57 protein-coding genes (1 of these 57 running past the window's edge) are annotated in these 57,671 nt (G+C 44.8%); 36 read left to right on the forward strand and 21 right to left on the reverse strand.

Annotated elements, in window-relative coordinates; translation table 11 throughout:
- On the reverse strand, positions 1 to 139 hold the start of the coding sequence (locus K339_RS0113605; protein WP_028524083.1) for a DUF5686 family protein. Its footprint begins 2,297 nt before the window's first position; only the first 139 of its 2,436 coding nucleotides appear in the window; its start codon is at positions 137 to 139; its stop codon lies off the left edge, out of view.
- Positions 140 to 339: 200 nt separating this feature from the next.
- On the opposite strand from K339_RS0113605, the gene K339_RS0113610 reads away from it, so the two are divergent.
- The 10 genes from K339_RS0113610 (at position 340) to K339_RS0113655 (ending at position 10,561) form a co-directional block, all read left to right on the forward strand.
- Positions 340 to 708 carry a BlaI/MecI/CopY family transcriptional regulator gene (locus K339_RS0113610; RefSeq protein WP_028524084.1) on the forward strand — a complete coding sequence of 123 codons (369 nt, stop codon included), beginning with the start codon at positions 340 to 342 and terminating at the stop codon, positions 706 to 708.
- A complete protein-coding gene (locus tag K339_RS35950) occupies positions 705 to 2,789 on the forward strand; it encodes a M56 family metallopeptidase (RefSeq protein ID WP_051397998.1) in 2,085 nt (694 codons plus the stop codon). Before K339_RS0113610 ends, K339_RS35950 begins: the two co-directional genes overlap by 4 nt.
- 140 nt (positions 2,790 to 2,929) lie before the next feature.
- Entirely contained in the window at positions 2,930 to 3,445 is a 516-nt protein-coding gene (locus K339_RS0113620; protein WP_037300332.1) for a GtrA family protein, read from the forward strand.
- A gap of 131 nt (positions 3,446 to 3,576) precedes the next feature.
- Positions 3,577 to 4,482, forward strand: coding sequence for an ATP-binding cassette domain-containing protein (locus K339_RS0113625; RefSeq protein ID WP_028524086.1), 906 nt, complete (start codon positions 3,577 to 3,579; stop codon positions 4,480 to 4,482).
- Positions 4,483 to 4,495: 13 nt separating this feature from the next.
- Positions 4,496 to 5,275, forward strand: coding sequence for an ABC transporter permease (locus tag K339_RS0113630; RefSeq protein ID WP_028524087.1), 780 nt, complete (start codon positions 4,496 to 4,498; stop codon positions 5,273 to 5,275).
- Between the two features lie 35 nt (positions 5,276 to 5,310).
- Positions 5,311 to 6,372 carry a sensor histidine kinase gene (locus K339_RS0113635; protein ID WP_028524088.1) on the forward strand — a complete coding sequence of 354 codons (1,062 nt, stop codon included), beginning with the start codon at positions 5,311 to 5,313 and terminating at the stop codon, positions 6,370 to 6,372.
- Entirely contained in the window at positions 6,362 to 7,051 is a 690-nt protein-coding gene (locus tag K339_RS0113640) for a LytR/AlgR family response regulator transcription factor (protein WP_028524089.1), read from the forward strand. Before K339_RS0113635 ends, K339_RS0113640 begins: the two co-directional genes overlap by 11 nt.
- Before the next feature lie 235 nt (positions 7,052 to 7,286).
- Entirely contained in the window at positions 7,287 to 7,988 is a 702-nt protein-coding gene (locus tag K339_RS0113645) for a LytR/AlgR family response regulator transcription factor (RefSeq protein WP_028524090.1), read from the forward strand.
- Positions 7,989 to 8,048: 60 nt separating this feature from the next.
- Positions 8,049 to 9,341: an MFS transporter gene (locus K339_RS0113650; RefSeq protein ID WP_028524091.1), complete on the forward strand. Its 1,293-nt coding sequence runs from the start codon at positions 8,049 to 8,051 to the stop codon at positions 9,339 to 9,341.
- Between the two features lie 5 nt (positions 9,342 to 9,346).
- Positions 9,347 to 10,561 carry an MFS transporter gene (locus tag K339_RS0113655; RefSeq protein ID WP_028524092.1) on the forward strand — a complete coding sequence of 405 codons (1,215 nt, stop codon included), beginning with the start codon at positions 9,347 to 9,349 and terminating at the stop codon, positions 10,559 to 10,561.
- A gap of 153 nt (positions 10,562 to 10,714) precedes the next feature.
- Here the strand turns inward: K339_RS0113655 and K339_RS0113660 are convergent, their stop codons facing one another.
- From K339_RS0113660 to K339_RS0113670, 3 genes are read right to left on the reverse strand one after another with little or no spacing between them, the layout of a single operon-like run.
- Positions 10,715 to 11,794, reverse strand: coding sequence for a hypothetical protein (locus K339_RS0113660; protein WP_028524093.1), 1,080 nt, complete (start codon positions 11,792 to 11,794; stop codon positions 10,715 to 10,717).
- A complete protein-coding gene (locus tag K339_RS0113665; protein ID WP_028524094.1) occupies positions 11,772 to 12,368 on the reverse strand; it encodes a mediator of RNA polymerase II transcription subunit 16 family protein in 597 nt (198 codons plus the stop codon). The genes K339_RS0113660 and K339_RS0113665 overlap by 23 nt, the downstream gene beginning before the upstream one ends.
- A gap of 59 nt (positions 12,369 to 12,427) precedes the next feature.
- On the reverse strand, positions 12,428 to 12,985 hold the full coding sequence (locus K339_RS0113670; RefSeq protein WP_028524095.1) for an RNA polymerase sigma factor: 558 nt from the start codon (positions 12,983 to 12,985) through the stop codon (positions 12,428 to 12,430).
- A 213-nt stretch (positions 12,986 to 13,198) separates the two neighbouring features.
- Between K339_RS0113670 and corA the strand changes: the two genes are divergently transcribed.
- The 5 genes from corA to K339_RS0113695 all read left to right on the forward strand — a co-directional run bounded on the left by corA (position 13,199) and on the right by K339_RS0113695 (position 19,499).
- A complete protein-coding gene (gene corA / locus K339_RS0113675) occupies positions 13,199 to 14,143 on the forward strand; it encodes a magnesium/cobalt transporter CorA (protein WP_028524096.1) in 945 nt (314 codons plus the stop codon).
- Positions 14,144 to 14,295: 152 nt separating this feature from the next.
- A complete protein-coding gene (locus tag K339_RS0113680; RefSeq protein WP_028524097.1) occupies positions 14,296 to 15,582 on the forward strand; it encodes a sialidase family protein in 1,287 nt (428 codons plus the stop codon).
- On the forward strand, positions 15,579 to 16,079 hold the full coding sequence (locus K339_RS0113685) for a heme-binding domain-containing protein (protein WP_028524098.1): 501 nt from the start codon (positions 15,579 to 15,581) through the stop codon (positions 16,077 to 16,079). Before K339_RS0113680 ends, K339_RS0113685 begins: the two co-directional genes overlap by 4 nt.
- A 410-nt stretch (positions 16,080 to 16,489) precedes the next feature.
- Entirely contained in the window at positions 16,490 to 18,949 is a 2,460-nt protein-coding gene (locus K339_RS0113690; RefSeq protein ID WP_028524099.1) for a TonB-dependent receptor, read from the forward strand.
- 211 nt (positions 18,950 to 19,160) lie between these two features.
- Positions 19,161 to 19,499: a XisI protein gene (locus K339_RS0113695; protein WP_028524100.1), complete on the forward strand. Its 339-nt coding sequence runs from the start codon at positions 19,161 to 19,163 to the stop codon at positions 19,497 to 19,499.
- A 3-nt stretch (positions 19,500 to 19,502) separates the two neighbouring features.
- Here the strand turns inward: K339_RS0113695 and K339_RS35955 are convergent, their stop codons facing one another.
- Positions 19,503 to 21,104: a sensor histidine kinase gene (locus K339_RS35955; protein ID WP_051397999.1), complete on the reverse strand. Its 1,602-nt coding sequence runs from the start codon at positions 21,102 to 21,104 to the stop codon at positions 19,503 to 19,505.
- Positions 21,105 to 21,142: 38 nt separating this feature from the next.
- Positions 21,143 to 22,459 (reverse strand): S41 family peptidase, encoded by a 1,317-nt coding sequence (locus K339_RS0113705; RefSeq protein WP_028524101.1) that lies wholly within the window; start codon positions 22,457 to 22,459, stop codon positions 21,143 to 21,145.
- Positions 22,460 to 22,712: 253 nt separating this feature from the next.
- On the opposite strand from K339_RS0113705, the gene K339_RS0113710 reads away from it, so the two are divergent.
- Positions 22,713 to 23,141 (forward strand): hypothetical protein, encoded by a 429-nt coding sequence (locus tag K339_RS0113710; RefSeq protein WP_028524102.1) that lies wholly within the window; start codon positions 22,713 to 22,715, stop codon positions 23,139 to 23,141.
- Position 23,142: 1 nt separating this feature from the next.
- On the opposite strand, the gene K339_RS0113715 is transcribed toward K339_RS0113710, so the two are convergent.
- The 11 genes from K339_RS0113715 to plsY all read right to left on the reverse strand — a co-directional run bounded on the left by K339_RS0113715 (position 23,143) and on the right by plsY (position 35,248).
- The gene (locus tag K339_RS0113715; protein ID WP_051398039.1) at positions 23,143 to 24,012 is read right to left on the reverse strand and encodes a sugar phosphate isomerase/epimerase family protein; all 870 of its coding nucleotides are present in this window, start codon (positions 24,010 to 24,012) and stop codon (positions 23,143 to 23,145) included.
- A gap of 182 nt (positions 24,013 to 24,194) precedes the next feature.
- Positions 24,195 to 26,102: an amidophosphoribosyltransferase gene (locus tag K339_RS0113720; protein ID WP_028524104.1), complete on the reverse strand. Its 1,908-nt coding sequence runs from the start codon at positions 26,100 to 26,102 to the stop codon at positions 24,195 to 24,197.
- A gap of 127 nt (positions 26,103 to 26,229) precedes the next feature.
- Complete coding sequence (locus tag K339_RS0113725; protein WP_028524105.1) at positions 26,230 to 27,513, reverse strand: UDP-N-acetylmuramoyl-tripeptide--D-alanyl-D-alanine ligase; 1,284 nt, start codon at positions 27,511 to 27,513, stop codon at positions 26,230 to 26,232.
- Positions 27,514 to 27,631: 118 nt separating this feature from the next.
- Entirely contained in the window at positions 27,632 to 28,333 is a 702-nt protein-coding gene (locus tag K339_RS0113730) for a hypothetical protein (RefSeq protein ID WP_028524106.1), read from the reverse strand.
- Positions 28,334 to 28,475: 142 nt separating this feature from the next.
- Positions 28,476 to 29,402, reverse strand: a complete 927-nt coding sequence (locus K339_RS0113735) for an AraC family transcriptional regulator (protein ID WP_028524107.1) — start codon at positions 29,400 to 29,402, stop codon at positions 28,476 to 28,478.
- Positions 29,403 to 29,591: 189 nt separating this feature from the next.
- Positions 29,592 to 30,749: an acyl-CoA dehydrogenase gene (locus tag K339_RS0113740; RefSeq protein WP_028524108.1), complete on the reverse strand. Its 1,158-nt coding sequence runs from the start codon at positions 30,747 to 30,749 to the stop codon at positions 29,592 to 29,594.
- A gap of 86 nt (positions 30,750 to 30,835) precedes the next feature.
- Complete coding sequence (fabG, locus tag K339_RS0113745) at positions 30,836 to 31,570, reverse strand: 3-oxoacyl-ACP reductase FabG (protein WP_028524109.1); 735 nt, start codon at positions 31,568 to 31,570, stop codon at positions 30,836 to 30,838.
- Positions 31,571 to 31,652: 82 nt separating this feature from the next.
- Complete coding sequence (locus K339_RS0113750) at positions 31,653 to 32,111, reverse strand: MaoC family dehydratase (protein WP_028524110.1); 459 nt, start codon at positions 32,109 to 32,111, stop codon at positions 31,653 to 31,655.
- A 149-nt stretch (positions 32,112 to 32,260) separates the two neighbouring features.
- A complete protein-coding gene (locus tag K339_RS0113755) occupies positions 32,261 to 33,865 on the reverse strand; it encodes a M28 family peptidase (RefSeq protein WP_037300628.1) in 1,605 nt (534 codons plus the stop codon).
- Between the two features lie 30 nt (positions 33,866 to 33,895).
- A complete protein-coding gene (locus tag K339_RS0113760) occupies positions 33,896 to 34,516 on the reverse strand; it encodes a rhomboid family intramembrane serine protease (RefSeq protein WP_028524112.1) in 621 nt (206 codons plus the stop codon).
- 87 nt (positions 34,517 to 34,603) lie between these two features.
- Positions 34,604 to 35,248: a glycerol-3-phosphate 1-O-acyltransferase PlsY gene (gene plsY / locus K339_RS0113765; protein WP_028524113.1), complete on the reverse strand. Its 645-nt coding sequence runs from the start codon at positions 35,246 to 35,248 to the stop codon at positions 34,604 to 34,606.
- Positions 35,249 to 35,381: 133 nt separating this feature from the next.
- On the opposite strand from plsY, the gene K339_RS0113770 reads away from it, so the two are divergent.
- The 8 genes from K339_RS0113770 to K339_RS0113805 all read left to right on the forward strand — a co-directional run bounded on the left by K339_RS0113770 (position 35,382) and on the right by K339_RS0113805 (position 43,432).
- Complete coding sequence (locus K339_RS0113770) at positions 35,382 to 36,092, forward strand: SDR family oxidoreductase (RefSeq protein ID WP_028524114.1); 711 nt, start codon at positions 35,382 to 35,384, stop codon at positions 36,090 to 36,092.
- Between the two features lie 88 nt (positions 36,093 to 36,180).
- Positions 36,181 to 37,089, forward strand: coding sequence for an ROK family protein (locus K339_RS0113775; protein WP_028524115.1), 909 nt, complete (start codon positions 36,181 to 36,183; stop codon positions 37,087 to 37,089).
- Between the two features lie 210 nt (positions 37,090 to 37,299).
- Positions 37,300 to 38,418 carry a glycoside hydrolase family 130 protein gene (locus tag K339_RS0113780; RefSeq protein WP_028524116.1) on the forward strand — a complete coding sequence of 373 codons (1,119 nt, stop codon included), beginning with the start codon at positions 37,300 to 37,302 and terminating at the stop codon, positions 38,416 to 38,418.
- A gap of 3 nt (positions 38,419 to 38,421) precedes the next feature.
- Positions 38,422 to 39,042 carry a PH domain-containing protein gene (locus K339_RS0113785; RefSeq protein ID WP_028524117.1) on the forward strand — a complete coding sequence of 207 codons (621 nt, stop codon included), beginning with the start codon at positions 38,422 to 38,424 and terminating at the stop codon, positions 39,040 to 39,042.
- A 234-nt stretch (positions 39,043 to 39,276) separates the two neighbouring features.
- Positions 39,277 to 40,332 (forward strand): hypothetical protein, encoded by a 1,056-nt coding sequence (locus tag K339_RS0113790; protein ID WP_028524118.1) that lies wholly within the window; start codon positions 39,277 to 39,279, stop codon positions 40,330 to 40,332.
- A gap of 196 nt (positions 40,333 to 40,528) precedes the next feature.
- Positions 40,529 to 41,218: a 3-keto-disaccharide hydrolase gene (locus tag K339_RS0113795; RefSeq protein ID WP_028524119.1), complete on the forward strand. Its 690-nt coding sequence runs from the start codon at positions 40,529 to 40,531 to the stop codon at positions 41,216 to 41,218.
- 3 nt (positions 41,219 to 41,221) lie between these two features.
- Positions 41,222 to 42,103 (forward strand): tyrosine-type recombinase/integrase, encoded by an 882-nt coding sequence (locus tag K339_RS0113800; protein ID WP_028524120.1) that lies wholly within the window; start codon positions 41,222 to 41,224, stop codon positions 42,101 to 42,103.
- A 12-nt stretch (positions 42,104 to 42,115) separates the two neighbouring features.
- Entirely contained in the window at positions 42,116 to 43,432 is a 1,317-nt protein-coding gene (locus K339_RS0113805) for an Nramp family divalent metal transporter (protein ID WP_037300338.1), read from the forward strand.
- A gap of 55 nt (positions 43,433 to 43,487) precedes the next feature.
- Here the strand turns inward: K339_RS0113805 and K339_RS0113810 are convergent, their stop codons facing one another.
- A complete protein-coding gene (locus tag K339_RS0113810) occupies positions 43,488 to 44,483 on the reverse strand; it encodes a cation diffusion facilitator family transporter (protein ID WP_028524122.1) in 996 nt (331 codons plus the stop codon).
- Between the two features lie 104 nt (positions 44,484 to 44,587).
- Here K339_RS0113810 and K339_RS0113815 point away from each other — a divergent pair, with 104 nt between their 5' ends.
- Together K339_RS0113815 and K339_RS0113820 are read left to right on the forward strand one after the other, a co-directional pair.
- Positions 44,588 to 45,145 (forward strand): NUDIX domain-containing protein, encoded by a 558-nt coding sequence (locus K339_RS0113815; protein WP_028524123.1) that lies wholly within the window; start codon positions 44,588 to 44,590, stop codon positions 45,143 to 45,145.
- A gap of 31 nt (positions 45,146 to 45,176) precedes the next feature.
- Positions 45,177 to 45,803, forward strand: coding sequence for a LysE family translocator (locus K339_RS0113820; protein ID WP_028524124.1), 627 nt, complete (start codon positions 45,177 to 45,179; stop codon positions 45,801 to 45,803).
- A 64-nt stretch (positions 45,804 to 45,867) separates the two neighbouring features.
- Here K339_RS0113820 and K339_RS0113825 read toward each other — a convergent pair whose 3' ends face one another.
- The 3 genes from K339_RS0113825 to K339_RS0113835 are packed head-to-tail and all read right to left on the reverse strand — an operon-like array spanning position 45,868 to position 48,130.
- Complete coding sequence (locus tag K339_RS0113825) at positions 45,868 to 47,235, reverse strand: alpha/beta hydrolase family protein (RefSeq protein WP_028524125.1); 1,368 nt, start codon at positions 47,233 to 47,235, stop codon at positions 45,868 to 45,870.
- A complete protein-coding gene (locus tag K339_RS0113830) occupies positions 47,232 to 47,876 on the reverse strand; it encodes an SdpI family protein (protein ID WP_028524126.1) in 645 nt (214 codons plus the stop codon). The genes K339_RS0113825 and K339_RS0113830 overlap by 4 nt, the downstream gene beginning before the upstream one ends.
- Positions 47,873 to 48,130 (reverse strand): autorepressor SdpR family transcription factor, encoded by a 258-nt coding sequence (locus K339_RS0113835; RefSeq protein ID WP_028524127.1) that lies wholly within the window; start codon positions 48,128 to 48,130, stop codon positions 47,873 to 47,875. Before K339_RS0113835 ends, K339_RS0113830 begins: the two co-directional genes overlap by 4 nt.
- 179 nt (positions 48,131 to 48,309) lie before the next feature.
- On the opposite strand from K339_RS0113835, the gene K339_RS0113840 reads away from it, so the two are divergent.
- The 10 genes from K339_RS0113840 to K339_RS33635 all read left to right on the forward strand — a co-directional run bounded on the left by K339_RS0113840 (position 48,310) and on the right by K339_RS33635 (position 57,653).
- Complete coding sequence (locus K339_RS0113840) at positions 48,310 to 49,533, forward strand: OmpA family protein (RefSeq protein WP_037300343.1); 1,224 nt, start codon at positions 48,310 to 48,312, stop codon at positions 49,531 to 49,533.
- Positions 49,534 to 49,634: 101 nt separating this feature from the next.
- Positions 49,635 to 50,303 carry a CBS domain-containing protein gene (locus K339_RS0113845; RefSeq protein WP_028524129.1) on the forward strand — a complete coding sequence of 223 codons (669 nt, stop codon included), beginning with the start codon at positions 49,635 to 49,637 and terminating at the stop codon, positions 50,301 to 50,303.
- Positions 50,304 to 50,353: 50 nt separating this feature from the next.
- Positions 50,354 to 51,229: an NAD kinase gene (locus K339_RS0113850; protein WP_028524130.1), complete on the forward strand. Its 876-nt coding sequence runs from the start codon at positions 50,354 to 50,356 to the stop codon at positions 51,227 to 51,229.
- An 87-nt stretch (positions 51,230 to 51,316) separates the two neighbouring features.
- Positions 51,317 to 52,315: a DUF6089 family protein gene (locus K339_RS0113855; RefSeq protein WP_037300346.1), complete on the forward strand. Its 999-nt coding sequence runs from the start codon at positions 51,317 to 51,319 to the stop codon at positions 52,313 to 52,315.
- A 53-nt stretch (positions 52,316 to 52,368) separates the two neighbouring features.
- Positions 52,369 to 53,058: a type IX secretion system protein PorG gene (gene porG / locus K339_RS0113860; RefSeq protein WP_028524132.1), complete on the forward strand. Its 690-nt coding sequence runs from the start codon at positions 52,369 to 52,371 to the stop codon at positions 53,056 to 53,058.
- 57 nt (positions 53,059 to 53,115) lie between these two features.
- A complete protein-coding gene (locus tag K339_RS0113865; protein WP_028524133.1) occupies positions 53,116 to 54,126 on the forward strand; it encodes a dipeptide epimerase in 1,011 nt (336 codons plus the stop codon).
- An 18-nt stretch (positions 54,127 to 54,144) separates the two neighbouring features.
- Entirely contained in the window at positions 54,145 to 55,227 is a 1,083-nt protein-coding gene (locus tag K339_RS0113870) for an aminotransferase class I/II-fold pyridoxal phosphate-dependent enzyme (protein WP_028524134.1), read from the forward strand.
- A 123-nt stretch (positions 55,228 to 55,350) separates the two neighbouring features.
- Positions 55,351 to 56,049, forward strand: a complete 699-nt coding sequence (locus K339_RS0113875; RefSeq protein ID WP_028524135.1) for a DUF2306 domain-containing protein — start codon at positions 55,351 to 55,353, stop codon at positions 56,047 to 56,049.
- A 78-nt stretch (positions 56,050 to 56,127) separates the two neighbouring features.
- Positions 56,128 to 56,598: a MarR family winged helix-turn-helix transcriptional regulator gene (locus K339_RS0113880; RefSeq protein WP_028524136.1), complete on the forward strand. Its 471-nt coding sequence runs from the start codon at positions 56,128 to 56,130 to the stop codon at positions 56,596 to 56,598.
- Positions 56,599 to 57,002: 404 nt separating this feature from the next.
- Positions 57,003 to 57,653 (forward strand): TetR/AcrR family transcriptional regulator, encoded by a 651-nt coding sequence (locus K339_RS33635; RefSeq protein ID WP_037300348.1) that lies wholly within the window; start codon positions 57,003 to 57,005, stop codon positions 57,651 to 57,653.
- Positions 57,654 to 57,671 lie beyond the last annotated feature (18 nt).

The following is a 57,671-nucleotide window of genomic DNA, read 5'->3' on the forward strand; positions in this document are numbered from 1 at the left end:
AAGTTTGGCCTTTGAAGCGCACGCTGGCCTGAGGTAAAGGCACGTTGTCTTTGGCATCAATGACGATGCCTTTGATTCGGATTTCTTGAGCAATTACAATTTGGCATACAAAGAGAAAAAGTAAAAGCTGTTTTATCATGGCCAAAAGAGAATTTTCTACTAAACGTTATAAGGGGAAATAGATTTTAATCGTATCCTACGAAATATTTCGTATAAAAAATTTGGTAATACGAAGCGTTTCGTATATGTTTGCTACGAAATTATTCGTAGGTGGTAGATGCCTCCTTCGTCGGCATGACAAAAAAGTGTATCGGCACGACAAAAATTTTGACAAAAACCATGAAACCAACAGACTCCGAACTTGAAATCTTACAAGTGCTTTGGCAAGAAGGCCCTTGTACGGTGCGGCAGGTCAACGAGCGTTTGACCGAAAACCGCGACGTGGGTTACACCACTACCCTCAAATTAATGCAAATCATGTACGAAAAGGGGCTACTGACGCGGGTAGAAGACGCTCGTTCGCACGTATATGAAGCCAACGTGAGCGAAGAAGAAACCCAAGCAACGCTTTTGGAACGATTTGTAGGTACGGCCTTTCGGGGGTCGGCCAGCAAGCTGGTCATGCAAGCACTTGGTTCGCATAAAACCACCCCTGCCGAACTGGATGAAATTCGTAAACTCTTAGACCAAATCGAACAACAGCCATGAAAACGACCACTTTTTTCTCCGAACCCATCACCTCGGCTTTGGGATGGACATTGCTTCACTCTCTTTGGCAAGGGGGAGTGGTAGTTCTCCTTGCCGCAGTTGCATTGTTTGCGCTGCGTAAGCGCTCCAGCGTGGCAAAGTATTGGGTAGGCATCAGCGGATTAGCTGCCCAAGTCCTTGTTTCGGTGGCGACCTTTGTATTTTATTACCAGCCAGTAAACGCCGTTGCTACGTCCTCATTGACAACGCTTCATACGCAACGTTATTGGGCCTCTGGCATGACCTATGCCAAAGTAGCCTTGCCTTGGTACAAAGAAGTGTTACTGTTTCTCCAACTGCATTTGGATACCATTGTGTTATTTTGGGGCATCGGTGCTTCGGTATTATTGGTACGTTTGGTGGGGAGCTGGGTGTATGTGCAACAACTCAAAGCCGAAGGTATTCAACTGACTGAGCCTAGTGTGCAGTCATTGTTTCGTCGGGTGTTGGGTACGTTGCGCATTCGTCAAAACGTACATTTGTTTGAGTCGGTGCGTGTCAATACGCCCATGGTGATTGGATTTGTGAAACCCGTCGTGCTTTTGCCCGTTGGCTTGGTCACGGGCTTGAGCCCCAAGCAAATTGAGGCAGTTTTGGCCCACGAACTAGCCCACGTGAAGCGTTACGATTATTTGGTCAACTTACTCCAATCGTTGGTCGAAGTGGTTTACTTTTTCCACCCTGCGTTATGGTGGTTGTCGGGGCGCGTTCGTCAAGAGCGGGAACACTGCTGCGACGACATTGCCGTTGCCGTTTGTGGCGATAAAATGGCAATGGCCAAAGCCCTAGCCGAAGTGGCCGCTTACCGTTCCACTCCCGCGTTAGCGATGGCTTTTGCCAACAAAAAAGGAGCCATGCTGCACCGTGTTAAAAGAGTATTGGGCGTGACTGAAAAGCCGCAGCAACGGTTAAACGCGAGCGGATTGTTGTTGGTGTTACTTTTGGTGGTAGGTGTTTCTGTGTATGCTTTTCAGCCGCAGGATAAGCCCAAAAAAGACGCCAAACTTAGAAACACCAGCCATACCTTGAAAGACATGCAATTTGTGATGGATGAACAAGGCAAGTTGACCAAAGTAAAATGGAAAAATCGTTTTTTATCGTCAAAGCAAGTGGCGGAGTTACAACAGCTAAAAGAGCAATTGGCAGAGGGAACGGTAGCGCTTAGTGATATTAAACAAGCTGATTTTAGGGCTATATTGTCTCGGATTACGGAGGTTGAAGACGGATTGTCAACGGGCTTGTCTGCTTTGGGCAACATTTCGTTGGATAACATAGAGATCATGGAAGCAGTAGAAGATGTGATTGAGCCTGTTGAGGCATTGTCAGAAGTTGAACTAGCCGACTCCATTCTAGTCAATGGAAAATGGGTAGAGGTAGGCAGCGCATTTGAAGCCAAAATAGACGAGGCCAAAATGGCGTATTACCACCGCCAAATAGACAGCCTTCACCGATTGATGGAGCCACAGATGCACAAAATGAACGAGCTGCGCCTAAAGATGGAGCAGTACGAGTTTCAGGTAAACGAAGTGGAGCGCAAGCGAGAAGTGCTCGAATGGAAAAAGAACAAAGCCTCGAACGAACGTAGTCAACTCTTGGACAAACGTAGCCAGTTGCTTCACCAAGAAAATGCGGCCAAAAAGCTATCGGACGAACAGATTGAAAAGGCATTGGTGCAGTACGAAGAGCAGGTGAAACAATTTGAAAGCCAGATGCAGCAGTTGAACAAGCAGATGGCTGAATTGTCGGAGCAAGAAAAGACCGCCCGCAAGCCCATCGAGGAATTGGAAGAACAACAACGTAAGTTGGAAGCGGTGAACGAGAAGTTTTCGCAGGAAATGGAACGCTACTCGAATGAGTTGAATAATTTGTTCCCGCCTCCGCCGCCCCCAGTCGAGTTTCGTGCGAAAGTGGTCCGTACTCCTCGCGCACCACGTGCCGTTCGCACGCCCGCATCTGCGGTGAAGGCCGTGGCTCCCATTGCTCCTAAAGCAGCAGGAACGCCTCCACCACCACCTCCGCCGCCCGCCAAAAAGAAGAAGTAATTGGTCTTAAAAATACCCTTGAAAGCGCTCGGTTTGCTACCGAGCGCTTTCTGTGTAAGAGGCTATTTGATAAAAACCCTAGTTTATTTTTGGGGGGCTGTCAAAAATGCGTTTATTTTGCTCACTTACTACGCACACTTGTGAAGAAGAAAACTACTCTATTTAACATAAAAGACCTCGTCGTATATTTTTTTGTTGCAGGAACTGGGGCCGCTGTACAAATTGTAACGGGAAGCTTTTTTAGAAATTATACAGAATATTCGACTTCTGTTTCTTTGGGTTACATCGTTTCTGCATTTGTTGGATTTGTACTGACCAAAATGTTTGCTTTCGATGCTAGAAACACCAGCAAGACTAAGCGTGAAATGATAAAGTTTGGGATAGTTGTTATTATTTCGTACGCTATTACTGTTGGTTTTGCTACTCTAACATTAAATCTTTTTCACTCGGTTAATCCCAATAACTATATTATTGCCATTCCATTTAGTTGGACTCCCAAAAAATTTAACGAAATCAACGTCACCGAAGCTACCTCAACGTTGGTAGGGATGGGCTTTAGCTTTGTGAGCAACTTCATTTTGCACAAAACCTTTACTTTTCGCAGTACAGGTTTCTACGACCGCGCCAAGGCAGCGTTGAACTTAGGTAAAAACTAAGCTACGGCACTGACCCCGTTATTTCCCAAATTCACGTACAAATTGGGCTGATTCACGTAATAGAATTGATAGAAAGCACTTGAACTTCGATTTTTGACATCGAAATTCAAAACGTTTATCTATCAACAGCCATGTATTGTATCGAAACCAGAGAGTTGTCGTACCAGTACTCCCGACAGGGCAACGAGCTTCATCGTGTCAACCTTCGAGTGAAAGAAGGGAGTATCTACGGTTTTTTAGGTCCCAACGGTGCGGGAAAAACCACTACACTCAAGCTCATTTTGGGCTTATTAAAAAAACAACAAGGGCAGATTAAGGTCTTTGGGGAGGAGTTTGCCCCCCACCGACTGCCTGTTTTGTCCAAAATCGGCTCGTTGATTGAGTCGCCTTCCCTTTATAGCCAACTCACGGCTACGGAAAACCTCAGCGTTTGGCAAAAACTCTATGCCTGTCCCAAAGCGCGGATTCAGGAAGTATTGGAATTGGTAGGATTGGGGCAAACAGGTACCAAAAAAGCAGGACAATTTTCGCTCGGGATGAAACAGCGCCTTGGCATTGCCACGGCCTTGCTGCACAGCCCGTCGGTGTTGGTGCTCGACGAACCTACCAATGGTTTGGATCCGAGCGGAATGGTGGAAATGCGGGAATTGCTCAAACGCCTCAACAAAGAACACGGAATTACGATTTTGATTTCGAGCCACTTGCTGTCCGAAATTGAAAAATTGGTAACGGAGGTAGGCATCATCAACCACGGGAAAATGCTGTTTGAGGGGTCGTTGGGCGAATTGATGCAACGGCAGCAGACTGCGGGAGGAATACGGCTGGATACGAGCAATAATGCCGAAGCCGTTGAGCGTCTGATAGCCCAAGGGCTGGACGCAAGGCAGGAGCAGGGCAAAATCGTACTGCCGTTGTTGGCTCGTTCGGAAATTGCCCAACTAAACCGGGCATTGGTACAGCATCAGCTCGATGTGTACGAAATCAGCACCGTCGAAAGCGATTTAGAAAGCATTTTTATGACGTTAACTCACCCCTAATCTTCCCCAAAACATGACAACGTTTGTCGCAAGTTATCAGAGCGAATGGCTCAAAACCAAGCGAAGTTTGGCCGCATGGTTGGTCGTGCTTGGCGGTTTTTTTATTCCGTTTATTCTCTTTTGGGCGCGGGTGCTGTATCCCGAAAAATTAAAAAAAGCGGTACTTGCCCCCACGTATTGGGAGGAAGTATTGAGCCAAAGTTGGCAATTTATGGCTATTTTGATGCTACCAATGGGACTTGTACTGGCCACGAGCTTGCTGACCCAAATGGAGTTCCGAAACAATACGTGGAAGCAGCTCCACACAACCCCGCAAAGCTACACGACGATTTTTGTGGCCAAGTTGGGCGTGTTGCTAACCATGCTTGTTCAATTTTTTATATTGTTCAACCTCGGGATGTATTTGTCGGGGATACTTCCGCCCTTGGTGCGGGGGATTTCGCTGCCCAAACAGGCGTTCCCGTGGGAAATGTATCTAAAAACAAGCGGACATTTTTGGATAAATTGTTTGCCTATTGTGGGCTTTCAATACTTAGTTAGCCTTCAATTCAAAAATTTCTTGGTACCATTAGGGGCAGGAATCGGGTTGTTATTGGCTTCTTTGATTGGCATCGAATGGGAGCATGGACACTGGCTGCCGTACAGTTATTGCTCCTATTATTTTTTTAGCCTACGTGGGGCAAAAATGGGTACATTGACCGTTGATGCCTTTTCGAAATGGGCGCTGGGGTATTTTTTCGTCTTTACAATCCTGAGTTATTTCTTTTATTTGGCCAAAAAAGATAAAAGCTAGGACGAGTATTCTTTCAAAATAAGACGCATAACCACATGAAGCGAGGCGTAGTGATTTCATTGCATTTTGGGTACTGGGTGCTGTACTTGCTGTTGCTCTCGTTGATATTGGTATGCCTTCAACTTGGCTCGCCCATCAAAGGGCAACCTTTTTTTTACCAGTGGCGGTTTCACGTTTTCTTCAGCACCTTTGCCATTTTGCCCGCGTTTTTGGGTTTTTATAGTTTTTATTTTCTGCTGTTCGACCTCTTTTTGATGCGTCGAAAAATCGTATTGTTATTTGTCGTCGGCTTACTCACGGCTACGGGCTGTGGGCTTATCAGTGAGGCCGTAATGTCAGTATTGTACTCATTCAAAGTCGGCCCAGGCGTGTTTCATGAAGGACTTCGGACTACTTTGTCGTTGTTGGTGATCATTACGATTATTGCGGTTCTCAACGGAGCGGTGGCGCTGATTATGCGGGGGTTTATGCGCTGGTACGCCGAACTCAAACTGAAAGAAGAATTGATGCAGAAGAATTTTGACATGGAACTGGCTTTGGTAAAGTCGCAATTAAGCCCTCATTTTTTGTTTAATACCCTAAACAACATCGACGTCCTCATCGTCAAGAATGCCCCGCAGGCGTCCGCTTATCTCAATCAGCTCTCTGACATCATGCGGTTTATGCTCTACGAAACCAAAGCGGAAGAAATACCGTTGAGCCGAGAGTTGGGCTATTTGGAAAAATACGTTGCGCTGCAAAAAATCAGAACATCTAATCCTGATTTTGCCCGTTTTCGAGTAGAAGGAGTGGTAGGCGAGGCCACCATTGCCCCGATGGTGTTGATTCCTTTTGTGGAAAATGCCTTTAAACATGCCGATGCGCGAAAGCAAGGCAATGTAATCGACGTTTTGGTGCAGGTATTCCCCGAAACCATTGTGTTTGAATGTGTTAACAAACGTCGATTACAACCCAGTACCACCGAATACGGCGGTTTGGGCAACGAACTTATCAAAAGACGATTATCTTTGCTGTACCCCAACCGCCACCAACTAGCTATTGTCAGTTCTGAAGAAGACTATCGGGTAAGGTTACAAATCAGTCGTCATGAAGCATAGCTGTATCATTGTCGAAGACGAGCCTTTGGCGCTCGAACGCGCCCAAGGTTACGTACAAAAATTGCCTTTCCTGAGTCTAAAAGCAACGTTCGAGAGCGCGTTGGAGGCATTGAGTTACTTGAAAAATAACCCAGTTGATATTGTCTTTCTGGATATTCATTTAGGCGATTTTTCAGGCATTCAGTTGTTAGAAAGTGTTTCGCTGAAAGGGCAAGTTATTCTGACGACAGCCTACCATGAGTACGCCCTCAAAGGTTTTGACCTCAAAATCGCCGATTATTTACTGAAGCCTTACACGTTTGAGCGTTTTGTTCAAGCCGTTGACCGAGCACAAAGTTTATTGCCCAAGTCGGAGCCTCAAAATTCAAGGCCGTTTATTTTTGTCAAAACCGAATACCGCCTCGAAAAGCTCATGCTGGACGAAATACTGTTTATTGAAGGCATGGGCAACTACCGAAGGATTCATACGCCTACGCAAAAAATTATGACGTTGCAGACCTTCGCTGAGTTTGAACAAGAGCTGCCGCCGAGCCTTTTGTGTCGGGTGCATAAGTCGTACATGGTAGCAATTGCGAAGATTGATTCGATTGAAAAAGACCGTATTCGGCTGGGAGAAGCGATCATTCCGATTTCGGATAGCTACCGACAAGCGTTCTTTTCGCTCATCGGGCAAAGCTGAGTTTATCCCATTTGTAAGGTGGTTTGTCCCATATTTTTAGAACATCCACGTAAAAAGCTGATTTTTGCGTGGAATGTTGGGGTTGTGAGCAACCCCAACCACCGTGCGTCAGGTTGTGAGCAACACTTTTACCGTGAGTCAGGTTGCTCACAACCTGACCGACGCCCGAGAAATAAAAAAGTTGCGCGTATGCTTGTTGGTTGTGAGCAACCAACAACACTTTAATTCAAAACCCATGATTGCCATTGCCATCGACGACGAACCCAAAGCGCTAGACATAGTGCGGGTATTTGCCCAGAAAGTTCCTTTTTTGGAGCTAAAAGCTACTTTTCAGGATGCGTTTGAGGCGCTGGATTTTCTGCAAAAGCAATCGGTGGACTTGATTTTTTTGGACATAAAAATGCCTGACATTTCGGGACTGGAGTTTTTGCGGGCCTTGCCCAATCCACCGCTAGTGATTTTCACCACTGCCTACGCCGAACATGCCGTGCAGAGCTACGATTTTGATGCTGTTGATTACTTGTTGAAACCCTTTGCGTTGAGCCGATTTTTAAAGGCGTGCAACAGAGCCCACGAAACGCTAAAAATGCGCGAATTGGCCTCGGAAGAAGCCAAAGCCCGCCCAGTGACCGTCGCGCCCACCGAAAGTATTTTTGTGAAAAATGGCTACGAACAAGTGCGGGTAATGCTCGACGATATTTTGTATTTGGAAGCGGGCGGCAACTACGTTGTTTTTGTTACTAAAACTCAAAAAATTGCTTCTCGCATGACGATGAGTGAGGCGGAAGGTTTGCTTCCTGTCGAGCAGTTTGTGCGGATTCATCGGTCGTACATTGTAGCAAAAAGTAAAGTTGAGCGATTCGACCGTTATGAAGTGAGCGTAGCAGGACAATTATTACCCATTGGGGCTAATTATAACACCGCAAAATTGGCATAAGAAGTTTTGGGAGCATATTTTTGCTATTATTGCAGAAAAACCATAACCTACATCTACTCAATGCCTAAATCTTCTAACCAAAATACCCTTTTTGGGCTTCCTGTTATTGTGGCCGCACTAGGCTACTTCGTTGATATTTACGATTTACTATTATTTGGAATTGTACGCGTGCCTAGCCTCAAAGATTTGGGTTTGAGTGAGCAAGAAGTGTCGGCCGTGGGAGCCTCCATCATCAACTGGCAAATGGGCGGTTTGTTGCTTGGCGGAATCATTTGGGGAGTATTGGGCGACAAACGCGGCCGCCTTTCGGTGTTGTTTGGTTCCATTATTACTTACTCCATTGCCAACGTACTTTGTGGATTTATCCAAGATACCTCGTTTTTGCCAGCCACTGAGTTGTACAAATACTTACGCTTTATTGCGGGCATTGGATTGGCGGGAGAATTGGGTGCGGGAATCACGCTTGTGTCCGAAATTTTACCCAAAGAACTTCGTGCCATTGGAACGTCGTTGGTGGCGGGAATTGGCCTTTTAGGCGCAGTAGTGGCCTATTTTACGGTCGAGATATTTGGCGACTGGCGCATTGCTTACTTTGTAGGCGGTGGGCTAGGGTTTGGCCTTCTTTTGCTTCGCGTGGGCGTCATTGAATCAGGAATGTTTACGGAAGTCTCCAGTCAAAAACACGTCGCTAAGGGCGATTTTCTCTCGTTTTTTACCAACTGGGAACGCTTTGTACGCTACATGAAATGTATCGGAATTGGCCTTCCAACGTGGTTTGTGATTGGAATTTTGGCGACTTTCAGTAACGAATTTGGCAAAGCTTTAGGCATCACCGAACCCATCAAACCAGGGTTGGCGATTATGTGGTGCTACGTGGGATTGGCAGGGGGCGACTTGGCCAGCGGATTTATTAGCCACTATTTCCATTCGCGTAAAAAAGCCGTGGCGTTACTGATGGCGTTTTCTGGCGTGTTTAGCATTGTTTATTTGTTTGCGGGCGTACAATCTTCGACCATGCTTTATACCCTTTGTTTGTTGATGGGCTTTGGCATTGGCTACTGGGCCATGTTTGTGACCATTGGAGCCGAGCAATTTGGCACAAACCTTCGGGCAACGGCTGCTACGACTGTTCCCAACATGGTACGCGGAATGGTGATTTTGATGACTACGCTGTTTGCGGGTTTCAAAACGGGCTCATTGGATGTTTTTGGTTGGTTTACGCTCACCGTTCCTCAATTGGGCGTTATCGGAGCGGGTACGTTGGTAGGGATTTTGAGCTATGCGTTAGGGTTTTACTCTACCCTCACCGTTCCCGAAACCCACGGCAAAGACCTTGACTTTGTAGAAATCTAAAGAGGATGAAATACCGTGCTCTTTTTACCTTGCCCGTCATTGTGTCGGCGCTTGGTTTTTTTGTGGACGTGTACGATTTGCTGATTTTCAGTATCGTACGCGTTCCAAGTCTTCAATCACTGGGCTATTCGGAAGCCGAAGTTTCTAAAATTGGAACGTTTATCTTCAACTGTCAGCAAGCGGGTTTGTTGGTAGGCGGGATATTGTGGGGAATTTGGGGCGATAAACGCGGCCGCTTGTCGGTTTTGTTTGGGTCTATCATCACGTATTCGTTGGCCAACATTGCCTGTGGTTTTGTTGAAGATCCCAATCTGTACGCGTTGCTTCGTTTTGTAGCAGGAGTGGGGCTTTCGGGGGAAATTGGGGCGGCCATGACGCTTGTGACCGAAATTGTTCCCAAAGAAATTCGCAGCCTTGGGCCTACGTTGGTGGCGGGGATTGGGTATTTGGGGGCGGGTGCTGCCTACCTGACCCAAGAATGGTTTACGTGGCGAACGGCCTACATGGTGGGCGGGGGCATGGGTTTATTGCTGCTGCTGTTGCGAATTAGCGTGTTTGAGTCGGGACTGTTTTTGCAACTGAAAGAAACGAAGGTCTCCCGAGGCAACTATTTGTACTTTTTTAGCAGTTGGCCGAGGCTGGTCAAGTATTTCCGTTGCGTGCTCATCGGCGTCCCGACTTGGTTTGTGGTGGGAATATTAGGGACATTTGGCAACGAATTTGGGAAAGCTTTAGGCATCGAAGAAGGAATTTCGCCTGGTAAGTGTGTGATGTTTATCTACTTCGGTCTTACGGCGGGCGACTTCTTCAGCGGGCCGCTGAGTCACTGGCTACAATCGCGGCGCAAAGCCATTTTATTTTTGCTCTTCATTGGGGTAATTTTTGTTGGAGTTTACCTGTACGGAGGGGCTAAGTCGGCCAATATGCTCTACGTGATTTGCTTCTTGGCGGGCATCTGTACGGGCTACATTGGTTTGTACTTGATGATGGTTGCCGAGCTGTACGGTACCAACCTTCGCGCCACAGCGACCACTTCGGTACCGAGCGTGGTGCGAGGAATGGCTATCCCAATGACGCTGGCTTTTCAAGGGTTAAAACCTTCTTTTGGAGCGCTAGGTGGAGCCGCTTTGTTGGGAGTACTTTGCTACGGATTAGCGCTAATAGCGATTTACAAAACCGATGAAACCTTTGGTCGGAATTTGGATTTTGTGGAGGAGTAGGGGGGAAAGCGTTAGCCGTTATTCGTTCAAAGTCAATGAATTATGTTAAAGTAAATGCCCTAAAACGTTTGTTTGGCTATTTAATATAATCATACATATAATAAACCCCCGCGCTTGGCAAGCACGGGGGTTATATTTTAAGCCAATTTACGATTATCGAAGACTTACTTCGCCGTATTTTGAGACAATTTTCACTCTGGTGCCTTTGCCCGTTCCAATTTTACCGACGTATTGCTTGGTCATTTTTGGGCTATGGCGCTCGTTGTCTTTGCGTTCGTCGTCGTTTTGAGTGAACGATACTTTGCGGTCGTTGGGGTATTTGAAGCCGCCGTAGCTTACGGTCACGTCAAAGTTACATTCGTTGTTTTCCATTGGAATCACTACCGACGAATAGTTGGCCAAAATGTCCACGTTATCAGCCGATTGCGTCAGTTGGTCGATGCGGAAGCCGCCTGAGAAACTAAGCTTAATTTTGCTCGAACCTTTGAGTGTACCGATACGTCCACCCGAATAGCTGATTTGGCCATCGAGGGTTTCTACTTCGCCGATTTTCATTTTGCCAAACTTGTTGTTGAGCGTGATATTCTCGGCTTTTTCGAGTTCGAGGGTCGAATACGAAATATCGAGGTTGCCGTTGGTGATTTGCTGAATTTCCGCTTTACCGTACGATACGTCAATGTCATTTTTGCTACCTACCAAATCGTTGGCCATAAAAGTGCCGTACTTAGAAACGACTACCAACGGCGCTTTGAACGTAGGGATGTTAGTATTTCCAAAACGATTTTTAACTGTCAAAGGCGTGTTTTTTGGCATCGACACGTTATAGTCGATTTGCACAAAATTCTTTTCGTTGTTGTTGTTTTTCCAGCTCCAGCCGTTTGAGTTGTTCGATTTGTTGATAATTGTGCGGACATTGATTTGGTTGCCTTCCCGTTTGTCTTCAATCACTACGCCGTCGAGGTATTCTTGGGCGCGGTCGTCGCTGCTTGAGTTAGCTACAATGTGAATATCAATCCGTATTTCGTTTTTGTCCCAAAGGTTCACTTTTACCTGCCCAAACTGATTGTCGAGCGATAAATTGTCTTTGGACGAAGTATCGTAAATCTTAATCACCGATTTTTTCTTTTCGATGGTACCCCATTCGTGAGCCGTTGCTCCAAAGGCCGAAAACAGACAGAAAGCTACCAAAAAGGTATTTACTAACTGCCAATTACATGATTTTATCGTTTGCATGGTTGTTCTTGTTTTTGATGCGTTGGATGATGTCCAACTGTTGGTTTAATAAATCAATCTGCCACTGTAGGTTCTGAATCATGGCCTGAATCACCACTTCTTGGTTGGGGTTCTTCGGAAGGTCGGATTTCAGGTTTTGGTATGAGCGCTCAAGCTGATCCAGTTCTACGGCAAATTCTTTATACAAATTAGGGTTACTTTCGGTCATTTGGCGAAGCTCATCTCGTTTGGTATCAATCAATTGGGTGTATTGACTGACTTGTTTGGCAAACGTTGGATTGCTAAGGGCTACTTCGGGAGCTTCTGTAATACCGTAATTTTGATTGACACGGTATCCAACCCACCCAAGGCCAATCACCAAGGCAATGGAGGCCGCAATGCGCCAGTTGAGGTTTCGCCAAGCCTGTTTAAAAGGATTAGGCGCACTTACTGGCGGGGTAACTTCTGCGACAACTTTGGGCGCTTCTTCGGCTGGTAGTTGTTGGTTCAACCGATTCCAAAGGTCGTCGGAAGGTTCATATACATCAAACGCCTCTCGGTTGTCTCTTACGAATCGTTGCAATTTGTCTTTCATCTTCTTTGGTATTTAACGCGGCTCTTTTTTTCTAAAACGGTGTGTCTTTTTTAAGAAACTCAAAGAGGGCGTAACATTTCTAATAATTTTTTCTTTCCCCGCATGTACTGAGTACGCGAGGTGCTTTCGCTGATACCGAGGATTTCGCCGATTTCTTCGTGGTCGTATCCCTCAAACAAATAGAGCGATAAAACAACACGGTAACCTTCGGGGAGCTGCTCAATGCACTTACGAACCCGTTCTACATCCATCTGAAGTCCTTCTTCGTCGAAGGGAACATCGTCGGCTATGTCTTGGTCGTCGCTGCCGTAGCCCTCAATATCAACCAATTGCATTTTACGTTGGCGGAGGTGATTGATGGCTTTGTTGACCACAATCTGCTTCAGCCACGCCCCAAACGTGGACTGCCCCTTGAACGTATGTAAGTGGCAAAAAGCATCCAAAAATGCCTCTTGCAGTACGTCTTCGGCCTCTCCTATGTGATTGACCACCCGCATACAGACGTTAAACATGGACTTTGAATACAACTTATAGAGTTCGTACTGCGCCTTGCGCTCGCCTTGTCTGCATCTTTCTACGAGTTCGACGTGTTTGTCTATGTATAGTTTAGATTCCAATTGGCTGTAATTTCATGGTAATGACAAATCTGATTTAAAAGATGTTGCATCTTGCTGAAAAAAAAATCTTGTATTTGAGCAATTTTATAAAAACCTATGAGCTTTGCAAGCGTAAACCTTATAGGTTTTGTCGTTCGAGCGTTTGCAAAACCTATAAGGTTTGGATAGGTTTCATCAACCAAATCACTAACTTTGGCGCAAATGCAGTGAGGTATGGTACGTATTTTTTATCGTGAAGGAAAGCACATCAAACGCGAAAACGACGTTCGCGAGATTGGACATTTGAAGCAAATTTTGTGGATAGACCTGCAGTCGCCTACGCAAGAAGAAGAAGAATGGGTCGAGACGAAGTGCGATATTAGTTTTCAGACGCCCCAAGAAATTGTGGAAATCGAAAGTAGTTCGCGCTATTTTGAGCAAAACGATACCATCAATGCGAACTCTAATTTCCTGAAAATCAATGCAGATGGCTACGCGATTTACCCCGTGTCGCTCCTGATTCGGGAAGGAGTGCTGTTTACCTACCGCAATGGTGACTCAAAGACTTTTGCTGATACGGTTCGGAAAATGAAAGTGAGCCAAGAGACTTTTCAAAACGGGGTTGATATTCTCCTCCTTTTGCTCGAAACGCGCATTGAAAGCGATGCCGACGTACTAGAAGGACTTTCGCGAGATATTAGTACAATAAGTAAAGACCTGAACCGAGAGCAAAAAGCGAAACAAGAAATTCTCTTGAAAATCAACATGATGCAGGAGAATACCATGCTTTTGCGCGAAACTATCATTGATAAACAGCGAGTACTATCGGGAATTTTACGAAGCCAGTTTTTTCCCGATGATAGAAAAGAGCGCTTACGGATTGTGTTGAAAGACATTAGTTCACTTTTGGAATACAGTACCTTCAACTTTGAGCGATTGGAGTATTTGCAAAATACCTTTATGGGTCTTATCAACCTCGAACAAAACCAAATCATCAAGATTTTTACGGTCTTTACCATCATCTTTATGCCTCCTACGCTCATTGCGGGTATTTTTGGCATGAACTACACCATTTTGCCGAGTAGTGGCCATCCCTATGGTTTTTGGTTTTCGCTGTTGCTAATGGTCTTTTCGATGGCGGCGATGTGGTTCTTCTTCAAACGTAAACATTGGATATAGAGAGCTAAGGAGGAACTTGTCTAGCAAAATCGGTAAGCCATCTATCAAAAGTAATGATCGGTATAGTTCTTTTTTGAATCATTCAAAAAAGGAATACTTTCGTTTCAGTGATTGTTAGCTACTTACTCTTTTTAATCAAACCTTTTAGTAAAATGATGAATGTAAGCGCATTTCTTCCGCTCGTGTTGGTAGGCGTATTGGGAAGTTTTTTCCCAACAGCCACTCCGACTTCCTCCGAAATTGTTATTTGTCACGGTGAAAGTACGCCCGAATTTACAACATGGGTTCCTACCAATACCCACTTTGCTGTTTCCCCCATCGACCTTGACCCCACAAAAACGTACTCAATGCCCTTGCTGGCCGAAACGACCAAAGGAGAGCTGATGCTATCGTGGACCGAAAAAGATGCTGCAGGAATGACTTCTTTGTGCGTAGCTTTTTCAAAAGATAAGGGCAAAACCTTCTCCGAAAAGAAGACCATCTTTAGTGGTACGGGTGTCGGTAATAGCCGAATGATGCGGGCGAAAGTGCTTTCTAAAAAGGATGGTAGCTTCATTGCTGTGTTTTCAAATCGCGGAGAAGCTGGGGCTGCACCTGCTTCGGGGCGCGGCGGAGGACGTTCTTCTAACATTGTGTATTGTGTTTCAAAAGATGGTGGAAACACTTGGAATGCCCCCCAATCGGTGGATTCTGACCCAAAACAAGGAATTGTTCGTGGCTTTTTTGATGCAGTGATTCTTCCTAATGATGAAATCGCGGTGGCTTATTTGAAGGATGTGGCCAATAGCACCAAACACGAAGAACGTGATTTGCGCTTAGTGGTTTCAAAAGGTGGCGTTATGCAGCCCGAACGTTTATTGGATGCCGTCGTGTGTGACTGCTGCCCAATCAACCTATCGGTAGATGCGGACGGAGCATTTACGGTGATTTATCGCGATAACAACGATGACATTCGCGACATGGCGCGTTTGGTTTCGACGGATAATGCGACTACGTTTTCAAAGTCAGCGATTGTTTATAACGACAACTGGAAAATTATGGGCTGTCCTCACAGTGGGGCGATTTCGACCAACTATGGCAAGAGCGAGTTAGTGGCGTGGTTTTCGGGTTCAGACCAAGAAAAAGGCATTCGTTTGACGACAAGAGAAGGGAAAAAGTTTTTTGTCTTGACGGATGCGTCAGCTAAAAATCCCGCCTTGACGAGCGGAACCAATTCGGTAGTGATGCTTTGGGAGCAAACCAAAGGCGAAGGTACGCCTACTCAGCTCGCGTATCGTAAAATTGCGGAAGGGCAAGTGTCGGAAACTACGTGGATAGCCGATGCTACCAATGCGACCAATTCAACTGGTATTGTTCTTGGAAATCAGTTGGTTGTGGCTTACGAAGCAAAACAAGCCGATGGCAAAAACAGTTTAAAATTTAGCTACGTATCACTATGAAAAATAAAATTTTGATTGGATTGGGCGCTGTGTTGGTTCTCATTCAATTTATCCGACCTGAGAAAAATATTTCCGATGACCGTACCTACGACGTTTCGACCAAATACGCCGTTCCTGCGGACGTAAAAAGCCTTTTGAAAGTAGCGTGCGACGATTGTCACAGTAATAAAACCGAATATCCGTGGTATTCCAATATTCAGCCTGTGGCTTGGTTTTTGGATCACCACGTCACCGACGGAAAACGCCACCTCAACTTTTCAAACTTCACGTCGCGCTCGGTGGCGTACCAAAATCACAAGTTTGAGGAAACCATTGAGATGATTAAAGAAGGAGAAATGCCGCTGGAGTCTTACACTTATTTTGGACTGCATTCAGGAGCTAAATTGACCGAAGAGCAAAAACAAACGCTTATCAACTGGGCACAAACCAACATGGACTCGCTCAAAGCACAGTATCCTGCGGATAGCCTTGTGTTGCGCCGCCCGCAAGGGAAGTAGTGATCGCCGTGCGTCGGGTATTCGTCGTGCGTCGGGGTGCTCACCGTGCCGAGGGTTGCTCACAACCCGATGATAACGTGTGAAAGGTTGCGCATAACCTGATTGTCGTGCAAAGGGTTGCTCACCGTGCCGAGGGTTGCTCACAACCCGACGATAACGTGTGAAAGGTTGCCCATAACCCGATTGTCGTGCGGAAGGTTGCTCACCGTGCCGAGGGTTGCTCACAACCCGACGATAATGTGTGAGAGGTTGCCCATAACCCGATTGTCGTGCGGAGGGTTGCTCACAACCCGACTAGTACGCAAAAAAATAGAATCAAAACCCCTGTTTTCACCCTAAAAGCCTCGAAAAATTACATTTTCGGGGCTTTTTAATGAGTACAAAACCGTTATTCCCTTCTTTAACACAGTATGATGAAAACGATTATCTCCACTCCCTTTTTTGTAAAAATTGCTGTTTTAATTAGCCTTTCATGGCTAAGTCTCACTTCTGTTCAGGCCCAGAATGCCCAGAAACTGACAAAAGTCAAGGGCACCGTGACCGATGCACAAACCAACGCGCCGTTGTCGTATGCCACCATTAGAATCCTGAAAAGTACGGATAGTACGCTCATTTCGGGGGCTATTACCGACGATAAAGGCCAACTGACCGTGGATGTTCCCTATGGACAATTCTACGCGGTAGTTGAGTTTATTGGCTACAAACCGTTTAAGACCTCCGTTTTTACACTTTCTAAAGAGCAATCTTCGCACGATTTAGGAACGCTGAAAATTGCCGCTTCGGCTCGAACGTTGGACGAAGTGGTGGTACAAGCTGAAAAAAGTTCGATGGAATTGGCGTTGGACAAAAAAATATTCAACGTGGGTAAAGACCTAGCCAACGCAGGCGGAACGGCGATTGATATTTTGAGCAATGTACCCTCAGTGTCGGTTGATACGGAAGGAAATGTGAAACTACGTGGAAGCGATGGCGTACGGATTTTGATTGATGGAAAACCGTCGGGTTTAGTGAGTTTTAAGGGGGGAGCGGGCTTGCAGCAATTGCAAGGAAATCAGATTGAACGGATTGAAATTATTACCAACCCGTCGGCTCGTTACGAAGCAGAGGGGTTATCTGGAATTATCAATATTGTGCTAAAAAAAGAGCGTAAACAGGGCATTAATGGTTCGTTTGAGGTCGTAACGGGTTTTCGCCCTAACTACGGAGTCGCGGCCAACATCAATTACCGTAAAAACAAGCTTAATTTTTTCCTCAATTATGGTATCGCCTACCGTGTGCCCATTTCGGCAGGGCGGTTGTACCAAGAAGTCTATGGCAAAGACACGACTGCTATTTTGCAACAAAACACCAGTGGTAACGTAAAAACCATCGCCAATACCATTCGTGGGGGATTAGATTACTTTTTCAACGAAAAGAATATTCTGACGGCGTCGTATCAGTTTCGTCGTACGGACGTGTTGCGGATTACCGATAATACGTACAAAGATTACATCAATTCGTTGTCGAACTTGCGCACCATCACCGACCGCCAACAACGTGAAACCGAAGCCGAGCCGTATTCGGAGTATTCGGTGACGTACAAAAAAACGTATAATCGTAAAAATCAGGAACTTATCGCGGATGTGCGTTATTTGACGTATTGGGAGCGCTCCGACCAAACTTATACCCAAAACAGCAGATTTGCCGACGGAACGCCCAATACCAAAGGCTCATTGCTTCAAAAATCGCTGAACGATGAGTACGAAAATCAACTCATTGCGACCTTGGACTACGTGCAACCCATCGGGAAAGATGGCAAATTTGAAACAGGGATTCGTTCTAGTTTTCGCGATATGGTCAACGACTACATCGTGACCCAACAAAACGCCCAAGGCGGATTTGATGCCTTGCCAGGCTTGGACAACTACTTTATTTACAAAGAAAACATCCACGGGGTTTACGGGATTTTGGGAAATAAAACCAAGAAGTTTAGCTACCAAGCGGGTTTGCGGGCCGAGATTACGGACGTTACCACCATTCTGCGCGAGACGAATCAAACCAATCCTCGTAAGTACAGCAATTTGTTCCCAAGTGCGCATTTTACCTATAACCTCAACCAAGACAATGCGTTTCAGGTGAGTTATAGCCGCCGCGTGCGCCGACCAACCTACAACGATTTGAGCCCGTACGTGACGCTATCGGACCAACGTAACTTTTTCTCAGGAAACCCCGATTTGAACCCAGAGTTTACTAATTCGTTTGATTTAGGACATATCTATTACTTTGAAAAAGGGTCGTTTACGTCGTCGGTCTATTACCGTCATACCAACGGGAAAGTACTTCGGATTCGTCGGGTGGATGCGCAAGGCATTTCAAACACTCGTCCCGAAAACTTGGCCACGGAAGATGCCTACGGAGCAGAGTTTACGAGCAACTACACGCCGTTTAAGTGGTGGAAATTAGACCTGAACTTTAACTTCTTCCGCGCCATTACCAACGGTCAAAACCTAGATGCAACCTTCAAAGCGGATACTTACAGCTGGTTTGCCCGCCAGACCTCTCGTTTCAATTTAAGCAAAGGAACTGACTTACAAATCCGTGCTAATTACGAAGCGCCTCAGCAACTTCCGCAGGGCAGCCGCAAGTCGCGCACGTTTGTGGACTTGGCCTTTAGCAAGGAGATTTTGAAAGGTAAAGGTACGCTTACTTTTAACGTCATTGACGTGTTTAACTCGCGCTACATGCGTACGATTACCGAAGGGCTTAACTTCTATTCGGAGGGAACGTTTGGGATGCGCGCTCGCCAAATCAACCTGACCGTCATGTACCGCCTCAACCAAGCCGCAGGTGCTAAAAAACAAAAAAGCTTGATTAGCGGCGAGGAAGGCTAAAGGAAGATGAAATAGCAGGCATGATGCTGATTGCTACACAAACGCGGATTTTTAATGATAAAATACGCGTTGAAACATCTACGTTCTGATATTTTCGCCGAGTTCTTTATCGTTTCGTTTCATATTTATAGGAGCGTTTTATACAAAAAGTGATTGAACGTAAGCATATAAAACTACTTATTTATGATCCTTTAAACGATAAAATTGTTTTATGGAAAAGTTGAAAAAATACCAAAAGATACTTTCAGCATTGGTAGAAGAGCTTGCCAATGTTCGCTTTTCTGTACAGCCTTTTCTTGAAAATCAGGCAATTACCGATACCATTCATAACCATTTTCAAGTCGTGACACTTGGCTGGGAAAATGAAAAATTCGTCTTTGATACCGTATTGCATTTTGATATCAAAGACGATAAAATTTGGATTCAACAAAATTGGACAGATCTTTTGATAGATGAAGAACTAATCAGAAAAGGGGTACAAAAAGAAGACATAGTTCTAGGCTTTCTTCCTCCTTATGCCCGAGAGTATCGTCAATTTGTTTCTGTCTAAAAATTACGCCAAAAAAGAAAAAAGACCTGCGACGCGTGATGCCTTTTTTGTACGTATTTTTTTGGAATTAATGGCAATCTCTAAGCTGACCGAAAATTCCTTTTCCGTTTGATGAATCAGTAAATGATGGCGATTGGGGTAAAGAAGCTCCAAGCGTTTGCGAACGTTGACCAATCCGATGCCAGAGGAATATTTTTCAGGGTCTTGGTCGTTGCGGGGGTGTAGGCTGTTATTGACCGTAAAGTGGAGCTTTTCGGTGTCGCAGTACAGCTTGACAAAAATCCACGAATGGTTTCGCAAACTTACGCCGTGTTTGAAGGCATTTTCCACGAAAGGAATGAGCATCATAGGAGCCACCGAGCGCAAACACAGCGAGTCATCAAGCTCAATTTTTAACTCAAATTTGTCGGATTCGCTGATGCGAAGACGTTGTAAATCAACGTAATTGCGCAGGTACTGTACCTCTTGACGAATGTCGATTTGGTCTTGGTTGTTTTCGTGCATCATAAACCGCATCATGTCCGACAGTTGCTGTATTCCCTGCGACGTGCGTTCGGCATTTTCTTCGATAGACGTGGCGTAAAGGGTATTCATGGCGTTAAACAAAAAGTGTGGGTTGATTTGCGCCCGTAACGCCGACAACTCCGCTTGGTTACGATTGAGGCTGGTTTCCAATGGTTTCACCATCACCTGCCGCATAATGGTGACCACAATCGCCCCTATCCAAGCAATAAGACTTAGCAGGAAAACCTCATCTACTTCCACAGGCCATACCATGTAGGGGTCGTAGATGTGGAATAAAGAATAGACAAGATTTCCAATGAAACTCGCCACCAAACTGGCTCCGTACAAGATAATGGCTTTTTGCAAAGCTGCCCGACTTTCGGGGTAGCGGTAAAAGCGAAAACCTCTCCAGCGCAGAAAATGATGGTGGTATAAATAAGCGTGTAGGTAGGAGCCAATGACCCAAATAAAGCCTGGGATAAGAAACAAATCTTTGGTCAGAATCTGAAAACTTGAAAAAGCGACAAAACCAGCCAAGGCGAGGACGCTTCCATCGCGAATAATTCGATGGGTGAGTGCGTTTTCTTCATCAGGCTGGTGTTGTAACACCCACTGGTACAGCTGTGAAAGAGTGACGTAAATGGATGTAGAAATAAAAAGCCCGCTCGAAATCATGGCCACGTTGCGCAGACGAAACAGGTTGTAGAGTTTAGCTCCGATGATGTTGTAGTTTTTGTCGTGACGAAACTCCAATTCATCGTGCAGAAATAAGTAACTCCAAACCCCTGCCAACAGTACAATGCCTGCGGCAGTAAATGCCAAGAGCGCTTTAAGTTGCTCATCCCGTTGCCATAGTCTGACGACGTACTGAGACTGGATAAACCAACAACTCCAAACCCCTATGCCAAGGTTTAAAAAAGGCAAAAAGCCGTTGAGCCACCAGTTATAATTCAGAAAAATGCGACGTTCTTCGTCAGCATTGATAACGCGCAATACGTTGATATACTGGCTGTAATCGGTAGAAACAGCAATGAGTAAATAAATAGCCGTTAAAAGGCTGAGTCCCCAAAGTTCTAAAGTGCGAAAACGTTCGATGGTCATAGCGGTGATTGGTTAAGAAAAAAATGGCTGTTAATTGGTTACGGTTTTTTGTCTATTTTTTCGGCCCACCCATCACTCCAGCTTAGATTGATGGATTGGAATTGCCCTCCCGACTCATTCATAAATTCTACTTGATAATCTTCGCCTATTTGAAATAATGTTAGCGAAATGGGAGTCATTTGAAAGGGTGTTTTATCCTTTTGATTTACGTCCCTAAAGTAGAGATTGCTACCTTGTTTTGTGATTTCAAATTCGGCAAAACGCCCCGTAAACCTTGCAAGTTTGGCACTATCAAGAACAATAGTCGCAATCTTGGATTGATTGTAGTTGATAAGCCATTGTATCTTGCTTTTCTCATTTTCGTTGGCATTTTTTAATTTGTTCTCCAACAGTTTGTTCTGGGCAAAAAGTAACGCATTCTTAGCCTCTGTACGTACCTCAGGAATGACCCCTGTGCCTTCCCAATCAGTATGCGTTTTTTCATTCTCACTTCGCAAATAAGGGATAAACCCTACCAAACCATTCCCTAAACTAAAACTTCGGGTTAGATGAGCCCCGCCACTTGTAGGCTCTCCTACCACAACGGCATTGTGCTGGTTTTGTAAGACGTAAGCGAAGCCTTCTGCGGCAGAAAACGTGTTTTTACTTGTTAGGACGTAAACAGGTATATCAAGAAAAAAATCCGCAGGTTCAATAATGTTTTCTGTCCAAGTGTTTGTTAGGCGATTGAAATTTCTGCCTGTTTTTGTTTTTTCCTTAAAAAAATACCCCAACAAATTGTTCGATTTTCCACTTCCTCCACGATTATTACGCAAATCAATAATTAAAGCATCGGTATGAGAAAGAAACTGGATTGCACTTCTAATGGTCTTTTGGGCTTCTTCGCTTGGTAAAGCAAAGTTTGTAAATTCGATATAGCCAATGTTTGAAGGTAAAATTTCAAGTTTTTTAAAGAAAAAATTGTGCGATTTTTCTTTAGAAATGTCTAGTTCGGTTATTTCTTTTTTGCCCTTTTGTGAATTGTTAAAACGGATAATATCCTGCTCCAATTTTATGTTGTACTCAATGCGTAAATGCTTGTCATTTTGGATAGAATGGATGTCTTCGGTAAGGTTATCCGCCAAATCTTTAAGAGAAGTGAGTTGACTATATTTCCCTAATTTATGTTGGCTGGTTAGAAAATTGGTAATCAGTAACGCCTTGTCAGGGTAAACGTACTTATCTTGGATAGCCGTACTGATACTTTGAAGGGATTTCAGAAGGACTAAGCTGTCGAGTTGCTTCCCTTTTTCTTGGGCAAATAAGCTTTTTCCAAGTATCGGTAGAATTAATAAAGTCAAGATTTGGCGGTTCATTTGACGGGTATTGGTTTACTTTGCTTGATACGCCATAAAAAAGCTAATTGTAGAATTGAGTCTTGATTTCATGGCAATTATTGGTTAGACAGCTCAAAAGTAGAACCAGTAAGCACGTCGGTGCAAAATCTGTGACGAATCCTGTCAAATTTGGGGCAGAAAGGGGGAAAATCAAACCTATATTTACTTTATCACGTAAACTTCCAACGAAAGAGCCTTCTAAAACGTCCTCTAAAAAAAGAGACGAAACCCGATGAAATCATTTATTTTTTTGCTGTTGATTGTTGCTTTAGGAAGCTGTAAGCCGAAAGCTGTTGTTCCCGAAACCATCGCACCATTGGTAGGAAAGTGGCGTTTGGATGCGTATGAAACGACCGTAAACGGGAAAAAAGAATGGACGTTGACCAGTATCAACGCCTCGACGGCGAACTATATTCAGATTCGAGAAGATGGTGTGCTACTGACAGGCAATGGTCAGGAGCTCTGCTGTGCTCCTTCGTCGTTGACAATCAATGGCAAACGTTTTGAAATTATCCCCAAAAGTGCGATTCCCGACAACCCCATGTGTGCGCTGGTAGATTGTATTGGTTGTGCTACGTGGGATATTGAATGGACGGCAGATACGTTTGTTTTAAGCCTGTGTATTAATTCCAGTCGAAGTAGGTACGTGCGAGAGAATTAGTCTAGGCCAATGGAATACCTGTTTCTTGGGCTATTTTCATGATAAACAACCGCGCTTCGTCGTATTCCTCAGGAGTACGTAAATGTTCCAATAGGAGCGGAACGCGTTGCGGAAGCGCGGTTACGTTGCGCAGGTAAGTTACGTAATCCATTCCACCCCGCCCTGGCATGGTTTCTGCGAAATGTACATCTTTTCCCACCACGTCTTTTGCGTGGCAAGACACAATCCATCGCCCGAGTTTATGGAATGTATCGTTGATGAGTTGGGTATTTTGGTAAAAACGCTCGGGGGAATTGATGATATTGGCAATGTCGATGTGGGCAGCAAACGCGGGGCGGTCGATGGCTTTAATGAATTTTAAGCACGAATCAGCGTCGTTGGGTAAGCTCCAACCCATCATTTCTAAGGCAAATTTGGCTTTTTTAGGCTTGACCGCGTCGATTACCTTACGACAATTCTCGATGGTTGCGTCAACGTATTCTTTGGTGAGGTTACGGGCGTCGGGTCCATCCCACTGTTTGGGATTGTACGAGCCCGCGATGTTGATGCAGGTCAACGCCCCAATTTCTTCGGCCAACGCAAGACGCTCAATGACGTAATCCATGTTTTTCTTACGTTTTTCGCTATCGGCGTCGAGCATATTTACCCATGCCCCAACTTCGGCAATCAGGACATTTTGTTCAGCAAACGCTTTTCGCAGTGCTGTGATTCTAACAGTATCTTTCAGTTCTACCTTGGGTACGTAAGCCGCACTGTAGCCCAAACGCCGATGTTCTTTCGCTAACTCGACGGGGTCTTCGCTTTTTAAAAAGATAGGCCCGCCAAGGTACAGTGTTTGTGTACTTTTTCGAAACGAAGCAAGAGGTTTCATGAGTGCGAAACCACCCGCAGACTGCAAAAAACGACGGCGTGAAAGCATAGGAGTAAACGAAAAATTGGAAAACGGACAATTTTTACAACAAAAGAAGACTTTTCGGACTTTGAACTACTGCTAAAAAAAATCCCCTATTCGCCGAGGCAAATAGGGGAGGGTATGGTTATTTCTAAAGTAGGTTAGTATGCTCTTACTACCCCCCGTCCTTCATAGAAGTTAACGTAGGCTTTGTTCACAACGCGGTTTCCGCCTGGAGTTGGGTAATTTCCTGTGAAATACCAGTCCCCACTGTGGTTAGGACACGCTTTGTGCAAATTATCAACCGTTTGGAAAATTATCGACAATTCGGCTTTGAGGTCTTTGGGGCGGACAATTTCGGCTACTTTGCGCGAAACCTCTTCGTCCGTAAACTGGTCGAAAAGTGCTTTGACGTAGTTTTGCTGAGAAGCATTACCTGTTTCAAGGGCCGCAACGCATTGAGCATATACTTCTTCGCGAAGGTTATCAATGCCGCGTTCTTTGAGTAATTGCAAAGCGGCACGGAAAGCAACAAAATCTTTCACCTTCGACATGTCGATACCGTAGCAGTCGGGGTAGCGGATTTGCGGGGCCGACGATACGATGATGATTTTCTTAGGCCCAAGGCGGTCGAGCAAACGCAAAATACTCTTCTCAAGCGTAGTGCCACGAACAATAGAATCATCGACAACGACAATCGTATCCACGCCTTTTTTCACCACCTCGTAGGTCATGTCATACACGTGCGACACCATTTCGTCGCGCGCTTCGTCACTCGTAATAAAGGTGCGTTGTTTTACGTCTTTTGAGACTAATTTTTCGATACGCGGGCGGAACGAAAGAATTTTGTCTAACTCTTCTGGAGAGAGATTGCCATCGGCAACGGCTTTTTTGCGTTGTTTGGCCAAATAATCTTCCAGACCTTCAATAAGCCCAAAGAAAGCGGTTTCGGCCGTATTTGGAATGTAAGAGAAGACCGTATTTTCGAGGTCGTAATCTACTTCTTGCAAAATCTGAGGAATCAGAAGCTGACCAAGTTGTTTACGCTCGTGGTAAATACCAGGATCAGAAGCCCTAGAAAAATAAATCCGCTCAAAACTACAAGAACGTTTTTCGAGCGGCTTTAAAATTTGGTGCTGATCGTACTCGCCATATTTGTCGATGATGAGCGCATGACCAGGTTTTATTTCTTGAATATCGGCGTAGTTGGCGTTGAAAGCGGCCTTGATGGCAGGTTTTTCGGAAGCAACTACCACGACCTCGTCGTCGGCATAATAATACGCAGGGCGGATACCTGATGGGTCACGAACGACAAACGCTTGTCCCGAGCCTGTCATGCCACACATGGCAAAGCCACCGTCGAAATCGCGACATGAGCGGTGCAATACGCGTACCATGTCCATGTTGTCTTCGATGACATCTGAGAGGTCTGGGTTTTCGTAGATTCCTTTGAAACGGTCAAAAACGCGTTGGTTTTCTTCGTCCAAAAAGTGCCCAATTTTCTCCATCACCGTCACCGTGTCCACGCGGTCTTTGGGGTGCTGCCCTAGCGAAACAAGCTTGTTAAAGAGCGTATCAACGTTGGTCATGTTGAAGTTTCCTGCTACCACCAAGTTGCGGCTACGCCAGCTATTTTGACGGAGCATGGGGTGGCAGTTCTCGATTTCGTTAGCCCCGTGGGTACCGTAGCGAAGGTGTCCGAGCCAAACCTCACCCGTAAATGCCACGTTTTCTTGCAGCCATTTAGCGTCGTAGCGAAGGTCTTTATCGTCGCCTTTGAGTTCTTTGAAAGCCTTTTTGAATTTCTTCTGGACTTTCGAAAAAATCTCTGCTACGGGTTGTTGATCGACCGAACGGTAACGGCTAATGTAGCGGTGCCCAGGTGGAACTTCGATTTTGATGTTGGCCACGCCCGCGCCATCTTGACCGCGGTTGACCTGTTTTTCCATCAAAGTGTGTAATTTGTAAACTGCGTAGAGGGGTGTGCCGTATTTGTCAATATAATATTGAAACGGCTTCCGGAGGCGAATGAGGGCAATGCCACATTCGTGCTTGATTACGTCGCTCATCAGAGAGTATGAAGTGTGTGACGGATTGTTAACACAAAGTTAAGAAATCAGATTCCAAAACCTTGTGTTAAATTACAAGAAAGTTGAAAAATATAAAAAGGTAACTGATTAATACAAAAACAACGGCCTACAAATACGGAACAACGGTCTCCAAGCCCATACCTCTTGAGCCTTTGATAAGTACATGCGTATTTTGTTGAGGATGATCAATAACCCAGTTGTGTAATGAAAATTTATCAGGGAAATAATAGGCTTTCGGAAGCGCAGGGAGGGCATCTTGCATCAGTTTACCTGCCAAAATAACGACGTCAAATTGTTGAGCTGCTACCAACTTTCCCAGTGCTAAATGTTCCGCAGGTGATTCGTCGCCTAGTTCGAGCATATCTCCCAAAATCACCATTTTACGCTCGGCCTTCAACTTTCCAAAATTTTCAATTGCTGCTCCCATCGACGATGGATTGGCATTGTAGGCGTCCATAATCACTGTATTACTCCCTTTTTGGATAATTTGTGAGCGGTTGTTGGTAGGGTTATACTCCGCTACGGCGTCGTTGGCGTCTTGGTTCGATACGCCAAAATAGGCACCAATGGCCAAGGCGGCGGCTATATTTTCAAAATTATACCGACCCGTCAGATGGGTGTGAACGATTTGTTGATTGCTGTCTTTATAAACTACCAAAGGCGCATCTTCCAACAGTTGCGGAGCGGTAGCGTCGGCTAGGTAAAGCACCTTTTCGCTGAAAGTACGCTCATTGGCCATTTCTTGGAGGGTAGTGTTTGCTCCGTTGACGAACACCGTACCGCCCGAAGTCGAAAGCCAGTCAAATAACTCTCCTTTGCCTTTACGCACCCCTTCGATGCCGCCAAAACCTTCCAAATGGGCTTTACCAATGTTGGTAATCATCCCGTGGGTAGGCTCGGCGATGCTAGAAAGAAGGGCGATTTCTTTTTGGTGGTTGGCGCCCATTTCTACCACAGCTATTTCGTAACTTTTGTCGATGGCCAACAGCGTGAGCGGCACACCGATATGGTTATTAAGGTTGCCTTTGGTGGCGTAGGTGCGGTATTTTTTACTTAAAACTGCCGCAATCAGCTCTTTTGTCGTGGTTTTTCCGTTGGAGCCTGTCAAACCCACAACAGGAATATTGAGTTGACGACGGTGGTGGTTGGCCAATTGCTGAAGCGCATCTAAACTATTTTCCACCAATAGAAAACGGTTATCCACGGCGTACTCAGAGTTATCCACAATGGCGTATTTTGCCCCTTTTTCTAACGCGTCTTTGGCATAGACATTTCCATCAAACTTATCGCCCCGCAGGGCTACAAACAAACAACCTTCAACAATTTGTCGAGTATCGGTTGAAACGCCATTACAGGCCAAAAAGCAATCGTATAATTGAGAAATCGTCATTTGCGTTTAACTTCATTTTATGTTTTTAAAAAGGGCTATTGCACGAAAGGGTCGGGTTGTGAGCAACCCTCTTCACAAAGGGTCGGGTTTTGAGAAACCCTCTGCACATTGCCTTTACTTACTGCTCTTTGCTCCAGACTTCATAAATTTTAGCTCCTGCACTGCTTAGACCACTGTGGTGCCAATCTTTTCCGTCTTTGAGTTCGTAGTCAAACGTGAGGGATGCACCTACACGACTATTGTCGCGGCTAAAAAATTCAATCGTTTCGGTGTATTTACCGTCTTTGATGACGTAACTACCGCCCCCCGTACCCGAAAACTGCTTGGTTTCTGGATTAATGGCGGCCCATTGAAAACGCGTTCCTGTGAGCATTTTGAGGGTTTTTCGCGGGCCACGTTGCATAGGCGAAATGTTCCCGTCGTTGCCCATGCGTCCTGTGATGCGATATAAAGCTGAAGCAGGTGTGCTACCATCGTCCATTTGTTGCCATTCTCCTACGTTTTCAACTGATAGTTTTTTCCCCGAAATCGTTATTTTGAAATTTAAGGTCTTGCCGACTCTGGAGGTATCCGCAGAATTGAATTCACTTTTGTACGCAATGGTGCCGTTGGTGATTTTGTACGTTCCGCCTTCGGTATAGATAAACTCTTTCTCTTTGTAGCGGGTCATCATCAAGTAGTCGTCCGAGCAAATGAGCGAAGTAATGATTCCATCGTCACCTTTTTGCTGCCAAGTGCCTTTTAATTGGGCAAATGTGGGGAAACTGAGCAAAAGCCCCAAACCTAACATCCAGCAAGAGAAGCGAAATAGTGTTTTCATACGAGTGAAAGGGTTTTTTATTTTGAGCAAAGTTAATCCAAAACCTCCCAGAAACAATAAAGCAACTCTCACGAATGAAAGTTGCTTTATGGGGTAATTCATTTTTTCACTTGTACTGTCAGCGATGAAAACGCTATGAAAATTAGACGTTCATGAGCGATTCGCGGCGGCGCATTTTGCCCGCTGGAATACCAAACATCATTTTGAAACGGCGGCAGAAATAAGCCGTGTCTTTGTAGCCAACTTCAGCCCCAATGGCACGAATACTTTTCTTCGACGTACGAAGCAGGTTAACGGCCTCTTCCATGCGCTGGTATTCGATGTAGTCTTGTGGGTTGATTTGGGTCAACATTTTGAAATACTGACCTACGTAATCTTCCGATACGTTGGCGACGTTGGCCAATACCTTGTTTGATAAATCGCCACCCAAATTGTCTTTGATGTAAGCAAAAATATCAATCAAACGAGGGTCTTTGAAGTAGGTACTGTTGGTGACCAATTGCTCCACAAACAGACGATTTTTCAAAATGTAGCGAATAACTTCAATCGCAAGTTCTTCGGTTTTGATTTTGATGATACGTCCGCGACCAGCTACGTCGTTGAAATCTTCCTGCAAGATTTCACCAATCAACCGACCAAGGTAGGTGTTGTGCTTGATGATAAATGGCGGAATGTCCAACGAGGTAAAGAAGTTGACCGAGTCAAATACCTTGGCGTCAAAGGCCACAAGCCCAAACGAGTGAGGTATTTTGCCCACTTGTGACGAATCGCGCAGTGTATCAAAATACAATTCGCGGCGAGTCAAGAATTCTTCATTGCTTACTACCTTTGGTTGCACATTGTCACCGCTGCTGTAAGTAACAGTGGCGTGCTTTCCACCTGGTATAAAAAGCATGTCCCCAACGTCTATTTTTTCGTTGCCAAAAGACACTTCTCCGTCGTAAAGAATCATCAAGGAGTTCTCTACGTCATAAAAGTTTTTAATGGTAATAGTTTGCAACATCCGGATGTGACGAGCCTTGATGAACTTCACTCCCAGTGATTCGATGATTTTATTATAATCTTCCATTTGAAAATGGGTTAAGTGCTTCCCGATTAAGTAAATGCAAAATTAGCGTTTTTCTGAAAATTTGTACAAAACTAATAATTGTACAAATCTAATACAAGTGTGGAATTTTTTTCAATATAAAAAAAAGTGCGCGAATCCCGCAAGGAAACGCGCACTTTTTTTTTGAAAAACCCCCTAAAATTGGATTATTCAGGCTTTTTGCAATTCTCGGGCTATCACCAATTTTTGTATTTCTGAGGTACCTTCGTATATCTGAGTTATTTTTGCATCCCGCATTAATCGCTCAACGTGGAATTCTTTTACGTATCCATAACCGCCGTGAATCTGTACGGCTTCGGTGGCAGCCCACATCGCTACTTCCGATGCAAAGAGCTTGGCCATGGCGGCGGCTTGGACGTAGTCTTTGTGTTCGTCTTTGAGGCGGGCGGCTTTATATACCAATAAGCGGGCTGCTTCAATTTTTGTGGCCATTTCGGCTAATTTAAATTGAATGGCCTGGTGCTCGAAAATAGCTTTTCCGAAGGACTTGCGCTCGTTGGCGTACTTGAGTGAAAGCTCCAGCGCGCCCGCCGCAATGCCGAGGGCTTGGGCGGCAATCCCGATGCGGCCACCGTTGAGGGTGCTCATGGCAAATTTGAACCCAAAACCGTCGTTTCCGATGCGGTTTTCTTTGGGCACTTTCACGTCGGTAAACATCAATGAATGCGTATCCGACGCCCGAATCCCCATTTTATCTTCTTTTTTGCCCACGACAAATCCGTCCCAGCCTTTTTCGACAATGAGGCAGTTGATGCCTTTGTGCTTGAGTTCGGGGTGAGTTTGGGCCATCACCAAGCATACCGACGAAATGTTGCCGTTGGTAATCCAGTTTTTGGTGCCGTTGAGCAAATAATGGTCACCTTTATCTTCAGCGGTGGTATGTTGCGACGTAGCATCAGAACCCGCTTCAGGTTCGGATAGGCAAAAAGCCCCAATAATTTCGCCCGAAGCGAGTGGAGTGAGGTATTTGCGTTTTTGCTCTTCTGTACCGTATGCCTCTAAACCATAGCACACCAATGAGTTATTGACCGATACCATCACCGAAGCAGACGCGTCCACTTTCGACAATTCCTCCATCGCCAGCACGTACGAAACGGTATCCATTCCACCTCCGCCGTATTCGGGCGAAACCATCATGCCCAAAAATCCCAGCTCACCCATGCGTTTGAGGAGTTTGGGGTCAAACTTTTGTTCGTTATCGCGTTCAATAATCCCAGGGAGAAGTTCGTTTTGGGCAAAATCGCGTGCCGCCTCCTTAACCGCCAAATGCTCTTCGGTCAAGTTGAAGTTGAGTCCTTCTAATACCATCGTGCTTTACTGTTTGTGAAGTGTAAGAGTTTGTTTTGACTTTGGGTCAAATATACAATTCTCAAAAATAGTATGCAAGCATACTTTTAGGCTACTCCACCGTTTACGCTCAAGGTATGGCCATTGACGTAACCTGCTTCTTCGGAAGCCAAATAAAGGTAGGCGTTGGCGATGTCTTCGGGCAGGCCCATGCGCTTCACAGGGATACCTGCTACGGTTTGGTTACGGACTTCTTCGGGGATGAGGTCGGTCATTTCGGTTTTGATAAAACCAGGCGCTACGGCGTTGGCCGTAATGTTGTATTTACCGAGTTCTTTGGCCCACGTTTTTACCATCCCAATGATGGCCGATTTGGTAGCTACGTAGTTGGTTTGGCCAAAATTTCCCGTTTGTCCCACCACCGACGAAGTACAAATAATACGACCATATTTTTTCTCAACCATGTACGGAACAATGGTTTTGGTGCAATTGAAGACCCCATTGAGGTTAATATCAATCACTTGTGCCCATTCTTGGTACGACATTTTGAGCAACGATTTGTCGCGGGTAATACCTGCGTTGTTGACCAAAATATCAATTTGTCCGTAGCGTTCGTAAATATCGCGGGCGGCGGCTTCGATGGCAGGTACATCGGTGACGCTGATTTTGGTAAATTCGGCAGAGAAGTCTTTGTCGCGGAGCTCTTGGGCGGTTTGTTCGCCCGCGTCGAGCATATCCCAGATAATTACTTTGGCGCCTTCGCGCGTAAAAATTTCGGCAGTGGCTTTACCGATTCCTCGGGCACCTCCCGTAATGATGGCAACTTTATCTTGTAAACGCATGACGATTGGAAGCCCCCCGCCCCAATGGGGAGTTATTGGGTTGATATTACACCGACTTTTTGGGGTAAAGTCGTTTTAATTGTTACTCAAAGGCTAAACTTATCATTTCGGCAACGCAAGCTGGTTTGGGGTGTCCTTCTATTTCAAAGACAAGCGCCATGGTGGATTTTACGCCGTTGGGTTCTTGGTCTTCGACTTCTTTGAGGGTGGCGTGCATTCGTACGCGACTGCCTGTGGGTACGGGCGAAGTAAACCGAACTTTGTTGGTGCCGTAATTGAGCCCCATCTTTGCCGATTTTACTTGGTACAATTCATACATGAACTTGGGCGCTAACGAAAGGGTCAAAAAACCGTGGGCAATGGTCGTTTTGAACGGGGAGTACTTAGCGGCCATTTCGGTATCGACGTGGATCCACTGGTGGTCGCCCGTCGCTTTGGCAAAATCATTGACCATTTCTTGGGTAATTGTCACCCAGTCGCTCGTGCCAATTTCTTTACCTACGTGAGCTCGAAACGCAGCAAGGTTTTCAAAAGTCAGCATTTTTTGGTTTAGGGTTTGAGGGTTTATCGTTTTTTGTCATGTCTATTTTGTCATGTCGACGTTAGGAGACATCTATACCATTATAGTATTTGTCATTCGGGTTGTGAGCAACCCTCAGCACGGGGTCGGGGTGTAAGCACCCCTTCCCACTATGGTTTATTGCTATCGACTTTAATTCGTTCATCGCGGTTGGAAAGCTCCCAAGCCGTGTGGAACACCAGTTGAACAATTTTTGACTGCTTGTCAAACATGATTTTCTCGACATCATCGCCAGGGCGGTGGTAGTCTTCGTGAACCCCCGTAAAATAAAAAATCACAGGTACTTTGTTTTTGGCAAAGTTGTAGTGATCAGAGCGGTAGTAAAAACGATTGGGGTCAGTGGGGTTGTTGTAGGTATAGTCTAATTGGTAGTTGACGTATTTTTCATTGGCCGCTTCGCTAATGGCGTGAAGCTCCGACGAAAGTTTATCAGACCCAATGAGATAGACATATTTTGGGTCATTTTTGTGAGCGGCATCCACGCGACCAATCATGTCGATATTGAGGTCACAAACCGTATTTGCCAACGGAATGACGGGGTTAGAAGTGTAATATTCGGAGCCCCAAAGCCCTTTTTCTTCACCTGTTACGGTCATAAACAGAATGCTACGTCGGGGGCCATTTCCTGCGGCTTTGGCTTTAGAGAAGGCTTCGGCCAATTCAAGAATAGACACCGTGCCAGAGCCGTCGTCGTCGGCGCCGTTGTTAATTTGTCCATCCGAAGAAACGCCAATGTGGTCTAAATGCGCTGAGATGACGATGACTTCGTCTTTTTTGTCGGTGCCTTCCAAGAAGCCAAGGACGTTCTCCGTCATCACCACGTTGTCCTTGCGTTCGGCTTTGAGGCGAATGGCTTTTTCCGCAATGGCGTTCACAGGTGGTTTGCCCGTTTTAGTAATTCCTTGCTGGATTTTAGCGAATTTTTTCTCTTTGATGTCCAACAAATCAAGCGCCATTTTCTTTGAAATCATAAACGTGGCGTAGTTGCTTGGCTTCTCGGTGTAAGGTTTCATCGAAAGGCGATTAAAGCGTTGACTCATCAAGGTACGGCGGTTGAGTTCTTTGGTAAAATCGTCGCCTGTGAGTTCCGAAACAACCAATACGTATTTGGCTCCTTTGCTGCTGGCAAGGTTGGCTTTGCGCTGCCACGCCATGTTGTCGTTGCTCCATTTGGTGGCTTTATCATCGCCCGAAAGCAAAAAGTTTCCTTTGCTATCTTTGGGTTCTCCTTCCAAAATAACGACAGCTTTGCCCGTTACGTCAAGGTTTTTATAATCATCGTATTTGTCCGATTCGATGCCATAACCCGCAAAAACAACGGAGATTTTTTCTTCAGAAAGCACATTAATGATGCCGTTCAAATAAAAATCGTGCTGAAGGTTATAGCGTTCTTTTTCGGTGGCCAAATACACTTCGCCCCAGCTTTTTTGGTAGAGGGCATAGGGTTGAAAGTACGATTTTGAGCCATCGACGGCGGTAACAATCGGCTGTAAACCGACGGATTTGAAGAAATTGGCGACGTAATTGGCCGCTTTTTTTTGTCCAGGCGAGCCTGTGTCGCGTCCTTCGAGACTATCGTGCGCAATGACCCTCAAATGGCGTTCGAGGTCTTGTGCCGTGATGGTTTGGGCAAATTGGGTAGAGGCGTCTTGGGCAATTGCCTGCGTAAAACACAGCGCCAATAGCGGTACTGCTTTCAAAAAAAGTTTGTTCATGGTTTTGGTTTGGATGAATGAAAATATCAACTACCACAATCTCCAAGAGGCGATTTGGTTGATAAAATTAGGAATAGATTCGGGCAGAAGGAAGGCCATAAATACGATGCCAAAAAGTGCCCCGTACAAGTGGGCGTCGTGGTTGATGCGACCACGATTTTGGCGAGATTCGTAAAACGAATAAGCCATATAGATTCCGCCAAAAATGAAACCTGGTACGCAAATCGCGAAATAGAGACACACTTTTTGGAGCGGAGCCAAAAGAATAAACGCAAACAAAAGCGCCGATACGCCGCCCGAAGCGCCAAGGGAATTGTAATTACTGTTGTTGCGGTGCTTCAAAAAAGTAGGAATGTCAGACACCACGATTCCTGCCAAAAAGAGAAGGAGGTAATAAATAGTGCCGTTGCCGCCAAAATACCCCTGCAAAAACATCTCCATCGCTTCCCCAAAAAAGTAAAGGCTGAACATGTTGAAAATGAGGTGTCCGACGTCGGCGTGAATAAAGCCCGAAGTGATAAATCGGTAGTATTCGTTGTATTTAGAAACACGAACAGGGTTAAAAACCCACTTGTCGAGCAATGAAGGATTCTGCCAAGCGTACCAGCTTAGACCAATAGAAACAAGAATGATGACGATAGTAAGCGACATTACAGCGAGGGTAGTTCAAAAAGGTGTTGAAATTGATAACATTACAACACAAACATAATGGAACTACTGTAAACCGCCAATGTTTCGTTATTTATTGCGACGTCGCCAGAGATAGACCCTACTTTCACTGCCGTTGAAGAGGCGAACGATGTTTTTTTGGTGGGTTAAGACCACAATCGCAAACAAAAGAAACCCAAAAACGATTAAAAGAGTACTGGCTTGTCCAAAGACCCCCAAGACCAACATCATTGGGAAAGCAAAAGCGGCGACAATGCTGCTCAAAGAAACGTAGTTGGAGGCCAATAAGACCAATACAAATATGGCAATACAGACGGAAGCAACTTGCGGATCAATCGCAAGCACCATTCCCAACGAAGTCGCAACCCCTTTTCCACCTTTGAAGCGCGTGAAAACGGGATATAAATGGCCTAAAACCGCCATTACACCGAGTAAAAGCTTGAATGTCAGAATTTGGGGGCCGTCGATTACCTCTAAGAAAAAAAGAATGTTGGCGAGCATCGTCGCTGTCCAACCCTTTAAGACGTCAATCAAAAGAACAATGGTTCCTGCGCGTTTCCCCAAAACTCGAAATGTATTGGTGGCACCTGCATTTCCACTACCAAATTTCCGAACATCAATCCCAAAATACGCTTCACCGTACCAAATGGCAGAGGGAATAGATCCCAACAGGTAAGCGGTCACAAAGGCCGAACACACGTGCCAGAAATTCATGAAAGAAGTGTAAGTTTTTTAAGTTGAATCAAAATCGTATTTATGGGCTAAATATTGCTTTTTATTCTAAAAAAGCCAACAAAAGTAAAACTTTATCTTAACCTTTGTTTAACGAAAATAACATTTTTTTAAGATGACCCCTATTGTAATTGTCAGTGGAGGAACAAAAGGAATCGGAAAAGCGACCATCGAACGTTTTATGGAAGCTGGATTTGACGTCGCTACTTGCGCGCGCCGTGAAGCCGATTTGGTTCAGCTCCAGCACGAACTTCAAACTAAATTTCCCCAACAACAACTATTTTATAAAACGACCGATATGGCCATAAAGTCTGAAGTAGAGGCATTTGTGGCATATATTCATAGTTTGGAACGGCCTATTGCGGTTTTGGTTAACAACACGGGCTTGTTTGCCCCCGGACAAATTCACAACGAACCCGAAGGTACGCTCGAAAGCATGATTGATACCAATTTATACAGTGCGTATTACCTGACGCGTGGGGTGATTGAAAAGATGATTTCAGCCAAAAAAGGCCATATTTTTAATCTCTGTTCTACGGCAAGTATCACCGCATATACCAACGGCGGGTCATACTGTATTTCAAAGTTTGCGCTTTATGGCATGACCAAAGTTTTGCGGGAAGAACTGAAGCCGCACGGGCTCAAAGTAACAGCTATTTTGCCAGGAGCGACCCTAACGGCAAGTTGGGAAGGAGTAGAATTGCCCAAAGAACGCTTTATTCAAGCAAGAGACGTGGCAGAATCCATTTGGTCGGCTTATAATCTATCTCCAGGAGCGGTTATTGAAGAGATTTTGATACGCCCGCAATTAGGAGATATTGGATGATTTTAGGATTTTTGGGTCGAAAATTGGTAACTTGCGCACTTAGTCTCCTTTTTTATTATCATTCACCGATAACGATTTACACGCACTGATGGAACAATACTTGGGTATAGACGTTGGTGGCACCAACGTTAAAATGGGCGTTGTTGACACCGAAACGGGTCGAATTTCTAATTTCTACAGCCACGATACGGCAAGTTGGAGAGAAATGGGACACTTCGAAAAACATTTAGGTGACGCTATTGCGATTCAATTGCACGAATACCCCAACATTAAAAAAGTAGGTATAGGTCTCCCTGGGATGATTAACCGCAAACGTACCGTACCGTTAGAAATTACAGCTATCCCCGAAATTGACAATGTTCCGTTGGTAGATTACCTTTCTGGCCGTTTTGAAGGAGTACAGTTTTTTCTTGAAAACGATGCAAATGCGGCGGCACTAGGGGAGTTTTATTTTGCCGAAGAAAAAATCGACGAAAATTATATTTTCATCACCTTAGGAACAGGCGTAGGTGGAGCTGCAATCATCAATCGCAAGGTATTTGTGGGTGGCGATGGCAACGCCATGGAGCCTGGGCACATTCCGTCGAAAAACGGAAAAGTGTTGGAGCGGAACATTGGTAAAAAAGAATTGCTCGACCTTGCCAATGACATGCGTAGCCGCTACACAAGCGAAACCCAATTGCCAGGCGATGGGTCAATTTCGACAACAGGCTTGGTAGCCGCTGCCGCAGAAGGCGACGAATTGGCCCTGAATATCTGGAACGAAGTAGGCGAAATGCTGGGCGATGGCTTGGTGGCTATGATTCGTATTTTGGACATTAAGTTGATTTTGATTGGTGGTGGCTTGTCGGCTTCGTTTGAGTATATTCTTCCTGCCGTTGAGCGTCGCCTTAATTACTGGTTAACGCCTTATTATTTGAAAGATCTTTCGATTAAACGTGCTACGTTGGGCAATGATGCTGGCCTATTAGGTGCGGCGTCTCTTTGCTTCGACTAAGTAAAGTACGTTTTTTATACTTCTTCAAATCCCGTAGAAAAGTCAAAGTGCTGGCTTCTTCTGCGGGATTTTTGTGTTTTAGTAGGGTAAAAATGCGAAAGAAAGGTGTTTGTGAAAATATCAGGTTGTGAGCAACCTGATACACAACGGTGAGCAACCTGATACGCAATGGTAAGCAACCTGATGCACGAAAATTCGACACGTAAAACCATGAAACAGCTATTATTTGTTTTGAGCCTAATAAGCTCATTGTCATTTGCCCAAAAGTCACAGTCTTGGATGATTGGGCCTTTCAAAAAAGCCGATGCCGCCAATCCTATTTTGGAGGCCAAAGCAGGTACTACTTTTAAATGTCCTGTGCGAAACGAGGTGGTTAATTGGGAAGAAAAAGATGTTTTCAACCCCGCAACGGTGGTGCGAAATGGCAAAGTGTATATGGTGTATCGTGCTGAAGATAAAGTGGGCAAATATGCGGGCACGTCGCGTTTGGGGTTGGCCGTTAGTACTGATGGTATCCATTTTAAACGAATGCCCGAACCCGTTTTTTATCCCGACAACGATTTTATGAAAAAGTACGAATGGGAAGGCGGTTGCGAAGACCCGCGTATCGTTGAAACCGAGGACGGGCGTTATGTAATGACTTACACTTCTTATGATGGTAACTTGGCGCGTTTGTGCGTGGCGTCATCTGCTGATTTAATTCATTGGCAAAAACATGGATTAGCTTTCGGAAACTTTATCAAATCAACCCGTGATTTTTGGTCGAAATCAGGGGCAATCGTTTGCCGAAAAGTAGGAGATAAATTCATTGCGACTAAAATCAATGGTAGGTACTGGATGTATTGGGGTGACCAAGCGCGGTTGTACGTGGCTACTTCCGACGACTTGTTGAATTGGTACCCCGCCACTCGCCCTAACCAAGCCGATTATAAACCGTTGGACGTCTCGGATGTCAATTGCGTGGCCGTGGCTACTACTCGCAATGGCAAGCACGATTCGCGTTTGTTGGAGTCAGGGCCGCCTGCATTTTTAACTAAAGACGGGATTGTGTTGATTTACAACGGGATGAATTATAACCAAACGGGAGACGGCAGCTTGCCCGAAGGTACCTACGCCGCAGGACAATTCTTATTTGACCCCGAAAATCCAACGCAGTTGAAAGACCGTTCGGAAAACTATTTTTTAAAACCCGACAAACCGTACGAAATTACGGGGCAAATCAACCAAGTATGTTTTGTGGAAGGGTTGGCGTCGTTTAAAGGAAAATGGTTTTTATATTACGGCACGGCCGACTCAAAAATCGGGGTGGCTGTGAGCAAACAGAAATAAGTTATGCTTGTTTTTTGGATTTTTGTCTTCATTTTTGGCCTGTTCGGCTGGCTAGTGTATGGTAGCAAAAAGCTGATTGCAGACGTAGAAAAAGACTATGAGTTACTGAAAGAGATAAAAACCTATGACATCTCGGACAAACAGTATTGGATATGTTTTGATACCATCGCTGGGGGACTTTTTATTTGTCTGGGCCTCGTATTCATCGTGAGGTTTCTGACCCATCTCCCAAGGAACAATAGCACTGAAATAATGATAGTCGCAGGCTTCGTTCCACTGATGTTGTTTGGCATAGCTGTGTTGTTGATTTACCCGAATTACCATTATCGGGTATTGACCAAAAACCGACCCGTAACGTTTGACCCCATTCACAAAATGATGGGAGTGGGGGAAACGGATGATGAGCGTGTTTTTTCAGTGAATGAAATTGAAAAAATAATCATTCATGCAACCGATTCCCGCCTTGATATTAGGTACTTGGAAGTAAAACTAAAGAACGGTGAAATGCTTTTGCTCGACCCTCGCTTTTGGATGGGAATGGCAACCGAAAAGTTTTTTGAGGGCGTTCCTAGCGAGCGGATAAGTCGCTGGATTCCGTGGTTTCGCCATTCGGACGTAATTTAGGCAATCAGATGGCGCGGGGTTGTGCCTCGTGCCGACGATTAAAAGGTTTCTAGCCTTTTGTACTGATACGGCTGGAAGCCTTGTGATAGTGATTTCGAGCGTGACGCTCGAAATCATTGGATTCTGTGGGATGGTGTCTTGTAGGTAAAAACTTGCTTGTAGTGTTGCGACTGTGGACTTTGTGGGTAGTACGCTAATCTTAAAGGAGAATAATTTAAATAAAAAATCAAACTTATGACAGATGAGAAATTACAGCATTTAGTGCGCTTAATTAATAAAATAGACGAAACCAATAAAAAGTTGACTGAATTGTCGAAGAACGACGAATTAGCAAATAAACCCTCCCCACATAAATTTGGTGGACAAGAAATTACGGAACTAGATGCAGCTAAATTAGATCGGAAAGACCTAGTTGATTCGCTCAAAACAATATTTGAAGAATTAGATCTTGGGTTATTGTCTAGATTCCCGCGAAATAACCTTAGTAACGGGCCGAAATATTTAGCGCATATTGACATACTTGGTTTTAAACAAATGTTAAAGAAGAATAATCAAAGTGAACTTGAAAGGATATTTGAAAAAAATATCAAACCAAGTATTCAAGATAGCCTAATTGCTAATGCAGGCTCAGATAGGTACGAATGGCAACTTGATGGAACTCTTGCACGCAATCTGAGGGCTGCTACTATAAATAGTATTGTTTTTTCTGATACTCTTATTTTTTGGACAAATGACGATACTGCCAAAAGCTTTTTACAGCTTATAAATGTTATCAGTAATCTGTTCCATTTGAATACAAATTATTTTCATATACCACTTAGAGGAGCAATAGCATATGGGAGTTTAAAGTTTGAAGACCCACTTTTCGTACTTCCTAATGCTCAGATTAAACAGACTGCACTTTTTGGAGAAGCTATTGTGGATGCTTATGAATTGGAACAGATACAAAATTGGCTAGGCTGTGCAATTTCAAGAAAAAGTATTGACGCTTTTCATTCAAGTAACCCATCAGAGGAAGAAAAAGAACTATTTTTCAAAAATATCATAGACTATTCGGTTCCAATAAAAAAAATATCTAAATTTTTTGGTTTTCAATACGTTAAAAAGAGCCACATGGATATGTCAGTATTGCAATGGGTAGATAGCAGAGATATCAATATTACAAAGGAAAATGTTTACAAGTGTTTTACTATCAATACAGGAACTGAAAAATTTAATCCTGACGTAAAATGTAAATTTGATAATACAATGAAGTTTGTAGAACTCGTTTTAAAGAATACTTTGACATGAAAGCCTTTCAGAGGGCGCGAGGTTGTGCCTCGTGCCGACGATTAAAAGGCTTCTAGCCTTTTGTACTGATACGGCTAGAAGCCTTGCGATAGTGAGCACGAGCGTGACGCTCGCGCAATCGGTTTTACCAAAAAAGCGAGTAAAAGAACTTATAATAGTAGCTTTATCAGAAAACTAAAACCAATTCATACAAAAGATGAAAAAGAGTCGTATTGTATTATTCCTCTCACTCGTGATTGTTGGGGTTACTGCGCAGGCGACGAAGCCAGGACCTTGGAAAAATTTGTTTGATGGAAAAACTACCAAAGGTTGGCATACCTACGGGAAACAAGGAGTTACGGGCTGGATGGTCATGGACGGTTCGTTGATGACCCACGGAAAATCGGGCGATTTGGTGACCGATGAAGAGTTTGAAAGTTTTGAGCTAGAGTTTGAATTTAAAATTCCAGCGAAGATGAACAGCGGGGTGATGTACAAAGTAATTGAGGATCCTAAACATCCGCCGTACTACTCAGGGCCTGAGTTTCAGGTGATTGACGATGAAGGGTATCCGCCATTTAACGATAATGGTAAAATGGTGAAAATTAACGACAAGCAAAAAACGGGAGCTAACTACGACATGCAAGCGCCGAGTAAGTGGGTGGCAAAACCTGCGGGTCAGTGGAATAAAGCTAAAATTGTAATTAACGGAAACCACATCGAACACTGGGTAAATGGTGTAAAAGTGGTTGAATATGAGTATGGCGGTGATGCGTGGAAGGCGCAATTGGCCAAAAGTAAATTTACAAAATGGGCCTATGCGACTCCGCACGCCAAAGGTAAAATCGCGCTCCAAGACCACGGAGATGAGGTTTGGTACAAAAATATGCGCATTAGAAAACTTTAAAAAATGATAGAAACCTTCTTACAACACCTGACTTTCGAAAAACGCTTGAGCCAGCATACCCTAACTGCGTATGCCAAAGACTTGGAGCAGTTTAAGGAGTTCTTGGAGAAAACCTACCAACTGCAAGACTTGGCCAAGGCCGATTTCCGAATGATTAGAGGGTGGGCAGTAAGCATGGTGGAAGCCGAATTGCACCACCGCAGCGTGAACCGTAAATTGGCCACGCTGCGGTCGTTTTATGGGTATTTGTTGCGATGCAAAGCCATTACGATTAATCCCATGCTGCGGGTGTCGTCGCTCAAAACCGACAAACCATTGCCGCAGTTTGTGGAAGAAAAAAGCCTACAATTGCTTTTTGACGAAATTACGTTTCCGCTCGATTTTGAAGGCACGCGCGACCGCTTGGTGTTGGAGTTGTTGTACGGCACAGGAATGCGTTTGGCCGAGTTGATTACTCTCCGCGACGGCGACGTCAATGCCTATGACCAAACGTTGCGGGTTTTTGGAAAACGTAGCAAAGAGCGCGTGGTACCGATTTATAAAGGCTTGGTCGAGATGATTAAGCAATACCAACAATTTAGAAACGAGCAGTTTCCAAATCCTCCAGATCAAAGCCTGATTTTGACCAACAAAGGCGAACCCGCCTACCCCGTGCTGATTCAGCGCATTGTGAAAAAATACCTGTCGGCGGTGACGTCGCTCCAAAAACGTAGCCCACACGTGCTACGGCACACCTTTGCGACGCACTTGCTCAACAACGGCGCCGACCTCAACTCGATTAAAGATTTGCTGGGACACAGTAGCTTGGCGGCGACGCAGGTTTATACCCACAATTCGATTGAAAAACTCAAAAAAATCTACAAACAAGCCCATCCCAAGGCATAAATCCCCGTTGCTATGCTTGCGCCTCCCCAAACCCTTTTTCAGCGTTTTCGTTATTTAGGCCCTGGTTTCATTCTTTCGGCGGCTATTGTGGGGTCGGGTGAGCTGATTGCGACGACGGCGTTGGGAGCCAAAGCGGGATTTATTACTTTTTGGGTGGTGTTGGTGAGTTGTTTGGTCAAAGTAACCTTGCAATTGGAGTTTGGAAAGAATGCGATTTATACGGGTGTGCCTACCATGCAGTCACTCAACCGCCTCGATGGTAAAAAATGGGGGAAAGCACACTGGAGTATCTGGTTGTGGCTGTCGTTGCAGGGGCTAAAATTGTTGCAAGTTGGGGGTATCGTCGGTGGAGTAGCCATTGTACTCAACATGGCTTTTCCGTTTTTGGGAACAAACCTTTGGGCGGCGATTGCGGCGTTCATTACGGCTGTGTTGGTCTATCGTGGTTTTTACAAACCCGTTGAGCAAGGCTCGTTGATTATGATTATCCTATTCACTGCAACGGTACTTTTTTCGTTGATTTCCTTGCAATTTACGCCTTATGCCATCAGTTGGGAACAGCTGAGTAGCGGTTTTACCTTTTCGCTTCCGCCTGCGGTAGTAGGAGTAGCCATTGGGGCATTCGGCATTACGGGAGTGGGTGGCGACGAAATCATGTTTTACAATTATTGGTGCATCGAAAAAGGCTACGCGGCCTATGCAGGCCCCAACGACGGAACGCCCGAATGGGCCGATCGAGCTAAAGGTTGGATAAAAGTAATGTACTTGGATGCCGTGTGTTCGATGGTCGTTTATACCCTCGTAACGGCGGCTTTTTATTTGCTGGGAGCGGCGTTGCTTCACGAGCATGGCGAAGTCCCCGAAGGGTACGCGATGGTCGAAACGCTTTCGAAGCTATTTACTCAAACGCTGGGCCCGTGGGCTAAAGCAGTTTTTTTAGTAGGAGCATTTTTTGTTTTGTATTCAACCCTTTTTACAGCAACGGCCAGTTGGTCACGGATTTTTGGTGATGCGTTTGGGCAACTAGGGTGGGTCAAATTCGACGATGAAGCCTCGCGTAAACGCGTGATAGGAATGCTTTCCTGGGCTTTTCCTATCATTTGGTGCGTGCTTTTTTTGCTGATTCAGATGCCCGTGGCTATGATTCTTTTGGGAGGCATTGCGACTTCTATTTTGCTGCTATTGGTGCTTTGGGTAGCGTTGGTGTTTCGTTACCGAGAATTGCCTGCGTCTCTTTCACCCACACCTACCTACAATTTTTTGTTCTGGCTCAGTGTTTTGTCGATTTTGATGGTGAGTGTGTACGGCGTTTGGCAAATTTTGAAATAGGTCAAAGTACTTCTTCTAATTCTTGCTGCTCTATTTCTTCCAATTGGCCTTGCAGTCAATCCGCTTCTACGAAGTGTTTTTGGTTTTTGGATAAATTGTGAATGCTCCAGTCGATGTCTTTCTTGAAGGCTTTGCTTCGCACGGGACAGCCTTCGAGGCGGCAATATTTGCAGCAATCGGGGAGGCAAGGGTCGGCGTGAATGAACAGTTCGACGTTGCCAACGTAATTGGCTTCGAGTGCGTCTTCAAATTCGTGAACCGCTTGGTGTACTTGCTGTAAATCCCAGTAATAAGGCAACGTTAAATGGCAGTCGATGTGGAGGTCTGAACCGTATTTTTGGATACGCATGTTGTGAACATCCACCCAATAATCTTTTTTGTGGTTGCGCAAAATATCAATGGCATGTTCAAACAACTCAGGGTCGGTTTCGTCCATCAAAGCTCCAACGGAGGTACGAATGAGTTTAAACCCGTTGTAAAAAATTACTAACGACAACACCAACGAGGCCGCACTGTCAATCCACTGAATTTTGGTAAGCATCAACAAGCCCAATCCTACCAAAATCAAAACGCTACTCAAGCTGTCGGTAACAAGGTGTTTACCGTCGGCAATGAGGGCTTCCGAGCGGGTCGTTTTACCTACTTTTTGTAAATAATACCCTAAAGCCCCGTTGATGACAACGGTCAACAGAATAAGCAAAACGCCCCAGTCGAGGTGTTCAACGGGTTGAGGGTGAAGGAGATGCTGGATGGCCTCAACGGCAATCCAGACCCCAGCTATGATGATAAGTGCACCTTCAAAACCTGATGAAAAGAACTCAATTTTGCCGTGCCCATAGGGGTGGTCATGGTCTTTTGGTTGCGAAGAAAGGTAAATGCTATAAAACGCAAAGGCACTCGCAATGACGTTAATGATGGATTCGAGAGCGTCGCTAAGAATGGCGTTGGAATGGGTCAAATAGTACGCTGCGAACTTGATACTCATCAAGATTATGCTCAACACAAGGGAGACGATAATCCAGCGAAATTTAGATTTTTGGCTAACTTGCACGACTTTTTTAAAAATAATTGGCCGCAAAGGTACGATTTTCGGGGGAAACAATTGCCCTGCACAACACTTATTCGACCATTAAAACTTGTCAATCGACCAAACGTATGTCTTTACCGAACGAAAGCATCAACCCTTGGAAAACCCTTAAAAGCCAAGTAGTTTATGACAATAAATGGATTCAAGTACGGCACGAAGATGTCATAAATCCCAGCGGTGGTGAAGGAATTTATGGGGTAGTCCATTATAAAAATAAAGCCATTGGCGTGATTCCCATCGATAGCGAAGGCTATACTTACTTGGTAGGGCAGTATCGCTATCCGTTGGACGAGTACTCGTGGGAAATCCCCGAAGGTGGTGGCCCGATGGACGAAGATCCCATCGAAGGGGCTAAACGAGAATTGCTGGAAGAAACGGGCTTAATAGCGGCCAAATGGACAAAAATTGCGCGCGTTCACCTTTCCAATTCGGTCGGGGACGAAGAAGGCTTTTTGTATATCGCCGAGGAGCTTACCCAAGCCCAAGCCGAGCCCGAAGATACCGAACAACTGCACGTTCGGAAAATATTGCTGACCGACGCCATTGAAATGGTGATGCGCTCCGAAATTACGGATTCTCTCAGCGTCATGGGTTTATTAAAAATAGCCCGATTGCGAGGAACTTAGAAAGTAGATATTCAACAACAACTAAAAACGAATGCTTATTGCTGCACTTTACGGCCTCATTACGGGGGTTTTACTCTGTCTTACTTTTGGAACTGTCTTTTTTTCATTGATTCAAACCAGCGTTGAGCGCGGCTACCGAAGCGGAATTCAAATCGTTTTGGGTGTGGTGGCAAGCGACGCTTTTTTTTGCTTTACAGCCATTTTCGGAACGTCATTTTTACCCCAAATCGAGCACTTTGATAAATGGGTAGGAGCCATTGGAATTATTTTTTTGGTGGTTTTGGGGGTTAAAAACTTCTTTCGAGTCCCGACCATTGCGTCGGAAGATCAAGAAGACGAACCTCGTAGTAAGCGTTCGATGGTAAAATTGTTTTTAAAAGGCGTGGCTCTCAATGCCCTCAACCCCGTCAATTTTATGTCGTGGGCGGCCATTGCTACGTACCTTCGCACCAAAGGCCGTTATGATTTGGCCGAAATGATTATTTTCTTCAGTATGAGCCTCATAGGGGTGTTTGGTACCCAGACTGCTTTGGCCGTTTATGCCCAGCGCCTTCGCCAGTTTATCACGGTAAAGCGTATGAAGTACGTCAACGTCATTACGGGCGTGGTATTTTTGGGCGTAGCGGCCAAGCTACTTTGGGAGCAGTTTTTGAAATAAAATTACACCTTCCCGAAAGTTTGGAACTTTCGGGAAGGTAAAGAACTTTCGGGAAGGTGTAATTCTATCTCTTTTTCAGCCAATTAGTTACCAAATCAAGGGCTTCTACGGAAAATGTTTCTTCCAAAAGACCGTATTCGGCAGAGGTACACTTAGTACATTTTTGGAACAAATGGTTGAGTCCAGGCAGTTCAATCGTCTCAAACTGTTTATTGCCAGCAGCCGTCAAACCGCGTTTAAATCCCTCCAAATTGGGTTGAGAAGCCACCTGAACGTCCTTGCTGCCGTTGAGGGCAAGGACAGGAATCGTGATTTTCGACAAAACAGGCTGCGGGTCATATTTGATAAAATACCGATACCAAGAGGAGTTCATGGCTTCGATTTGCTTCAGAAAACCCTTGCGACCTTGTTCAGTTCTGTAGCCAAGTTGCCCCAATACATGCTCGGGTTGGGTTTGCACCCATTGGTCAAAGGTGGCTTGAAGGCTATCTTTGATGTCGCCTTCCAGCGGTAGCCGAGCTACCGTTGAGTAGATGATTTCGTTGAGGCTACGCACTTGATTTCGGTAGGTTTCATTACTACCCATTTGTTTCAAAATATCGTCGCTCTGGCGGAGAAGTAGCTCTTTCCCACTCATTCCCAAACCCGCCAAGGAGACAATAAACGCCACGTCTTTTGATTGTACCGCTGCAAGAGGTGCAATGACACCGCCTTCGCTGTGGCCGATTAAACCTATTTTTTTTGGGTGAATTTCCTTCCTCGTTTTGAGGTAACGAATGGCATTTAAAACATCTTGGGCGTATTCGGCCGAAGTTCCTATCGAACCCGTCGTTTCGCCTACCCCTCGGTCGTCAACGCGTAGCACGGCAATGCCTTGTCGGGTTAAATGGTCAGCGATGACCCAGAACGCTTTGTGTCCAAACAGGCTTTCATCACGGTCTTGCTGGCCAGAACCTGAAATAAGTACCACTGTTTTGAACGGGCCTTTTCCTTCGGGCAAAGTGAGTGTTCCGCCAAAAGTAATTGAACCATCATTGTTCGTAAATTTGACCTTTTCATCGCGGTACGGAAAAGGCGCTTTAGGCATTTGGGGGCGTTTAAAAAACGATAGCTCTGCTACCCGTTTTAGATGCAACGGGGTAGGAAAGCCATTTTGCTTCCACTGACCTTCAAACGACAAAGAATCCATTTTTCCACTGAGTAAAACATTGACGCCTTTCAACTCCCCACGCAAACTATCTCCCTGAAATACAGTGTTTTTTAAGGGTTGCTCAAACATCCCTTGCTCAGGAATAAAAACCTGGACGGTTTGGGGAGTAGTAGTTATTTTGAGCCCAAATTTGAGCGTTGAGATAGTCCCCTCGTACCACGTTTGCGAAAAACTCGTGTGTCCAATTCCTAAGCACAAGAGTACTTTTATCCACTTTTTCATTTTTTTTCTTGTTGATATACACGGTATGAATACGCCACAATCCAGATTGTTGAGCCAAAAATTAACCCTAGTGTCCAAAAAAGTTTCCACAATTCGGGCAGCCAGATTACCACAAAAGCCCCTAATAGCCCCATTCCAAAGTATAATTTGGCGGCCAATTGGTGGGTTTTACGCCACACGGTTTCGCTTTCAAGCGTCCACGGAGTACGGAAGCCTACAAAATAATTGGACTTGATGTTGTTGAAGTAATTTCCAATCCCCGCAAACAGTAAAAATAATCCAACCAACAAAATCGTCGTAAAGCTCTCGCCTGCCATTGCCGAAAGGGAAGCGCGAATCACCAAGCAATGTACCAACGCTAGAAAGGTCACAATGAGCAGCACTAACTTGGGATAATGTTCTGATAAACTAGCTTTGTTGAGACGAGGATCAAGCTGAGGAACGTACCGCAACAAAAAATATACACCAATCGAAACCACACTTAATATCGTAAGCGTCCATTTGGGGCCGTAGGCATCGGGTTTACCACTTGGGCCAAAGTGTGTTGGGACAATGTCGGGAAGTTGGTTCCACACCAAAAACAGATAAACAAGGGGAAGCACAATAGCGACCCAGGCGAGGTATTCTAAGGTCTTTTTCATTGGTTTTTAAGGGTGAAAATCCAGGATAATAATTCGTCTAAAACGGTCGTATTGAGGGTGTAATAGATAAACTGACCTCGTTTGTCGGCACTGACAAGCTCGGCTTGCTTGAGCAAATCTAAGTGGTGCGAAATGCTCGGTTTGGTCATGTCAAACCGCTCGGCAATTTCTCCCGCAGTAAGATCGCCTTCCCGCAAGATTTCTAGAATTTGCCGTCGAGTGGGGTCGTTGAGGGCACGGAAAAGGGTGTTCATAGTTGGTTAAATAATTAGACAATTATCTAAATACTTTTTCATTTAAAAATATACATTGGTAGAAATGGTCAAAAAGTGAAGCTGAATGGCGGAGAATTAACGATTTTTAACAAACAAATAGCACTAATCTTTTTTCAGAGACGTTATTCGGGCGAGTAAAAAGAATCTTTGCTAAGACCATGAAACGACTACGCTACTCTTTTTTGTTATTTTTATGGGTTTCATTTGGGGCAATGGCTCAGAAAATTACCACGTTAAGCCCCTACGTTGAAGAACAATCGCAGCCCGAAGTGATACTCACTAAAGTGGAGCTGACCGATGACTACACGATATTGCATTTTAGGTTTGAGTTTGCACAACGCAATCCCACCCTTCGCGATTTTTTTGGCGAGCGTCAAGGAAATTTAGATAGAAATACGATTGAGGTGGATCCTAAAACTCGCTTGTACGAACCTAAAAATACAACGAAGAAGTTCAAATTTATCAAGGCAGTAGGGATTCCTGTAGCCCCAGAAACCCGCACGGTTTACCCAGGCGATGTGGTAAAATTTTCTGTTTACTACGAAAGGCTCGACCCTGGCATTGAGGTATTTGATATGTTTGAGGGAAAAGATTACGGAACAAAGCGGTTTTGGAATTACTTTGGCGTACACATTCGTAACCCAAGGAGAGTGCCGCCCAAACCCAAGCCTGAACCTAAAAAAGAAGAACCACCCGTTATTGCCAATACACCCACACCTGTGCCGCCAATTGAGAGCAAACCAGAAGCTCCCGTGGTCAAAGTGGTCACATTGCGGGGAACGGTGATAGATGCTAAAACGAAAAAACCTATTGCCGCAAAAATAAGCTACGTTGTTCCGAGCGAAGACAATGGGCTGGACTCGATGCAGTTGTCGGCGTCGTCGGGGAAATTTAAAATTAGTTTGGATGCGGGCAACAAGTACGCGTATGTGGCTGCTGCCAAAGGGTATTTTCCTGCCAGTGGTGCATTTGATTTGACCCAAGCTAAGGCAGGAGAGGAAGTTGCCAGCGAAATTGTGCTCAATCCCGTAGCGGTAGGAGAAAGCATCACGCTCAACAATATTTATTTTGATACGGGTAAGTATGATTTATTGCCTGCTTCTTCTTCTGAGCTTGACCGACTTGTTCAGCTCATGCGCGAAAATGTCAACATGGAAATTAGGGTGGAAGGCCATACCGACAATCTTGGTGATTTTGATAAAAATGTAGAATTGTCGCAAAACCGCGCCAATGCCGTGAAAAAGTATTTGGTAGCCAAAGGAATTGATTCCGCGCGGGTGGGGGCAAAAGGCTTGGGTTCTACCCGCCCTGTTTCCAAAGGAACATCCGAAGCAGAACGTCGCCGCAACCGTCGGGTTGAGTTTATTGTAGAGAAACTTTAAGCTAATATTGGTGCTCACTGGTACTGTTTGTAATAAATTCACTCAATATTTTTGGAAACTTTAAATAACTTTTCTAAGTTTTCCAAAAAATACACATCAACATGCTCGCTGAAGAACTTATTAACGCTACGACCCCCGTGTTACGACCGTATGATTCGGTAGGGCAGGCGGTTGACTTAATGGACGAGTATGGCCTACGTCAGTTGGCCTTGGTGGAAGAGGAAGTATATAAAGGCCTGCTCAGTGAGGACACGTTATTGAGTTTACCTGACGACGAAAAGCAGCTTTCGGACTTAAACCTTCCGCCCAACCCAGTTCATGCAACATCATTTCAACACATTTTTGAAGTAATGGGAATTGCTACTCATTACCAACTAGATACGGTTCCCGTACTGGACGAAGACAATTTGTACGCAGGTACGATTTTGGTAAGTGACATGATTTCTAAGTTTGCCAATTTGCTTGGGGTCCAAGAAAAAGGGGCGGTGGTTGTGCTTAAAATGGCCAACCGAGATTATTCATTGACCGAAATTAGCCGATTGGTCGAGTCCAATAGTACAAAAATTATTAGCAGCTTTTTTTCGGGAGCCGAATACGGCGCGCTTGATGAAGCCACGCTGACCTTGAAGCTAAATCGTACGGAAGTGTCGGCCGTAGTAGCCACCCTAGAGCGCTTCGGCTACACGGTAGAAAACGTCTTTGGCAATGCACCCGTGGAAAACCCTGACCGTCATCGTCTTGATTTATTGTTACGTTATTTAGAAACCTAATCGTATAAAGTTCTACCTTTGCGTCCTTACTTATTTGAGAAGCGATACCCATGAAAATCGCCATTCACGGACGTATTTTTACCACAGAAACGCAGCCTCACGTACAGGCTTTATTTGATATACTTCAACAAAAAGGGGTAGATTTCTCAATTTCTGCGTCCTTTTATACGCATCTTCTTCAAGCAGGAGTAGAGCCACATACGCCCAAAACGTACCCCCATCCGCACGGGGCACCCGATGCTGATTTTATTTTTAGCATAGGTGGTGATGGTACGTTGCTGGAGTCTGTTATGCAGTCTCGTTCGCGCCAAATACCTATTTTGGGGATAAATACGGGGCGTCTAGGCTTTCTAGCAACGGTTTCCCCTGAGTGTATTCCTGCCCAATTAGCAGCGCTTTTTGAAGGAAATTACCAGATCGAAGAGCGGGCATTGGTTAGTGTAAATTCAGACAATGATTTATTTGAAGATTATAACTTTGCCCTGAACGATTTTACCATTACAAAAACCGATACTTCGTCGATGATTACCATTCATGCGTACTTAGACGGGGAGTTTTTAAATTCGTATTGGGCAGATGGTCTTATCGTTTCTACTCCTACGGGCTCGACGGGTTATTCATTGAGCTGCGGAGGGCCTGTTGTCTTACCAACCAATGATGTTTTTGTCATCACTCCCATTAGTCCGCATAACCTGAACGTTCGCCCCATGATTATTCCCGATGGGAGCCAATTGACTTTTCGGGTAGAAAGCCGTAGTAATAATTTCCTTGTTTCGCTAGATTCGCGGTTTCGGATTGTGGATTCTACCATTGCTTTGACCGTAAAAAAAGCCGTTTTTAAAGCGCGACTTGTCAAGTTTAAACAAGACAATTTTGTCCAAACCCTACGTACAAAACTACATTGGGGGTTAGATGCCCGCAATTAATCTTAGGCGCGATTTTTGCGGGGATATTCAATAAAAAGATTCATTTTTGCGTTGAACACAAAGTCACGCATCAATCCAGTAAAGCGAATGAATTATAAGATAATTGTCGGAATCGTGTTGTTTACGCTGTTTGTGACGCTCCAATCGGAGGCACAACGCCGTCGTCGAACGCCATTTGAGCAGTACTCTACCGTGAGTTTTGGGGCGGGGACGTCTAGCTATGCAGGTGATTTGGCACCCTATCGAAGCCCAGTGAATACCTTATTTAAGACTATGCGTTGGAACATCAATGCTGCTTATACCAAGCATTATACCCCGCATTTGGCAGCGCGTTTTGGGTTTACGTGGGCACAAATTTTTAGTGATGATGAGTATTATAACCGCGGAGGTACGCCGTTTTCAGGTTCTTATGTTCGGAACTTGCATTTTCGTAACAACCTTAAAGAATTTAGCTTAGTCGGTATTTACAAATTTTGGGGAGATGGGCGTAGCCCCAATCGTCGCGCAAAGTTTACCCCCTATATTTTTGCAGGGATTGCTTTATTGGCGCATAATCCGAAAGCAATGGTTCCTGATTCAACATCTTATGATCGTTATCCTAAAAACAAACGTTGGATTGCGCTTCAACCACTTGGAACGGAAGGTCAGGGCCAGCCAGGTTTTGAGAAACCTTACTCATTGGTAACATATTCTATTCCTCTGGGATTGGGCTTTACTTGGAAAATCAATGACCTGTGGAATGTTGGGGTAGAAGGTGGCTTTCGTTTTTCTGGGTCAGATTTTTTGGATGATGCAAGTGGTTTTTATCCAAATCCTGACATTCTTAAAAATGACATGGCACGGGCAATGTCAAACCGAACTTTGGAACCAATTGCCGCACGCACTGGGCGTGATAGAACCTCTACGGTAGCACAAATAGTAGATCCGAATAATCCGACCGCTAATCCATTTGCGGGAGGGCCTTTGGGCGGTTGGCAACAGGGAGATCCTAGAGGAAACCCTGCTCGAAAAGACACCTACATGCTTTCTAGCATCACAGTAACCTATGTGTTACCAACTAAAATTAAATGCCCGCCGATTCGTTAAGTCATTGGACTTCGATAAAATTAGCAAGGGCAAAAACCAAGAATTCATCATACGTGAATAGCAAACTGCAAACTTATGTTATCGGCTTCCTTTTGGGAGCCTTTTCTTTACAGGCCGAAGCTCAACGGTGGAATGTTGGCGCTGGACTAGGAGGGTTTAATTACAAAGGAGACTATGCGCCTTTTTTTAATCCTAAAAACTATTTGCCTGGAGGCCATGCTTTTGTGCGTTACAATGTGTCGCCAGCAGTTTCGTTGCGACTCGGTGGAAATATGGGCATCATTGGGGCAAAAGACAGTCGCTCGTCTGATCCTTTTAACCAAGCCCGTAATGGTTCTTTTCGCTCTAGGGTAACTGAAGGAGACTTAATTCTTGAGTATAACTTCCTGAATTACTCACAACGTCGCAAAGATGTGAATTGGACACCTTATCTGATGGGGGGATTGGGTTTTTACAAATTCAAACCGCGTACCAAAACAGCCGATTATAAAACGACCCAAATGAATATCCCGTTTGGAGCGGGAGTGAAATGGGAGTTCAAACGCCCGTGGAGCTTAGAGTTCGAGTTTGGTACCAGGGTTCTCTTTACTGATTATTTGGACGATTTGGGAGATAATGTGCCTCTGGGTCAAAAAATCCAACTTGGTAATCCAACTACCCGCGATAAATTTTACTACACGTCAATTACCCTGAGTTATACGTTTTACAGTATTATTTGTCCACCAGGGTTTTCAAACGACTAATCAGTGGAGAGAGGAGAGAAAAGATGTACTTTTGTCTCCTCTTTTGTTTTTAAAGATATGCAGTTACACTTTCATCGCTTCGATTTACGACTTCGTCACACCTTTACCATTGCACACGACTCCCGTGACGTTCAGCCTACGCTCATTGTAGAACTACGCGAAGGAAATTTTCGCGGTTTTGGAGAGGCTACTTCCAACAAATACTACGGTATCACGATTGACGGAATGGTTGACCGCCTGGAGCAAATACGAAATGTGATTGAAAACGACAACCTAACGTCTCCCGAGGAGTTTTGGCAGTTGACAAACCAATACCTGCACGATATTCCGTTTGCGCAGTGTGCGCTTGATGAAGCCGCTAACGACCTTTGGGCCAAAAAACAAGGTAAAAAGCTCTACGATGCCTGGGGGCTTTCAGCCGATGCAATACCGATTACCGATTATACGATTGGGATTGATACCATTGATAAAATGGTGGCGAAAATGAAAGAATTTCCGTGGCCATTGTACAAAATTAAATTGGGTACGACCGAAGATTTGGACATCATTAGAACCCTACGGAGCCACACCGATGCAGTGTTTCGAGTAGATGCGAACTGCGCTTGGACGGCGAAGCAAGCCATTGAGTATAGTCACGAATTGAAAGCACTCGGCGTGGAGTTTATTGAGCAGCCGTTGAAAGCGGACGATTGGACGGGCATGAAACAAGTTTATGCCGAAAGTGCCTTGCCTTGCATTGCCGACGAAAGTTGCATTGTAGAAGCAGATGTGGCCAAATGCGCGGGTTACTTTCACGGAGTAAATGTGAAACTGACCAAATGCGGTGGCCTTACGCCCGCACGGCGTATGCTGGCCGAAGCCAAAGCCCTTGGCCTAAAAACGATGGTAGGCTGTATGAACGAAAGTAGCGTAGGAATTTCGGCCATTGCGCACTTGTTGCCGATGCTCGACTACGTGGATATGGATGGTACGTTGCTTATTGCCAATGACCCCGCAACGGGCGTGCAATTTGATTTTGGAAAAATTATCTTTGCCACCGAAAACGGTACGGGCGCACAATTGCATTAACACCAACGTTGACTTGTTTTGAATTCGGCTAGTTATCACCAAATTACCCACTTGCCTAATCGGACGATTGAGCTAGATGGCCAAACTTACTTGTACTTTAGCGGTACGGCTTATCTAGGTCTGCCGCAAAATCCCGCTTTTCAAGCCTTGATTCAAGAAGGGTTACACGCGTACGGAAGTGTATATGGCAGCTCACGCAACGGAAATTTGCAATTGCGTATCTACGAACAAGCGGAGGCTAAATTAGCGGCTTGGACGGGTTCGGAGGCGGCTCTAACGTTGTCGTCGGGGATGTTGGCAGGGCAGGCAGCGATTCGACAGTTGATGTTAGATGGGTATGAGTTTGTCTATTCACCCGACGTTCACCCTGCGGTGTGGCATGTACCTCAGGTGTCGATTCCAGCAGTGAGTTTTGAGGATTGGGTGGAAAACTTAGTAAAATCATCGTCTTTTCAGGATACTGCTAAAGTATGCTTAGTTACTAATTCCGTGGATGCTTTACGCGGGAAATTATATGCGTTTGACTGGATAAAGCGCCTTCCTGAAACCCGTGAGTGGGTCTTGCTCGTTGACGATTCGCACGGATTGGGGGTGATAGGTGAAGAGGGGAAAGGTATTTGGGGGCAAATTCCGTCGGTCTCACACGTTCGGGTTATTGTCACTGCTTCACTAGCCAAAGCGATGGGGTTGCCTGGTGGTGTGCTATTTTCGGATAAAAATACGCTGCAAAAAATTCGTTCGACGGCTTATTTTGGCGGATGCTCACCCATTGCTCCTAATCATCTGTACGCGTATTTACACGCCACTGACCTGTATGCCGAGGCATATCAACGTTTGGCGTATAATGTCCGTCAATGTGCTGCACAACTTGCTCCTTTGGGGCTTTTTAATGCTTCTAACGCGTTATTCCCAGTGTTTTACACACCTCACGACGACTTGTATCCATTTTTGCTTCAGCGAGGTATTTTTGTGTATAGTTTTGCTTATCCCAAGCCAACCGACAGGGCCAATACCCGCATTGTATTGAGCGCTTGGCATACCGACGAAGACATTGAAACCTTGGTAGAAGCTTGTCGTGCGTTTACGGACACTAGACGCTAATTTCTTCATTCTTTTGGGATGACACTTCACGCTCAAGATGCGACGCTTCGTCGTGTTTTGCTACCCTTGTGCCTGATTTTGTACGAGTTTTGGTTCATCAATCAACCAATAACCAGTCAGGCCATGAAAACTTTTTTCCTTATCACGCACATTGCTTTCGGTTTTTTAGCCCTCGGCGTGGGTATTATACCGATGTTGTCCAAAAAAGGCAATACCCTTCACAATCGAACGGGATTGGTGTATTATTGGTCGATGGTCATCGTGGCGTTTTCTTCGTTGGGTTTGGTTTTAGTAAGCCCGTTTACAGATGGACGCTTGTTTTTGACAGGTATCGCTGTTTTTAGCTTTTACATGTGTTTTACGGGAAAAAGAGCTTTGCAACAACGTGGAAGCGAGCCCGTTCGGTGGTATGATTGGGCGATTTCGCCGGTCATGGGAGCGGCGTCATTGATAATGATGTTCTATGGTTTGTACTTTGTGCAGCGCTCATTTCAAACGGGGCAATTTTCATCGATGAGTATATTATTTTTAGCATTTGGCTTTTTTAGCGGTACCAATGCGTTGTACGATATTCGAAAGTACCTTGCTCCCGAAAAAGCAAAGTACGGTGCCAAAGAGTGGTTTTTTATTCACATTGAACGGATGGGTGGGTCGTACATTGCTACTTTTACCGCGTTTGCGTTAGTCAATATCCGCTATATTTTTCCCGAAGCGCCTCAAGCAGTCTATATTGCCACTTGGATTATGCCAGGTCTGATTGGTGGGTTATTTATTGGCCGTGCCGTTCGTAAGTACGCTACTAAATTTCATTTGGCAGTATAATAAAAATAGTATGCAAGCCTACTACGTTAAAGATTAACTTCTATATTTGCCTAAACTGATACCAACTCACAATAGGCAATGCGCAAGGAAAAAACGGTGGATTTTCATATTAAATGGGCTTGGCACGCCATTTCGAGAATGTACAATACCTATGCGTCTCGTCGCTACGACATGACGATGGCCATTGGATATGTACTGCTAAATATTGACCTCGATCACGGGACGCCTGCTACCAAGATTGGACCGTCGATTGGAATGGAACCCCGCAGTCTGACTCGCACTCTGAAAGCGCTCGAAGAACGCGGCTGGATTCGTCGAGAAACGGACGAAACGGATAAGCGTTTTGTGAAAGTGTTTTTGACCGATGTGGGCAAGCGCAAACGCGAACAAGCCCGCGAAGGTGTTATTTCGTTTAATACGATGCTGCGCGACCAAATTCCTTTGGACAAGTTGGTTGTGTTTTTTGACGTAATCAAAGAAATCAATCGGTTGGTTGAAGAAGAAAATAATAAGCTCAAGGCGGAAAATCTCCTAAGCGAAGAATTGTAAACGCAGGTTTATCCTTATTTTCTTCCCTTTCGTCCTTGTTTTTACCCACTTTACGTAGTTTTTGTACACTACCGTAAAGTGGGTTTTTACTTTTGTAGCGGTTGATTTTTCAGGACATCATCCAATTTTTGAAAAACAGCTACGGTTAAATTTATTATTTAAAAAGTACAAAATTTGTTTTTTGTGTACCACCTCAAAATTTCATAAAAAAAAGTTAACCCTACTGACATAGGGTTGTCACTAGCGCCCATTTATTTTGTATTATAGATAATAATCAACTTACTAGATACTTAACACTTAGCTAATCGTTGTGAATAATTATAAAAAAAACGCAGGAAACTTTGAACTTTCATTGAGTTTCCGAAGTTTCGTATAAAAAAAGTGAAAAACTAAGTACAGTAAGAGTGAGAGAAAGAATCTTAGATAAAGCCCAAGAATTGTTTTTTCGTTACGGGGTAAAAAGCGTAACGATGGACGACATTGCAAGGGAATTGGGCATTTCTAAAAAAACCATTTATCAGCATTTTGAAGATAAAAACGCAATGGTGTATGCAGGAGTTGAGCACCATTTTGCTTGTGATCGCGACATCGCCGAACAAATGCAAAATGAAGCACCTGACCCAATTGCTGAGATGGTAATGACTTCTGAAATGATGCGCCAAACGATGGCGGGAATGAACCCGACAGCCATTTTTGACATCAAGAGGTATTACCCACAAGCGTGGGATTTATTCTCTAAGTATAAAAAAGAATTTATTCTGGAGATGGTCAGGAAAAACCTTTTGAAAGGCATCGAAATGGGCTTGTACCGTTCCACCGTCAACGTAGAGGTAATGTCGCGCTTGAGACTCGAACAGGTAGAAATGGGGCTAGACCCGTACCTCTTTCCACTGGGGCAATTTAACCCACTGGATACGCAATTGGAACTGCTCGACCACTTTTTACGCGGAATTGTGACCATTGAAGGACTAAATCTGTATGAGAAATATATAACCAAACAGCTTTCAACGCCTATATCCACCATGGCATTTTTTAGCCAAAAGAATACCTATTAACAGCTCATTTTTTTTTAC

The organism is Runella limosa DSM 17973 (assembly GCF_000482465.1).
Classification (GTDB): domain Bacteria; phylum Bacteroidota; class Bacteroidia; order Cytophagales; family Spirosomataceae; genus Runella; species Runella limosa.

Excerpts from the sequence above, each read along its gene's own strand:
- K339_RS0113755 (WP_037300628.1), bottom strand. The coding sequence starts at position 33,865 with ATGAACAAACTTTTTTTGAAAGCAGTACCGCTATTGGCGCTGTGTTTT.
- K339_RS0113845 (WP_028524129.1), top strand. The coding sequence starts at position 49,635 with ATGCTCGCTGAAGAACTTATTAACGCTACGACCCCCGTGTTACGACCG.
- K339_RS0113780 (WP_028524116.1), top strand. The coding sequence starts at position 37,300 with ATGAAACAGCTATTATTTGTTTTGAGCCTAATAAGCTCATTGTCATTT.
- K339_RS0113730 (WP_028524106.1), bottom strand. The coding sequence starts at position 28,333 with ATGAAAACACTATTTCGCTTCTCTTGCTGGATGTTAGGTTTGGGGCTT.
- K339_RS0113715 (WP_051398039.1), bottom strand. The coding sequence starts at position 24,012 with ATGAAACCTCTTGCTTCGTTTCGAAAAAGTACACAAACACTGTACCTT.
- K339_RS0113880 (WP_028524136.1), top strand. The coding sequence starts at position 56,128 with ATGCGCAAGGAAAAAACGGTGGATTTTCATATTAAATGGGCTTGGCAC.
- K339_RS0113835 (WP_028524127.1), bottom strand. The coding sequence starts at position 48,130 with ATGAACACCCTTTTCCGTGCCCTCAACGACCCCACTCGACGGCAAATT.
- K339_RS0113875 (WP_028524135.1), top strand. The coding sequence starts at position 55,351 with ATGAAAACTTTTTTCCTTATCACGCACATTGCTTTCGGTTTTTTAGCC.
- K339_RS0113645 (WP_028524090.1), top strand. The coding sequence starts at position 7,287 with ATGATTGCCATTGCCATCGACGACGAACCCAAAGCGCTAGACATAGTG.
- K339_RS0113855 (WP_037300346.1), top strand. The coding sequence starts at position 51,317 with ATGAATTATAAGATAATTGTCGGAATCGTGTTGTTTACGCTGTTTGTG.
- K339_RS0113865 (WP_028524133.1), top strand. The coding sequence starts at position 53,116 with ATGCAGTTACACTTTCATCGCTTCGATTTACGACTTCGTCACACCTTT.
- K339_RS0113690 (WP_028524099.1), top strand. The coding sequence starts at position 16,490 with ATGATGAAAACGATTATCTCCACTCCCTTTTTTGTAAAAATTGCTGTT.
- K339_RS0113665 (WP_028524094.1), bottom strand. The coding sequence starts at position 12,368 with ATGAAAGACAAATTGCAACGATTCGTAAGAGACAACCGAGAGGCGTTT.
- K339_RS0113805 (WP_037300338.1), top strand. The coding sequence starts at position 42,116 with ATGCTTGCGCCTCCCCAAACCCTTTTTCAGCGTTTTCGTTATTTAGGC.
- K339_RS35955 (WP_051397999.1), bottom strand. The coding sequence starts at position 21,104 with ATGACCATCGAACGTTTTCGCACTTTAGAACTTTGGGGACTCAGCCTT.
- K339_RS0113650 (WP_028524091.1), top strand. The coding sequence starts at position 8,049 with ATGCCTAAATCTTCTAACCAAAATACCCTTTTTGGGCTTCCTGTTATT.
- K339_RS0113680 (WP_028524097.1), top strand. The coding sequence starts at position 14,296 with ATGATGAATGTAAGCGCATTTCTTCCGCTCGTGTTGGTAGGCGTATTG.
- fabG (WP_028524109.1), bottom strand. The coding sequence starts at position 31,570 with ATGCGTTTACAAGATAAAGTTGCCATCATTACGGGAGGTGCCCGAGGA.
- K339_RS0113610 (WP_028524084.1), top strand. The coding sequence starts at position 340 with ATGAAACCAACAGACTCCGAACTTGAAATCTTACAAGTGCTTTGGCAA.
- K339_RS0113750 (WP_028524110.1), bottom strand. The coding sequence starts at position 32,111 with ATGCTGACTTTTGAAAACCTTGCTGCGTTTCGAGCTCACGTAGGTAAA.
- K339_RS0113735 (WP_028524107.1), bottom strand. The coding sequence starts at position 29,402 with ATGGAAGATTATAATAAAATCATCGAATCACTGGGAGTGAAGTTCATC.
- K339_RS0113660 (WP_028524093.1), bottom strand. The coding sequence starts at position 11,794 with ATGCAAACGATAAAATCATGTAATTGGCAGTTAGTAAATACCTTTTTG.
- K339_RS0113625 (WP_028524086.1), top strand. The coding sequence starts at position 3,577 with ATGTATTGTATCGAAACCAGAGAGTTGTCGTACCAGTACTCCCGACAG.
- K339_RS0113825 (WP_028524125.1), bottom strand. The coding sequence starts at position 47,235 with ATGAAAAAGTGGATAAAAGTACTCTTGTGCTTAGGAATTGGACACACG.
- plsY (WP_028524113.1), bottom strand. The coding sequence starts at position 35,248 with ATGAATTTCTGGCACGTGTGTTCGGCCTTTGTGACCGCTTACCTGTTG.
- K339_RS0113840 (WP_037300343.1), top strand. The coding sequence starts at position 48,310 with ATGAAACGACTACGCTACTCTTTTTTGTTATTTTTATGGGTTTCATTT.
- K339_RS0113655 (WP_028524092.1), top strand. The coding sequence starts at position 9,347 with ATGAAATACCGTGCTCTTTTTACCTTGCCCGTCATTGTGTCGGCGCTT.
- K339_RS0113720 (WP_028524104.1), bottom strand. The coding sequence starts at position 26,102 with ATGAGCGACGTAATCAAGCACGAATGTGGCATTGCCCTCATTCGCCTC.
- K339_RS35950 (WP_051397998.1), top strand. The coding sequence starts at position 705 with ATGAAAACGACCACTTTTTTCTCCGAACCCATCACCTCGGCTTTGGGA.
- K339_RS0113760 (WP_028524112.1), bottom strand. The coding sequence starts at position 34,516 with ATGTCGCTTACTATCGTCATCATTCTTGTTTCTATTGGTCTAAGCTGG.
- corA (WP_028524096.1), top strand. The coding sequence starts at position 13,199 with ATGGTACGTATTTTTTATCGTGAAGGAAAGCACATCAAACGCGAAAAC.
- K339_RS0113795 (WP_028524119.1), top strand. The coding sequence starts at position 40,529 with ATGAAAAAGAGTCGTATTGTATTATTCCTCTCACTCGTGATTGTTGGG.
- K339_RS0113740 (WP_028524108.1), bottom strand. The coding sequence starts at position 30,749 with ATGGTATTAGAAGGACTCAACTTCAACTTGACCGAAGAGCATTTGGCG.
- K339_RS0113695 (WP_028524100.1), top strand. The coding sequence starts at position 19,161 with ATGGAAAAGTTGAAAAAATACCAAAAGATACTTTCAGCATTGGTAGAA.
- K339_RS0113630 (WP_028524087.1), top strand. The coding sequence starts at position 4,496 with ATGACAACGTTTGTCGCAAGTTATCAGAGCGAATGGCTCAAAACCAAG.
- K339_RS0113815 (WP_028524123.1), top strand. The coding sequence starts at position 44,588 with ATGTCTTTACCGAACGAAAGCATCAACCCTTGGAAAACCCTTAAAAGC.
- K339_RS0113820 (WP_028524124.1), top strand. The coding sequence starts at position 45,177 with ATGCTTATTGCTGCACTTTACGGCCTCATTACGGGGGTTTTACTCTGT.
- K339_RS0113705 (WP_028524101.1), bottom strand. The coding sequence starts at position 22,459 with ATGAACCGCCAAATCTTGACTTTATTAATTCTACCGATACTTGGAAAA.
- K339_RS0113770 (WP_028524114.1), top strand. The coding sequence starts at position 35,382 with ATGACCCCTATTGTAATTGTCAGTGGAGGAACAAAAGGAATCGGAAAA.
- K339_RS0113635 (WP_028524088.1), top strand. The coding sequence starts at position 5,311 with ATGAAGCGAGGCGTAGTGATTTCATTGCATTTTGGGTACTGGGTGCTG.
- K339_RS0113775 (WP_028524115.1), top strand. The coding sequence starts at position 36,181 with ATGGAACAATACTTGGGTATAGACGTTGGTGGCACCAACGTTAAAATG.
- K339_RS0113710 (WP_028524102.1), top strand. The coding sequence starts at position 22,713 with ATGAAATCATTTATTTTTTTGCTGTTGATTGTTGCTTTAGGAAGCTGT.
- K339_RS0113850 (WP_028524130.1), top strand. The coding sequence starts at position 50,354 with ATGAAAATCGCCATTCACGGACGTATTTTTACCACAGAAACGCAGCCT.
- K339_RS0113800 (WP_028524120.1), top strand. The coding sequence starts at position 41,222 with ATGATAGAAACCTTCTTACAACACCTGACTTTCGAAAAACGCTTGAGC.
- K339_RS0113640 (WP_028524089.1), top strand. The coding sequence starts at position 6,362 with ATGAAGCATAGCTGTATCATTGTCGAAGACGAGCCTTTGGCGCTCGAA.
- K339_RS0113830 (WP_028524126.1), bottom strand. The coding sequence starts at position 47,876 with ATGAAAAAGACCTTAGAATACCTCGCCTGGGTCGCTATTGTGCTTCCC.
- K339_RS0113785 (WP_028524117.1), top strand. The coding sequence starts at position 38,422 with ATGCTTGTTTTTTGGATTTTTGTCTTCATTTTTGGCCTGTTCGGCTGG.
- K339_RS0113725 (WP_028524105.1), bottom strand. The coding sequence starts at position 27,513 with ATGACGATTTCTCAATTATACGATTGCTTTTTGGCCTGTAATGGCGTT.
- K339_RS0113685 (WP_028524098.1), top strand. The coding sequence starts at position 15,579 with ATGAAAAATAAAATTTTGATTGGATTGGGCGCTGTGTTGGTTCTCATT.
- K339_RS0113790 (WP_028524118.1), top strand. The coding sequence starts at position 39,277 with ATGACAGATGAGAAATTACAGCATTTAGTGCGCTTAATTAATAAAATA.